We start from the raw sequence: 57671 nt of genomic DNA, 5'->3' as shown, positions 1-57671 counted from the left end.
CGTCGCATCCGAGGGAGCCTCTTTCATGGCCGCGTTGCCGCCGACCCCTTCCACCGACAGCCGGGCCCGTGTGTCCGCGCTCCGAGAAGCCCTGGCCACCCGAGTGGTCGTGGCCGACGGAGCCATGGGCACCATGCTCCAGGCGCAGGACCCCACACTCGAGGACTTCGAGAACCTCGAAGGCTGCAACGAGATCCTCAACCTGACGCGGCCGGACATCGTCCGTTCGGTCCACGCCGAGTACTTCGACGCCGGTGTGGACTGCGTGGAGACCAACACCTTCGGCGCCAACCTCACCGCCCTCGGCGAGTACGACATCCCCGAGCGCGTCACCGAGCTGTCCGAGGCCGGCGCCCGGATCGCCCGCGAGGTGGCCGACGAGTTCACCCGCAGCACCGGACAGCAGCGCTGGGTGCTCGGCTCGATGGGCCCCGGCACCAAGCTGCCCACCCTCGGCCACACCACCTTCGGCGCCATCCGGGACGCCTACCAGCAGAACGCCGAGGGCCTGCTCGCGGGAGGTGCCGACGCACTGCTCGTGGAGACCACCCAGGACCTCCTCCAGACCAAGGCCTCCGTCATCGCCGCCCGCCGGGCCATGGAGGCCACCGGCCACTCCGTACCGCTGATCGTCTCGGTCACCGTCGAGACGACCGGCACCATGCTGCTCGGCTCCGAGATCGGCGCGGCCCTGACCGCGCTGGAGCCCCTCGGCATCGACATGATCGGCCTGAACTGCGCCACGGGCCCGGCCGAGATGAGCGAGCACCTGCGCTTCCTGTCCCGGCACTCGCGCATCCCGCTGTCCTGCATGCCCAACGCGGGCCTGCCGGTGCTGACCAAGGACGGCGCGCACTACCCGCTGACCGCGCCCGAGCTGGCCGAGGCGCAGGGCACCTTCGTCCGGGACTACGGTCTCTCCCTCGTCGGCGGCTGCTGCGGCACCACCCCCGAGCACCTGCGTCAGCTGGTCGAGCGCGTCCGGGACGTCGCTCCCACCGAGCGCGCCCCGCAGCCCGAGCCGGGCGCGGCCTCCCTCTACCAGTCGGTGCCGTTCCGGCAGGACACCTCCTACCTGGCCATCGGCGAGCGCACCAACGCCAACGGTTCGAAGAAGTTCCGCGAGGCCATGCTGGAGGGCCGCTGGGACGACTGCGTGGAGATGGCCCGCGACCAGATCCGCGAGGGAGCGCACATGCTCGACCTGTGCGTGGACTACGTCGGCCGCGACGGCGTCGCCGACATGGAAGAACTGGCCGGCCGCTTCGCCACCGCCTCCACCCTGCCCATCGTGCTGGACTCCACCGAGGTCGACGTCATCCGCGCCGGCCTGGAGAAGCTCGGCGGCCGCGCGGTCATCAACTCGGTGAACTACGAGGACGGCGACGGCCCCGAGTCCCGCTTCGCCAAGGTCACCGCCCTCGCCCAGGAGCACGGCGCCGCCCTCATCGCGCTCACCATCGACGAGGAGGGCCAGGCCCGCACCGCCGAGAAGAAGGTCGAGATCGCCGAGCGGCTCATCGAGGACCTCACCGGCAACTGGGGCATCCACGAGGAGGACATCCTCGTCGACTGCCTGACCTTCACCATCTGCACCGGCCAGGAGGAGTCCCGCAAGGACGGCATCGCCACCATCGAGGGCATCCGCGAGCTCAAGCGGCGCCACCCGAAGGTGCAGACCACGCTCGGCCTGTCCAACATCTCCTTCGGCCTCAACCCGGCCGCCCGCATCCTGCTCAACTCCGTCTTCCTCGACGAGTGCGTCAAGGCGGGCCTGGACTCGGCGATCGTGCACGCGTCGAAGATCCTGCCGATCGCCCGCTTCAGCGAGGAGGAGGTCCAGACGGCCCTGGACCTCATCCACGACCGCCGCGCCGAGGGCTACGACCCGCTGCAGAAGCTCATGCAGCTCTTCGAGGGCGCCACAGCGAAGTCCCTCAAGGCCGGCAAGGCCGAGGAACTGGCCGCCCTGCCGCTGGACGAGCGCCTCAAGCGCCGCATCATCGACGGTGAGCGCAACGGCCTCGAAGCGGACCTCGACGAGGCGCTCCAGGAGCGGCCCGCGCTCGACATCGTCAACGAGACCCTGCTGGACGGCATGAAGGTCGTCGGCGAGCTGTTCGGCTCCGGCCAGATGCAGCTGCCGTTCGTCCTGCAGTCCGCCGAGGTCATGAAGACGGCCGTCGCCCACCTCGAACCGCACATGGAGAAGACCGACGAGGCCGGCAAGGGCACCATCGTCCTCGCCACCGTCCGCGGCGACGTGCACGACATCGGCAAGAACCTCGTCGACATCATCCTGTCCAACAACGGCTACAACGTCGTCAACCTCGGCATCAAGCAGCCGGTCTCCGCCATCCTGGAAGCCGCCGAGGAGCACAGGGCCGACGTCATCGGCATGTCCGGTCTCCTGGTGAAGTCCACGGTGATCATGAAGGAGAACCTGGAGGAGCTCAACCAGCGCGGCCTGGCCTCCGGCTACCCGGTCATCCTCGGCGGCGCCGCCCTCACCCGCGCCTACGTCGAGCAGGACCTGCACGAGATCTACGAGGGCGAGGTCCGCTACGCCCGCGACGCCTTCGAGGGCCTGCGCCTGATGGACGCCCTGATCGGCGTCAAGCGGGGCGTACCCGGCGCCAAGCTGCCCGAGCTCAAGCAGCGCCGGGTGCGGGCCGCCGCCCCGGTCGCCGTCGAGGAGCGCCCCGAGGAGGGGCACGTCCGCTCCGACGTCGCCACCGACAACCCCGTGCCCACCCCGCCCTTCCGCGGCACCCGCGTCATCAAGGGCATCCAGCTCAAGGAGTACGCGAGCTGGCTCGACGAGGGCGCCCTGTTCAAGGGCCAGTGGGGCCTGAAGCAGGCCCGCACCGGCGACGGCCCCTCGTACGAGGAGCTCGTCGAGAACGAGGGCCGGCCCCGGCTGCGCGGCCTGCTGGACCGGCTCCAGACGGAGAACCTGCTGGAGGCGGCCGTGGTCTACGGCTACTTCCCGTGCGTCTCCAAGGACGACGACCTGATCATCCTGGACGAGCAGGGCAACGAGCGCACCCGCTTCACCTTCCCGCGCCAGCGCCGGGGCCGCCGCCTGTGCCTGGCGGACTTCTTCCGCCCGGAGGAGTCCGGCGAGACCGACGTCGTCGGACTCCAGGTCGTCACCGTCGGCTCGCGCATCGGCGAGGAGACCGCGCGGCTCTTCGAGGCCAACGCCTACCGCGACTACCTCGAACTGCACGGGCTGTCCGTGCAGCTGGCCGAGGCGCTCGCCGAGTACTGGCACGCGCGCGTGCGCTCCGAGCTCGGCTTCGCCGGCGAGGACCCCGACGAGATGCAGGGCATGTTCGAGCTGAAGTACCGGGGCGCCCGCTTCTCCCTCGGCTACGGCGCCTGCCCCGACCTGGAGGATCGCGCCAAGATCGCCGACCTGCTCCAGCCGGAGCGCATCGGCGTCCAGCTGTCCGAGGAGTTCCAGCTGCACCCCGAGCAGTCCACGGACGCCATCGTGATCCACCACCCGGAGGCGAAGTACTTCAACGCCCGCTGAGCGGCCCGTCCGGGGCACGTCGCGGCGGCCCCCGGCGTATTCACGGTGTGCCCGGGGGCACAGCCGCTGAACGAGGCACTTCGCTCACGGACGACGTAGACTGGTCGGTCCACCGCAGGCCGGTTCCCTTCGTGGGAGCCGGCCTGACCGTCCCCCAAGGAGGTACGTGGATGACCAGTACGGTCCCCGCACTCGGTACCCGGTCCGCCGAAGGGTCGGCCCTGCAGGCCGTGCTCCTCGACATGGACGGCACGCTGGTGGACACGGAGGGCTTCTGGTGGGACGTCGAGGTCGAGGTCTTCGCCTCCCTCGGCCACACGCTCGACGAGTCCTGGCGCCATGTCGTGGTCGGCGGCCCCATGACCCGCAGCGCGGGGTTCCTCATCGAGGCCACCGGCGCCGACATCCCCCTCGACGAGCTCACCGTGCTCCTGAACGACGGCTTCGAGGAGCGCATCGACCGCGCCCTGCCGCTGATGCCGGGCGCCGGCCGGCTGCTCGCCGAGCTGTACGAGTACGAGATCCCCACAGCCCTGGTCTCCGCCTCGCACCGGCGCATCATCGACCGGGTGCTCACCTCCCTCGGCGCCCACCACTTCAGCCTGACGGTGGCCGGTGACGAGGTGCCGCGGACCAAGCCCCACCCCGATCCCTACCTGGCCGCCGCCGCCGGACTCGGCGCGGACCCGGCCCGGTGCGCGGTCATCGAGGACACCGCGACCGGAGTCGCCGCCGCCGAGGCCGCGGGCTGCCAGGTCGTGGCCGTGCCCTCCGTGGCCCCCATCGCCCCGGCCCTGCGCCGTACGGTCGTCACCTCGCTCGAAGAGGTCGACCTGACATTTCTGCACGGTTTGATGACGGAAATGCGCTAGGCGTTCACCCAGCGTGCAGCGGCGTTAGGGCGGCAATTCCGAAGGCGAATTCGAAGCTCTCCGGACGATCGAATTCCCGTACCCTCGAACCCGTTTACGCGTGTGACGTTCCCCACGCAATCCGGGGTCGACAGTCGATCCGGCGTGTGCTGCGCGCCCCCTCAAGGGGGTTGCCGGCGTGCCCTTGTGTCCCGATTGATGGAACGCTGCACCATAGCTTCCGCTGTCGGGTATTCAGTCTGTCCGCGCCCGGTTCCACAGCGTGATGGGAGCTCAACTCCGGTGGCTGCGAACCCTCCTGCCGGCCCGGACTAACCTCGTCGCGAGAACATCGCCCCACCCCCGTGATCCGCTGCGCCACCCCTGCATGCCGGGTACACGGAGTCGACAGCTCTGGAGAAACTCGAGCATGAACCGCAAGACTTTGGTGCTGCCGGCCGTGATCGGCTTGCTCGCGCCGGTGCTCGCCGCCTGCGGCGGGTCCGACAGCGGGAGCGGCGACAGCGACGCGATCGTTGTCGGCACCACGGACCGGTTCACCGCCTCGAAGGACGCTCCGGCGCCCCTCGACCCGGCCTACGCCTACGACGTCGGCACCTGGAACATCCTGCGCCAGACCGTGCAGACCCTGATGATCCAGCCGCGCGGCGAAGGCGAGCCGGTACCGGAGGCCGCCGAGCGGTGCGGCTTCACCGACACCGGCAACGAGCGCTACGCCTGCACCCTGCGCGACGGCCTGAAGTTCTCCAACGGCAACGCTGTCACCGCGGCCGACGTGAAGTACTCCATCGACCGCGCCCGCTCCCTCAAGGCCGACAGCGGCGTGTTCGCGCTGCTGTCCACCATCGACACCATCGAGACCCAGGGCGACCGCGAGGTCATCTTCCACCTCAAGACCGCCGACGCGACCTTCCCGTACAAGCTGTCGACCCCGGTCGCCGGCATCGTCGACCCCGACGACTACCCCAAGGGCAAGCTGCGCGACGGCTTCGACCTGGAGGGCTCCGGCCCGTACATCCTCAAGGCCGACGTCGAGAACAACGAGCTGGTCAAGGCCGAGTTCACCAAGAACCCCGACTACAAGGGGACCCTCGAGGTGAACAACGACAAGGTCGACATGGTGTCCTTCAAGGACGCCGACGCCATGGGCGAGGCCCTGGACAAGGGCGACATCGACCTGATGACCCGCGCCATGTCGCCGGATCAGATCCGCAAGCTCTCGGCGGACGCCGACACCGACATCGACCTCGTCGAGATGCCCGGCCTGGAAATCCGCTACCTGGGGTTCAACACCGACGCCCCGACGGTGAAGTCCAAGGCCGTACGCCAGGCGATGGCCCAGGTCGTCAACCGCAGCGCCCTGGTCTCCAAGGTCTACGGCTCCCAGGCCGAGCCGCTGTACTCGCTGGTCCCGGCCAGCGTCACCGGCCACTCCAACTCGTTCTTCAACAAGTACGGCGAGCCGAACGTCACCAAGGCCCGTGCCCTGCTCAACCGGGCGAACATCACCACCCCGGTGAAGCTGATGCTGCACTACACCACCGACCACTACGGCCCGGCTACCAAGAAGGAGTTCGAGGTCCTGCGCGACCAGCTGAACTCCAGCGGCCTGTTCGACGTCGGCATCAAGGGCACTCCCTGGGACACGTTCCGCCCGGCCGAGAAGAAGGGCGACTACGACGTCTACGGCATGGGCTGGTTCCCGGACTTCCCGGACGCCGACAACTTCCTCGCGCCGTTCCTCGACGCCGACAACACGCTCGGCTCGCCGTACGCCAACAGCCAGATCCGCAACACCCTGATCCCCGAGTCCCGCCGTGAGGCGGACCGGCTGTCCGCCTCCAGCAGCCTGACGGACATTCAGGACATCGTGGCCGGCGACGTGCCGGTGCTGCCGCTGTGGCAGGGCAAGCAGTACGTCGCCGCCCGCGACGACGTCACGGGTACCGCGTACGCGCTCAACTCCGCCTCGACGCTCCAGCTGTGGGAGCTCGGGCGGGGCGTGAGCGGCTGACGGACCCGCTGGATCCCCGGGGCCCCTGACCGCGGCCCCGGGGAACCGTGCCCCGGAGCCAGGAACACGCTCCGGGAGTTCTCGAGAACCGACGACAAGGCACACACGTGAAGATACGCAACCAGTGGCCGGTCCTGCCCATCGTGGCGGGGCTCGCCTCCGGACTGCTGACCGGCTGTGGCACGGAGAGCGGAGACTCCGCGGGGGACGGCTCCAACGTGGTGGTGGGGATGTCCGACGACGTCCTGGCCACGGACCCGGCCTCCGGCTACGACCCCGGCTCCTGGCTGTTGTTCAACAACGTCTTCCAGTCCCTGCTGAGCTTCCCCAAGGGCGCCACCGAGCCCCAGCCGGAGGCCGCCGAGAGCTGCGCCTTCAGCGACACGCAGACCCGGGTCTACAAGTGCACGCTGAAGGACGGCCTCAAGTTCAGCAACGGTGACGAGCTCACCTCCGAGGACGTGAAGTTCTCCTTCGACCGCATGCTGAAAATCAAGGACCCCGACGGGCCCGCGATCATGTTCCCCACGCTCGACAAGGTCGAGACACCGGACGAGAAGACGGTCGTCTTCCAGCTGAACACGGCCGACGCCACCTTCCCCAGCAAGATCGCCTCCGGCGCCGGCTCCATCGTCGACCACACCGAGTACGACGCGGGCAAGCTCCGCAAGGACGGCCAGGCCGTCGGCTCCGGCCCGTACAAGCTCGACTCGTTCGACGACGACCAGGCCGTCTTCTCCGTCAACGAGAACTACGAGGGCACCGCCAAGGTGAAGAACACCGGCGTGACGCTGAAGTTCTTCGACGGCGACCAGACCGCCCTGAAGCAGGCCATCCAGAACGAGGAGGTCGACGTCGCCTACCGCGGTCTCACCGCGGGCGACGTCGCCGACATGGAGAAGGCCGACGACGGCACCGGCACCGAGGTCGTCGAGGGCAGCAGCGCCGAGGTCCAGCACCTGGTGTTCAACATGGACGACCCGGTCGCCGGCAAGCTCGGCGTCCGCAAGGCCATCGCCCACCTGCTCGACCGCGAAGCCCTCATCAAGGACGTCTACCAGGGCACCGCGACCCCGCTGTACTCGATCATCCCGGCCGGTATCGCGGGCCACAACACGGCCTTCTTCGACACCTACGGAGCCCGCCCCTCCAGGGCCAAGGCACAGGCCGCGCTGCGCGAGGACGGCATCACCGGCAAGGTGAAGCTCACCCTCTGGTCGACCCCGTCCCGCTACGGCCCCGCGACCGACCAGGAGCTGAACGCCATCGCCGGCCAGCTCAACGCCAGCGGCCTGTTCGACGCGAGCGTCAAGTCGGTCCCCTTCGGCCAGTACGAGAAGGACATCGCCGCCGGCAAGTACGGCGTCTACGTGAAGGGCTGGGTGCCGGACTACCCGGACGCCGACAACTTCACGGCCCCCTTCTTCGGCGAGGGCAACGTGCTGAGCAACAACTACGACAACAGCACGATCACCGGCTCGCTCATCCCGCGCACCGCCGCCCTGACCAACCGGGCCTCCACGGACAAGGAGTTCGGGGAACTGCAGGACATCGTCGCCGACGAACTCCCCGTCCTGCCGGTGTGGCAGGCCAAGCAGTACGCGGTCGTCCGCGACGGCGTCTACGGCCTCGAGTACTGCCTCGACGCGTCGACGGTGTTCCGCTTCTGGGAGCTCAGCAAGGACGCCTGACGCACCGGCGTGAACAAGGGCGCCCCCCGCTCGGCGGGGGGCGCCCTTTTCGCATTTCGGCTCGCGCTCGCTACTGCGCGCCGGGGCGCACCAGTCCACTCTCGTACGCGTACACCGCCGCCTGCACCCGGTCGCGCAGGCCCAGCTTCGTCAGCACATGCCCGACGTGCGTCTTCACGGTGGTCTCACTGACGAACAGGTCGGCGGCGATCTCCGCGTTGGACAGCCCGCGCGCCACCAGCTTCAGCACCTCGACCTCGCGGTCGGTGAGCGTGTGCAGCGTGTCCGGCACCGGCTCCTCACCGGAGGGCAGATGCGTGGCGTACTTGTCGAGCAGCCGGCGCGTGATGCTCGGCGCGAGCATCGCCTCGCCCGCGGCGACGACCCGGATGGCCTGCACCAGCTCGTCGGCGGGCGCGTCCTTCAGCAGGAACCCGCTGGCACCGGCGCGCAGCGCCTCCACCACGTACTCGTCGAGGTCGAAGGTGGTCAGTACCAGCACCTTCGCCGGGCCGTCCCGCCCGGGCCCGGTGATCTGCCGGGTCGCCTCCACACCGTCCATCCGCGGCATGCGGATGTCCATCAGAACCACATCGGGCTGTAGCGCACGCACCTGGTCGAGTGCCTGCAGTCCGTCACCGGCCTCCCCGACGACCGCGATGTCCTGCTCGGCCTCCAGGATCATCCGGAAGCCGGTACGGAGCAGCGGCTGGTCGTCGACCAGTAGGACGCGGATGGCCACGTAAGTCTCCTTCGCTAGTCCGGCCCCATTCTGCCCTGCGCGGGCCCGCCGGACTCAGGCGCCCTCACCGGCGACGGGCTGCGCCGGAAGCTCCGCCGCGCGCACCGGCAGCGGATACGGCGGGGGAGTGCCCCCGAACTCCGGGCAGTGCGCCCGGTGGTCGCACCAGCCGCACAACTTCGTGGGGCGCGGCCGCCAGTCGCCCGTCTCGGTGGCGAGCCGGATCGCCTCCCACAGCGCCAGCAGCTTGCGCTCCACCCGCTCCAGGTCGGCGAGGACCGGGTCGTACGTCACCACCTGGCCGCTGCCGAGGTAGACCAGCTGCAGCCGCCGGGGGACCACGTTCTTCAGCCGCCACACCACCAGGGCGTAGAACTTCATCTGGAACAGGGCACCCTCGGAGTACTCCGGCCTGGGCGCCTTCCCCGTCTTGTAGTCGACGATCCGGACCTCGCCCGTGGGCGCCACGTCGACCCGGTCGATGATGCCGCGCAGCCGCAGCCCGGACTCCAGCTCGGCCTCGACGAACAGCTCCCGCTCGGCCGGCTCCAGACGGCTGGGGTCCTCCAGGGTGAACCAGCGCTCGACGAGCTGCTCCGCCTCGCCCAGCCAGCGCGCCAGCCGCTCGCCCTGCGGATCGTCGGCGAACAGCTCCACGACCTCCGGCCGCGTCTCGCGCAGCCGGTCCCACTGGCCGGGGATCAGCGACTTCGCCCGGGGCGCCGTGCGCTCGGCCGCCGGGGCGTCGAAGAGCCGCTCCAGGACCGCGTGCACCAGGGTGCCGCGGGTCGCGGCCTCGCTCGGCTTCTCCGGCAGCCGGTCGATCACCCGGAAGCGGTAGAGCAGCGGGCACTGCATGAAGTCACTGGCACGCGAGGGGGACAGCGAGGCGGGCGGTATGGCGGCGGACCCGGTCACGAGGGCGCTCACGGCGGCGGTCTCGGCCGCTGCCTCCGCCACCGGCCGGGCCTCGGCCTCCGTCTGTGCCTCCGCCGCCGTCTCCACTGCCGTCTCCGCGGGCCCCGCCGGGACCGGCGGATCCACCGCCGCGGCCGGGTTGCTCTCGGGCTGCGCCGCGCCCTCGGTGCTCGTCTCCATGCCCCAGACCATACGGCCCGCCACTGACAGTGACCCGGCCGTGTTCCGTGGGGGAAGCCGGGAGAGGAGGTCGACGTACGGGAAACACAGGGGTGCCGGGGCGAAACGCACCACGACGGACGCATACCATCGACTCGAGACCCTCCCGTCCGGCAGGTGCGGGAGACGCTTCGATCGAGGGGACACCGGTGGACGAGAGCGGCGGGCGCGGGCGGCCGCGGTCCGGCAACGACGAGTCGGCCGAGCGCCACGCGGGGCGTCCGGGCCGGGCCACCGACCCGATCCCCGCCGACGAACAGCCCACGGACGAGCGCCCCTTCCCCGCCGAGCAGCCCGCCCCGGAAGCGGAACCAACCGGTCCGGCCGCGCCCGCCGGCACTCCGGCGCCGGACTCCCCGACATCCCCTGCGGACGCCCGGCGGGGCGACGCGGCAGCGGACCCGAACTCCGCCGCCGCCCCACAGGACGCCCCGACGCCGGGCGACGGGGCCCTCGCCCCCACCGAGCCCGCAGCGAGCCGCCCGCCGCAGGGCGACACCCACCCGGACCGCGCCTACGCCGACGTCCCGCACACGGCACCGAGCGACGCCGACGACGGCGTCCCGCACACGGCACCGAGCCACGCCGACGACGGCGTCCCGCACACGGCACCGAGCGATGCCGACGACGGCCTCCCGCAGGCTTCACCCGCCCCGGGAGAGCGCACCGACGGCGATGCGCCGCAGGGCGACACCCACCCGGACCGCGCCTACGCCAGTGGCCCGCACTCGGCACCCGCCGCCGGGCGGCCCGAGGCGGACCGGCTGCGCAAGGCAGACGCACCGGCCCCGGGTTCCGATGACCCGGACCAACCGCCGCGCCCTCATGCCCCCGCCCACCCGGACCACCACCCCGACCCTGCCCCGCACGGCGACCGCCCCCTCGCGCACTCCGCCGACGGCAAGGGCCCCGCCCCCCAGCGGCCGGAGCCCCGGGGCGGGCTGCTCATGGGGCGGCCCTTCGGGGTGCCCGTGTACGTCGCGCCGAGCTGGTTCCTCGTCGCCGCGCTGATCACCTGGGTGTTCGGAGGCCAGCTGGAGCGCGTGCTGCCCGAGCTCGGCGCCGCCCGCTACCTGGTCTCCCTCTTCTTCGCGGTCGCCTTCTACGCCTCCGTGCTCGTCCACGAACTGGCCCACACGGTCGCCGCCCTCCGCTTCAAACTCCCGGTCCGCCGCATCCAGCTCCAGTTCTTCGGCGGCGTCTCCGAGATCGAGAAGGAGGCCGAGACCCCCGGCCGCGAATTCGTGCTGGCCTTCGTCGGACCCCTGCTCTCCCTGGTCCTCGCCGGCGCCTTCTACGCCGCCCTGCTGGCCGTGGAACCCGGCACCGTCCCGGGTGTTCTGCTCGCCGGCCTGATGATCTCCAACCTCATCGTGGCCGCGTTCAACCTCCTGCCCGGCCTGCCCCTCGACGGCGGCCGCATGCTCCGGGCCGTGGTCTGGAAGATCACCGGCAAGCCGATGACGGGCACCATCGCCGCCGCCTGGGTCGGCCGCGCCCTCGCCGTCTCCGTCCTCATCGGGCTGCCGCTGCTGACCCAGTCCGGCGCCCTCGGCACCGACGCCGTCGACAACGTCGGCATGGACACCGTCCTCGACGCCCTGCTCGCCGCCATCCTCGCCGCGATCATCTGGACCGGCGCCGGCAACAGCCTGCGCATGGCCCGCCTGCGCGAGCACCTCCCCGAACTGCGCGCCCGGGCCCTCACCCGCCGGGCGGTCCCCGTCGAGACCGACACCCCGCTCTCGGAGGCCCTGCGCCGCGCCAACGCCGCCGGGGCCCGCGCCCTGGTCGTCGTCGACGCCGACGGCAAGCCCCTCTCCCTCGTCCGCGAGGCCGCCATCGTCGGCGTCCCCGAGCACCGCCGCCCCTGGGTCGCCGTCAGCGGCCTCGCCCAGGACCTCACCGACGGCATGCGCGTCTCGGCGGAACTGTCGGGCGAGGAACTCCTGGACGCGCTCCGGGCGACCCCCGCGACCGAGTACCTGGTCGTGGAGGAGACGGGCGAGATCTACGGCGTGCTGTCGGCGGCCGACGTGGAACGGGCCTTCGTGAAGGCGATGGCCAGGCCCAGCTGAGTGGTCGGAGCCCCCCTCCGGGACCGGTAGGCTGGTCACATGTCCGAACCGACCGGTGCCGCCCGCAGGCGCGGGCCCTTCAAGGTCGGGGACCAGGTTCAGCTGACCGACCCCAAGGGCCGCCACTACACGTTCACGCTCGAGGCCGGGAAGAACTTCCACACCCACAAGGGTTCCTTCCCGCACGACGAACTGATCGGCGCTCCCGAGGGCAGCGTTGTCCGCACCACGGGGAACGTCGCCTACCTCGCGCTGCGCCCCCTGCTCCCCGACTACGTCCTGTCCATGCCCCGCGGCGCCGCCGTGGTCTACCCCAAGGACGCGGGGCAGATCCTCGCCTTCGCCGACATCTTCCCCGGCGCGCGCGTCGTGGAGGCGGGTGTCGGCTCCGGCTCGCTCAGCAGCTTCCTGCTGCGGGCCATCGGCGACCAGGGCATGCTGCACAGCTACGAGCGCCGTGCCGACTTCGCCGAGATCGCCCAGGCGAACGTGGAGCGCTACTTCGGCGGCCCGCACCCCGCCTGGCAGCTCACCGTCGGCGACCTCCAGGACAACCTGTCCGACGCCGACGTCGACCGCGTCATCCTCGACATGCTCGCCCCCTGGGAGTGCCTGGAGGCCGTCTCGAAGGCGCTCGTCCCCGGCGGCATCCTGTGCTGCTACGTGGCGACCACCACCCAGCTCGCCCGGACCGTCGAGTCCATCCGCGAGATCGGCTGCTTCAACGAGCCGACCTCCTGGGAGACGATGATCCGCAACTGGCACATCGAGGGTCTGGCCGTCCGCCCGGACCACCGGATGATCGGCCACACCGGCTTCCTGCTCACCGCCCGCCGCCTCGCCGACGGCGTCGAGCCGCCCATGCGCCGCCGCCGCCCCGCCAAGGGCGCCTACGGCGAGGACTACGCGGGCCCCAACGCCGACGGCGGCACCGCCCGCTGAAACGGCCCGCCACCGCCTGCAACGCATCGGCGCCGTGCCGGAGTTCCCGGATCCGTACCGGAACTCCGCCACGGCGCCCTTTCGTTGCCGCCCGGGTGAACCCTCGTCCGACGCAGTTGACCTGCCGCACAGGCCATGACGGCCCAGAGCCCGCCGCGGGAAGGGCGTGACAGGGGCACGGCCCCACGGGCCCGCTGACACAGCGGCAGGAACCGCAACCCCTCAGACTTCCCCGGCCCAGGACATGCACACCCCGCCGTTCCCTCGGGCTGTGACGTGTGGCACCATGCTGGCCACCCCACCGGCACAGCCTCAGGAGACCCTCCTAGTGCAGTCTTCCGCCGTCCCGGAGCTCGCCCACACCCACACCCGCCCCATCCACTGGCTCGCCACCGCGACGGCCGTCGCCGGCGTCGTGGCCTTCTCCTCGGTCCTGCAGCCCGGCGCGGCGACGGCGGCCCAGCCGGCCGCCCCCGAGACCAAGAGCGCTCCGGCGCACCTGACTCCGCCCGACCCGGCCGCGGTGGCGTTCCCCATCGAGTGCGGCCCGGTGAAGGCCGTGGTGAAGAAACGGGCTTTCGGAGACCTCGACGGCGACGGCCGGCCCGAGACGGTGGCCGTGGTCCACTGCGACTCCCCGATGGGCACCCCGCCGGACGGGGTGTACGTCGTGACGCGCGACGCCGACGGCGGCGAACCGCGCGTCGTGGCCACCCTGCTCGACCCCGAGGACGGCACCACCGTCACCGACTTCGCCGTACGCGACGGCGCCGTGACGGCCACGCTCCTCGGCTACTCGTCGGCCGACGTGCCGCGTTGCTGCCCCGACGTGAAGAGCGACGCGAAATGGCGTTGGCAGGGCGGCTCGTTCGTCCGCTCGACGCCGGCCGGAGCCCGCAGCGCATGAGGCATGTGCGACGGCGCGTGTGAGATATCAGACAGGAGTGACGGAACGTAGAGAAGCAGTCACTCCGCGTCCGGGCCGTAGACCTCGGTCCTGTCCGAAACCCGACGCACGTGGATGCAGTCGCCCGGACACTCCTTCGCGGAGTCGATCACGTCCGTGAGGAGCGGCAGCGGAACGGGCGTTGTCGCTCCCTTGTCCTGGAGCAACTCGTCGTCGGCGCTCTTCACATAGGCCAGACCGTCGATGTCCAGCTCGAACACCTCGGGCGCGTACTGGGCGCAGATGCCGTCGCCGGTACACAGGTCCTGGTCGATCCAGACCTCCAGCTCCTCGCCTTCCGCCCCGGCCACCTGCTGCACGCTCATCTCTCCTGCCGTTTCTCCGCCGAGCCGGGTCGGGAATCCGGCCAGCTCCGGCGGGTGTTGAACAGTTCGACCCTACCTTCGCCTGGGTTCCAATCATGTTCGCTGGGTATTCCCCTGGCGTGAGGGAGAGCGCAAGGGTGAAGATCGGACACACCCCGACCGTCTTTGTGATCTAGGGGTTTCAATCGACACCCGCCCAGGTAGGGTCTGGAAGCGTCCAGCTCCCCTTGGAGGAGGTGAGGACCGTGGCAGCCCACGACGACGACATGAACCGCGGCATCCGCCCGGGACGCGGGTCCGACGACCCGGCCGGGCAGATCGCTTACCTTGAGCAGGAAATCGCCGTCCTGCGGCGCAAGCTCGCCGACTCTCCGCGACACACGAGGATTCTCGAAGAGCGGATCGTCGAGCTGCAGACCAATCTGGCCGGCGTGTCCGCGCAGAACGAACGACTCGCCAACACGCTCCGTGAGGCCCGTGACCAGATCGTGGCCCTCAAGGAGGAGGTCGACCGGCTCGCACAGCCGCCGGCCGGCTTCGGGGTCTTCCTGACGGCGAACGAGGACGGCACCGCCGACATCTTCACCGGCGGCCGCAAGCTCAGGGTGAACGTCAGCCCCAGCGTCGAGCTCGAAGAGCTCCGGCGCGGCCAGGAAGTAATGCTCAACGAAGCGCTCAACGTGGTCGAGGCCATGGAGTACGAGCGCGTCGGTGACATCGTCACCCTCAAGGAGATCCTCGAGGACGGCGAGCGGGCCCTCGTGCTCGGGCACACCGACGAGGAGCGGGTGGTACGGCTCGCCGAGCCGCTGCTGGACGTGAACATCCGGCCCGGTGACGCCCTGCTGCTCGAACCCCGCTCGGGCTACGTCTACGAGATCGTTCCGAAGAGCGAGGTCGAGGAACTCGTCCTCGAAGAGGTCCCCGACATCGGATACGAACAGATCGGCGGTCTCGGCGGCCAGATCGAGGCCATCCGCGACGCGGTCGAGCTGCCGTACCTCTACCCGGACCTGTTCAAGGAGCACGAACTGCGGCCGCCGAAGGGTGTCCTGCTGTACGGGCCCCCCGGATGCGGCAAGACACTCATCGCCAAGGCCGTGGCCAACTCGCTGGCCAAGAAGGTCGCCGAGGTGACCGGCCAGGCCCAGGGCAAGAGCTTCTTCCTCAACATCAAGGGCCCCGAGCTTCTGAACAAGTACGTCGGTGAGACGGAGCGGCAGATCCGCCTCGTCTTCCAGCGGGCCCGTGAGAAGGCCAGCGAGGGCACCCCCGTCATCGTCTTCTTCGACGAGATGGAGTCCCTCTTCCGCACCCGTGGCTCCGGTGTCAGCTCGGACGTGGAGAACACCATCGTCCCGCAGCTGCTCGCCGAGATCGACGGTGTGGAGGGCCTGCAGAACGTGGTCGTGATCGGCGCCTCCAACCGTGAGGACATGATCGACCCCGCCATCCTGCGGCCCGGCCGGCTCGACGTGAAGATCAAGATCGAGCGTCCGGACGCCGAGGCGGCCAAGGACATCTTCGGCAAGTACCTCACGGAGCGCCTCCCGCTGCACGGCGACGACCTCGCCGAGCACAGCGGCTCCAAGGCCACCACGGTCCAGAGCATGATCCAGACGGCTGTGGAACACATGTACGCCGAGTCCGAGGAGAACCGCTTCCTGGAGGTCACCTACGCCAACGGTGACAAGGAAGTCCTCTACTTCAAGGACTTCAACTCCGGCGCCATGATCGAGAACATCGTGGGCCGTGCCAAGAAGATGGCGATCAAGGACTTCCTCGAGAAGAACCAGAAGGGTCTCCGCGTCTCCCACCTCCTCCAGGCCTGCGTGGACGAGTTCAAGGAGAACGAGGACCTGCCGAACACCACCAACCCGGACGACTGGGCGCGAATCTCCGGAAAGAAGGGCGAACGGATCGTGTACATCCGTACGCTCATCACCGGAAAGCAGGGCGCGGACACCGGACGCTCCATCGACACGGTGGCGAACACCGGTCAGTACCTGTAAAAGGCAGGGCGGCTGCGGGTGCCCTCGGCGGGTACCCGCAGCCGACTGTTTTTCCAGGCCACGGCTGGAGCAACGCAATGACGCAAATGATCTCCCCACCAGCGCAAAGGCGTTCTAGGCTCTTGCGTACCGCCGAGTCGCGCAGTGCGGGGACGGGCACCGCACACGCAACCGAGCGCCAGCGGTATCTGAGTGGCGCCCACGACCGAGGGTGCCGCCGGGCAAGGAGGGCCGCATGACCGTACGGCGAGTAATGGGCATCGAGACGGAGTACGGGATCTCCGTCCCCGGCCACCCCAACGCCAATGCCATGCTCACCTCGTCCCAGATCGTGAACGCCTACGCGGCGGCGATGCACCGGGCCCGCCGGGCTCGCTGGGACTTCGAGGAGGAGAACCCGCTGCGGGACGCACGAGGCTTCGACCTCGCCCGCGAGGCCGCCGACTCCAGCCAGCTCACCGACGAGGACATCGGCCTGGCCAACGTGATCCTCACCAACGGTGCACGGCTCTACGTCGACCACGCGCACCCCGAGTACAGCTCCCCCGAGGTGACCAACCCCCGGGACGCCGTCCTCTGGGACAAGGCCGGTGAACGGATCATGGCCGAGGCCGCGGAACGGGCCGCCCAGCTGCCCGGTGCCCAGCCGATCCACCTGTACAAGAACAACACCGACAACAAGGGCGCGTCCTACGGCACGCACGAGAATTACCTGATGAAGCGGGAGACCCCCTTCTCGGACATCGTGCGCCACCTGACACCGTTCTTCGTCTCCCGTCAGGTCTTCGCCGGAGCCGGCCGCGTCGGCATCGGCCAGGACGGGCACGAGCACGGCTTCCAGCTCAGCCAGCGAGCCGACTACTTCGAGGTCGAAGTCGGCCTCGAGACGACGCTCAAGCGCCCGATCATCAACACCCGCGACGAGCCGCACGCGGACGCCGAGAAGTACCGGCGCCTGCACGTGATCATCGGCGACGCGAACCTGTCGGAGATCTCGACCTACCTCAAGCTGGGCACCACCTCGCTGGTGCTGTCGATGATCGAGGACGGTTTCATCGCCGTCGACCTGGCCGTCGACCAGCCCGTCCGCACCCTCCACCGGGTCTCGCACGACCCGTCGCTCAAGCGCCTGGTCACGCTCCGCAGCGGCCGCACGCTCACGGCGGTCCAGCTGCAGATGGAGTACTACGAGCTGGCGCGCAAGTACGTGGAGGAGCGGTTCGGGGCCGACGCCGACGACCAGACCAAGGACGTCCTGTCCCGCTGGGAGGACACCCTCACCCGTCTGGAGCACGACCCGATGAGCCTGGCCGGGGAGCTGGACTGGGTCGCCAAGCGCGAGCTCATGGAGGGCTACCGGCGCCGGGACAGCCTCGACTGGGACGCGGCGCGACTGCACCTGGTCGACCTCCAGTACGCCGACGTACGGCCCGAGAAGGGCCTGTACAACCGTCTGGTGGCCCGCGGGCGCATGAAGCGGCTGCTCACCGACGCGGACGTGGAGCGGGCCCGTACGGTGCCGCCGGAGGACACCCGTGCCTACTTCCGCGGACGCTGCCTGGAGCAGTACGCGGACGACGTCGCGGCGGCCTCCTGGGACTCGGTGATCTTCGACCTGCCGGGCCGGGATTCGCTGCAGCGGGTCCCAACCCTGGAACCGCTTCGCGGAACGCGTAATCACGTCAAGGAGCTCCTGGACCGCTGCCGCACCGCGGAAGACCTGGTCAGGGTCCTGTCGGGCGGGTGACCGCGCTGAGCGGGTACTCGTCGGGAACCGGCCGGACAGGGTGGAAAATCCCTGGTCCGGGAATCATCGAGGTGGTCCCCGTACGTTGGAGCAACTGCGGGGCCATTGTCAGACCCGGCGAGTAGGGTCTGATCTTGACCGAGCAACTGTGTCGGGCGAACCGAGCGGGGTGAGGGATATGGCGACCAAGGACACCGGCGGCGGACAGCAGAAGGCCACACGGTCCACCGAGGAGGTCGAGGAGCAGGCGGCGGAGACGCAGGCTTCCGAGGACCTCAAGGAGCGTCAGGAGAAGCTGAGCGACGACGTGGACTCGGTTCTGGACGAGATCGACGACGTACTAGAGGAAAATGCCGAGGATTTCGTTCGGAGCTTCGTGCAAAAAGGTGGGCAGTAAAGGCGGATGGCGCGCTCTAGCCTTTGATCTGAAGGTAGCGGGGGATGGAAGCGGCCAGCGAGCCGAACGCGAAGCAGTGCAGGAAGTGTCGGCGCGATCTGCCTCTTGCTGCATTTGCCCGTGACAAGAATCGGCGTGACGGCCTCCAGGTGCACTGCCGGGAGTGCGTGGCGAAGTACAGCGCCGCGCACTACCGGCGCCGCCGGGAGGCCGTGGGGAAGCCGGTCCGGGAGCGAGTCGACGTCCCGGCTGGATACAAGCCCTGTCGGACGTGTGGCGAGATCAAGCCTCACAGCGAATGGCACCGCAACGCGACCGCTTCCGATGGCTTGTCAACCCGTTGCAAGACCTGCCGGGCGGTGCAGGGTCGGCAGGGGCATCTGAAGCGCCAGTACGGCATCACGGAAGCCGAACGCGACGGTCTGATCGCCTCTCAGGGAGGCGTGTGTTGTATTTGTCTGTCGGCCGTGCCCGAGCATGTGGATCACTGCCACAAGACGGGTAGGGTCCGAGGCGTACTGTGCTTCAGCTGCAACGCCGCGCTGGGGCAGTTCAAGGATCGGCCCGATGCCATAAGGCGGGCTGCCGCTTATGTGGAAGGAATCGCGTGGAAGCCAACACTCGTAGCACCGGGCGTCTACCAGCTGCCTTCCTGACGCCAGGGTCTTCCTCCTTCATGGACTTCCTGTCCGAGCACCAGCCGGAGATCCTCCCCGGAAACCGGCAACTGCCCCCCACCCAGGGCGTGATCGAGGCACCGCACGGGACGACGATCGTCGCCGTGACGTTCCCCGGCGGTGTGGTCCTCGCCGGTGACCGGCGGGCCACCATGGGCAACGTCATCGCGCAGCGGGACATCGAGAAGGTTTTCCCGGCCGACGAGTACTCGGCCGTGGGCATCGCCGGCACGGCGGGCCTGGCCGTTGAGATGGTGAAGCTGTTCCAGTTGGAGCTGGAGCACTTCGAGAAGGTCGAGGGCGCGCAGCTGTCCCTGGAGGGCAAGGCGAACCGGCTGTCGACGATGATCCGCTCCAACCTCGGCATGGCCATGCAGGGATTGGCCGTGGTGCCGCTGTTCGCCGGGTACGACGTGGACCGCGGCAAGGGCCGTATCTTCTCCTACGACGTCACCGGCGGCCGCTCCGAGGAGCACAACTACGCGGCCACCGGTTCCGGGTCGATCTTCGCTCGTGGTGCGATGAAGAAGCTCTTCCGGGACGACCTCAGTGAGGCCGAGGCCACGACGCTCGTGGTCCAGGCGCTCTACGACGCGGCAGACGACGACTCGGCCACCGGCGGTCCCGATGTCGCCCGCCGGATCTATCCCATCGTCACCGTGATCACCGACGACGGCTTCCGCCGGCTCACCGAGACCGAGGCGTCCGAGATCGCGCGCTCGATTCTCGAGCGGCGGCTGGAGCAGCCCGACGGGCCGCGGGCCGCGCTGCTGTAGCGGCGATCGTCTTCGTGAAGGTGGTCCTGTGAACCGACGGAATCTTCCAGAGAGGGACGGATAACCGGTGTCGACGCCGTTCTATGTCTCACCCCAGCAGGCCATGGCCGACCGGGCGGAGTACGCCCGCAAGGGCATCGCCCGTGGTCGCAGCCTGGTCGTGCTGCAGTTCGCCGACGGCATCGTGTTCGTCGGCGAGAACCCGTCCCGTGCGCTGCACAAGTTCAGCGAGATCTACGACCGGATCGGCTTCGCGGCCGCCGGCAAGTACAACGAGTACGAGAACCTGCGGATCGGCGGCGTGCGCTACGCCGACCTGCGGGGCTACACCTACGACCGGGACGATGTGACGGCCCGGGGCCTGGCGAACGTGTACGCGCAGACGCTGGGCACGATCTTCTCCAGCGCCGCCGAGAAGCCCTATGAGGTGGAGCTGGTCGTCGCCGAGGTGGGGGAGACGCCTGAGGGCGACCAGATCTACCGGCTGCCGCACGACGGTTCCATCGTGGACGAGCACGGTTCGGTCGCGGTGGGCGGCAACGCCGAGCAGATCAGCAGCTACCTGGACCAGCGCCACCGGGAGGGCATGACCCTCGCGGAGGCGCTGAAGCTGGCGGTGCAGGCGCTGTCCCGCGACACCAACGGCAGCGAGCGGGAGATCCCCGCGGAGCGGCTGGAAGTCGCCGTGCTGGACCGCACACGCCCGCAGAAGCGCAAGTTCAAGCGGATCAGCGGACGTCAGCTGTCCCGGCTGCTGGGCGCGGACGCGGACGCCGCGCAGGAGGCGGCGGCGGAGGACGACGCCGAGTAGCACCGACGAGGTTGTCGCACGCCCCGCGTCGCTTGGCGGTCGGGGCGTGCGGTCGTCGCGCGGGTCAACTGGCCTTGGCTGTGGAACCTCGCAGCACCAGCCGCACCGGGATGTCCCCGCTTTCGGGTGCGCGGCCCTCCAGTACGGCCAGCAGCGCCCGCATGCCCCGCTCGCCGAACAGCTCCGCGTTCAGGTGGACCGTCGTCAGTTCCGGGTCGATGGCCGTGGCCAGGGCCAGGTCGTCGACGCCCGTGACCGACAGGTCGTCCGGGATGCGCAGTCCCAGGCGGCGGGCCGCCTTGTAGGTGCCGACTGCGAGCTGGTCGTCGTCGCAGATCACGGCGGTGGGGCGGTCGCCGGGGGTGGCGAGGGCGGCTTGGGCGGCCGTCACCGCTCCCTCGATGGAGATCGGGGAGCGGGCTGTGCGCACCGTTGTGCCCGGTACCTCCTCCAGCCGCGCCGCCAGTTCCCGGGCGCGTACCTCGAAGGTCCAGGAGGGGACGTCCGCCGCCAGGTGGAGGAAGTGGCGGTGGCCGAGGGACAGCAGGTGTTCCGCGGCCTGCCGGATGCCGTCTGCGATGTCCAGGTTCACCGTCGCCGCTCCCAGGCTCCCGGCCGGGTCGCTGTCGAGCATCACCAGGGGGAGCGCCTCGCCGCGGATCGCGGTCAGTGCGTCGGCGGCCATGGACGAGGCGATCACGCCGTCGAGCGCGGCCTGCGCGGAGGCGAAGGGGTCGCGGGCCGGGCCGATGCCCTCGGGGGAGGGGTAGAGGACCACGCCGAAGCCGTGCTCGGCGGCGACGCGGGCGGCGCCCGTGTAGACGCCGGCGAAGAACTCCGTGGTGAGGGCCGGGACGACCAGGAGGACCGTGCGGGTGCGTCCCAGGCGCAGGTTGCGGGCGGCCAGGTTCGGGCGGTAGCCCAGGTCGCGGGCGGCCTCCCGGACGCGTTCCGCCGTGGCCTCCGAGACCCGGCCGCGCCACTTGTCGCCGAGGACCAGGGACACGGCCGCCTGGGAGACGCCGGCGGCCTGGGCGACGTCCCGGCTCGTGGGTCGGGTGCTGCCTCGTGCCACCGTCGGCCTGCTCTTTCGTCTGGACTCGTGAACAGCGGACATGGTACGTATGAGATCCGACGTTATACGTAAAACTCAGGGGCGGGACATGGCCACGGGATACCTGGAGATCCTTCGGACGCGACACGCCGCCCGGCTGCTCGTCGGCACACTGGTCGGCCGGCTGCCCAACGCCACGGCCGCCATCGCGATCGTGCTGTTCGTCCGGGCGGAGGGCGGCACGTACAGCCTGGCGGGTGCGCTGGCGGCCGTCTACGGCGTCGCCAACGCCGTCGGGCAGCCCGTGCTGGGCAGGATCGTGGATGTGCGCGGGCAGCCCCGTGTGCAGCTGCCCGCGGTCGTCCTGTCCGCCCTCGCGATGGCCGTCTTCGCCTTCTCCGGCATCGGATCGCTGCCGCTCGCCTACGCCGCCGTGGTCGGTGCCGGGCTCTTCACGCCGCCCCTGGAGGGCGGGCTGCGGGCGCTGTGGCCGTCCGTGCTGCGCAGGGAGGACCAGGTGCACACGGCGTACGCGATGGACGCCGTGGCCCAGGAGGTGATGTTCACCGTCGGGCCGCTGCTCGTGACGCTGTGCGTGTCCCTGTGGTCGGCCCAGGCGGCGCTGCTCGTGCTCAACGCGGTCGGTGTGCTCGGGGCGCTGTCCGTGGTGGTCTCGGAGCCCTCGCGCACCTGGCGGTCGGCGCCGCGCGAGGCGCACTGGCTCGGCGCACTGCGCTCGCCCGGGCTGCTCGCGCTGCTGGCGGCCTTCCTGTTCGTCGGGATGGCGCTCGGGTCCATCACCGTCGCCTCCGTGCCCTACGCGGACGAGCACGGCGGGGACGCGGTGTACGGCTGGCTGATGGCGGCCCTGGGCTTCGGCGCGCTGGTCGGCGGCACCGCGTACGGTGCCCGGCAGTGGGCCGGTGAGCCCGCGCGGCGACTGCGGGTGCTGGTGGCGCTTCTGGTGGTGTGTTACCTGCCGCTGATGCTGATGCCGGACGCGGTTCCCATGGTCGTGCTGACCGCGCTCGCCGGGGTCTTCCTGGCACCCGCCATCGCCTGTGCGTTCGTCCTCGTCGACCGGCACGCCCCGCGCGGCACGGTCACCGAGGCGTTCTCCTGGCTGGTGACGACGTTCACCGTGGGCCACTCGGTGGGAACGGGCGTCGCGGGGCCCGTCGTCGAGGTGGGCGGGGCCTTGTGGGGCTTCGCCGTGCCGGCCGTCGCAGGTGGCGTGTCCCTGCTGGTTTTGACCGCCACAGGACGGGTAGTCGCAGCTCCCGGCCAGGGTGGGGTTGTTGCGACCGGTTCGGAAAATGATCCGAACCGTGCCGTCGAACCCCGTTTCAGTTCAGGGGATCGGGCGTAATGTTCCCTCATGGACCGCCGCATTTTCGGGCTGGAGAACGAGTACGGCGTCACGTGCACGTTCAGGGGACAGCGCCGCCTGTCTCCTGACGAGGTGGCGCGGTACCTCTTCCGCCGTGTCGTGTCATGGGGCCGAAGCAGCAACGTCTTTCTGCGAAACGGCGCCCGCCTCTATCTCGACGTGGGATCGCATCCGGAATACGCGACACCGGAATGCGACAACGTGACCGAACTGGTCACCCACGACAAAGCGGGCGAGCGCATTCTCGAAGGACTCCTGGTGGACGCCGAACGACGCCTGCACGAGGAGGGAATCGCGGGCGACGTCTACCTCTTCAAGAACAACACCGACTCGGCGGGCAACTCCTACGGCTGCCACGAGAACTATCTGGTAGCCCGGCACGGGGAGTTCTCCCGACTCGCGGACATTCTCATTCCGTTCCTGGTCACCCGCCAGCTGCTGTGTGGTGCGGGCAAGGTGCTGCAGACACCGCGCGGCGCCGTGTACTGCGTCAGCCAGCGCGCCGAGCACATCTGGGAGGGCGTCTCCTCGGCGACGACCCGTTCCCGGCCCATCATCAACACGCGTGACGAGCCGCACGCGGACGCCGAGCGCTATCGTCGCCTGCACGTCATCGTGGGCGACTCCAACATGTCCGAGACGACCATGCTGCTCAAGGTCGGTGCCACCGACCTGGTGCTGCGCATGATCGAGGCGGGCACGGTGATGCGGGACCTCACCCTGGAGAACCCGATCCGGGCGATCCGCGAGGTCAGCCACGACATCACCGGCCGCCGCAAGGTGCGCCTGGCCAGCGGACGCGAGGCCTCCGCCCTGGAGGTGCAGCGCGAGTACTACGAGAAGGCTCTGGACTTCTGCGAGCGCCGGGGCATCCGCACCGGCACCGTCGAGCAGGTCCTGGAGCTGTGGGGCCGCACCCTGGACGCGATCGAGTCCGAGGACCTCGACCGCATCGGCACCGAGATCGACTGGGTCATGAAGTACAAGCTCATCGAGCGCTACCGCGCCAAGCACAACATGACCATGTCGCACCCGAGGGTCGCGCAGATAGACCTCGCCTACCACGACATCCACCGCCGTCGTGGCCTGTACTACCTGCTCGAGAAGAAGGGCCAGGCGGCCCGTATCTGCAACGACCTGAAGATCTTCGAGGGCAAGTCCGTCCCGCCGCAGACCACGCGCGCCCGGCTGCGCGGCGACTTCATCCGGCGGGCCCAGGAACAGCGCCGTGACTTCACGGTCGACTGGGTCCACCTCAAGCTCAACGACCAGGCGCAGCGGACCGTGCTGTGCAAGGACCCGTTCCGTTCCGTGGACGACCGGGTGGAAAAGCTGATCGCCGGAATGTGAGCCGGATCAGGCCGTCCGAGAAGCCGGTGCCCGAAGGTTTTCGTGCCTTCGGGCACCGGCCTTTTTCCGTCGGTTCCGCCCGTGCGGGAGCGGCCGGGGCGGTGTCGTGTCGCGCGGTGTGAGGAGTGCCGAGCGGCCACGCCGTAGAGTGGCGGGCATTGCCCCCCACCTCCGATCCCAGTTGGACTGATGAACTACAACACGAAACGACTCGTGGCCGCGCTGCTGGCCGTTCCCGCCCTGTTGTTCACCGCCGCGTGCGGGTCGGACGACGGGAACAACGGCGATACGGCCGGAGGCGTCGCCGAGGTCAAGGGGAAAGTCGGGGCCAAGCCCGAGATCTCCGTGCCCAAGGACGGCAAGCCGTCCGACAAGACCGTGGTCAAGACGCTCTCGGCGGGCACCGGAACCCCGATCAAGGGCTCGGACTTCGTCCGCCTGGACTGGACCGTCGAGAAGTGGGGCGGTGGCCAGGAGCTCGGCGGCACCTGGACCGCGGGATCGGCGGGTGACAAGGCGCCCCGGCGGCAGTCCATCGAGCAGATCGGCAAGCCGAGCCAGCAGCTTCCCGAGAAGGTTCTCGACGCGGTGAAGGGCAAGAAGCCCGGCAGTCGTGTCCTGGTTCAGGGCACCGCGGGCGATCTGATCGGCCAGAGCCTGAACACGTCCTCCGGGATCTCCGCGAAGGACGTGCTGATCTGGGTGGTCGACCCGGTCGGTGCCGCGAGCGTCGACACCAAGGCCGAGGCCAAGGGCGAGCAGGCGCCGTCCGAGCCGGGCATGCCCGAGGTGAAGTCGCCCTCGCAGAAGGCCGCGGTCATCACCGTCCCCAAGGGCGAGAAGGCCCCGAAGGACCTCAAGGAACAGGTGCTGATCAAGGGCGACGGCAAGAAGGTCGAGGCCGGTCAGGGCCTCATCGCCCAGTACACCGGGGTCAAGTGGGAGGACGGCAAGAAGTTCGACTCCTCCTGGGACCACGGTGGTGCCACCGCCTTCCAGATCGGCAACGGCTCCGTGGTGGCAGGCTGGGACAAGGGCCTCGTCGGCAAGCACGTGGGCGACCGGGTGCTGCTGGTGATCCCGCCCTCGCTCGGCTACGGCGCGAGCCCGCAGAGCGAGCTGTCCAAGAACACGCTGGTCTTCACGGTGGACATCCTCGGCACGGTCTGACCCGGCCGGTCTGTGAGACTGTCCCCGACGCAGGTCACGTAACAAGGAGAGATGAAGTGAGCATCGACAAGCCCGAGATCGACTTCCCGGGCGGCGAGCCCCCGGCGGACCTCGAGATCAAGGACATCTGGGAGGGCGACGGCCCGGTCGCGCAGGCCGGCCAGACCGTCACCGTGCACTACGTGGGTGTCTCCTTCAGCACCGGCGAGGAGTTCGACGCCAGCTGGAACCGCGGCACCCCGTTCCGCTTCCCGCTGGGCGGCGGCCGGGTCATCAAGGGCTGGGACCAGGGCGTCCAGGGCATGAAGGTCGGCGGCCGTCGCCAGCTGACCATCCCCGCCCACCTCGCCTACGGCAACCAGAGCCCCTCCCCTCTGATCAAGCCCGGCGAGACGCTGATCTTCGTGGTCGACCTGCTCGGAGTCTGAGCAAGCTCCGGACAGACTCGATCATGTGGGGCCCATGCCTGTTCGGGCATGGGCCCTCGGCTTTTGCCGTGCCACCGTGTGGCGGTACGGTCATCGCTCGTAAGCACCATAGGGAGGCGAAGCGCGTCGATGGCCATTGCCAAGGCGGAGCGGCTGATGAATCTGGCGCTGTGTCTGCTCGGGACGCGGCGCCCGCTCAGCAAGCGTGAGCTGCGCGACTCCATCGAGGCCTATGTCGAGGCCTTCGGGCCGGGCAGCGGCACGTCCGGCTCCGATGATTCCTTCAACCGCATGTTCGAGCGCGACAAGGACGACCTGCGCGAACTGGGGCTGGTCATCGAGACCGTCGAGAGCCTCGACGGCGAGATCGGCTACATGGCCCGCCGTGACAGCAACCGCCTCCCGCCCATCACCCTGGACGCCGAGGAGGCCGCCGCCCTGGGGCTGGCCGCCAAGGTGTGGCAGCAGGCCCGGCTCGCCGGAGCGGCCAGCGGCGCCCTGCAGAAGCTGCGCGCGGCCGGACTCCCCGAGGACGTCGACCCGTACGGGTCGCACGGCGCGCTGGAGCCGCGCATCCCCGTGCACGAGGCCGCGTTCGAGCCGCTGATGCTCGCGTGCCGGGACCGCCGGCCCGTCGCCTTCGACTACCGCAAGGCCACCGCCGCCCACCCCGAGCAGCGGCACGTGGAGCCGTGGGCGCTGGAGTGCTGGCGGGGCCACTGGTACCTGGCGGGCTGGGACCGCGACCGGGGTGCCGAGCGGGTCTTCCGGCTGTCCCGGATCACCGGCAAGGTCCGCTCGCGCGGCGGCCGCTACACCGCCGAGGTGCCGGACGTCGTCACCGTCCGGGAGACCGTCGCGAGCTGGGCCGGGGAGGTCGCCGACCGTTCGGCGCGGATCCGGCTGCGCGCGGGGGCGGGGTACCCCCTTCGGGCGAAGGCCACCTCCGTCCGGGAACTCGGCGACGGCTGGGACGAGTTGGAGATTCCGTACGGTCACGGGCTGGACGCCTGGCTGGTGGAGTTCGGGCCCGACGTGGTCGTCCTGGAGCCCGCCGAGCTGCGGGCCGACGTGGTGGACCGGCTGCGGGCCGTGGCCAAGGGCTGAGGGGGAGCGGAAAGACAGTGGCAGGCAAACCGGTCAGGCCCGTGAACGCCATCGACCAGACCCGGCGGATGCTCTCGCTGGTGACGTATCTGAAGGAGCGTCCCGGAGCACGGGTCGAGGACGTCGCGCGCGCCTTCGGCATCAGCGAGGACGAGCTGGTCTCCGACCTCGACGTGCTGCCCATGTGCGGCACCAGCTTCCGCGGCGGTGACCTGCTCGACATCGACACCGACGGCGAGCGCATCTGGTGGCACAACCCGGCGGCGCTCGCGGCGGAGGCCGCCGAGCCGCTCAGACTCGCCGCCGACGAGGCCACCGCCCTGCTCGTCGCCGCCCGGGCGGTCTCCACACTGCCCGGACTGCGAGAGAGCGACCGGCAGGCGCTGCTGCGGGCGACGGCCAAGGTGGAGACCGCGGCCGGCGAGGCGGCGGGTGCCAGCTCGCGGCTGTCGGTGACCTTCGAGTCCGAGGGCGGCGTCTTCGCGGACGTCGACCGCGCGATCGCCGAGCGCCGCCGGCTGTGGATCCGCTACTACTCGCCCGCGCGTGACGAGGTCACCGAGCGGGAGATCGATCCCATCCGCCTGGTCAGCGTCGGGCACACCTATGTCGAGGCCTGGTGCCGCCGCTCCGAGGCGCGCCGCACCTTCCGGCTCGACCGGGTCGCCGAGATCAAGATCCTCGACGAGCCCTCGGCGCCGCCCGAGATCGAGCTGCGCGATCTCTCGGAGGCGCTGGTGCAGCCGGCGGCCGAGGACCCGGAGGTCGTGATCGAGGTCGGGCCGGGCGGCCGCTGGGTCGCGGAGTACTACCCGCACGACAGTGCGGATGAGCTCCCGGACGGTGGGCTGCGTATCACTCTGCGGACTCCGGACCCGGCGTCGCTCCGGCGCCTGGCCCTGCGGCTCGGAAGGGACGGCCGGATCGTCTCGCCGCCGGAGCTCGCCGACAGCGCCCGGCAGGCGGCACGGGAGGCGCTGGCGGCGTACGACGGGATCGAGGCGGCGCGGACGGCCGGCGTCGCGGAGGACGTGCGCGGACCGCACGCGATGCGGACGGTTCCGGGCGGGCCGGGCGACGGACCGGAGTGAGCCGCGGACGCCCTCCGGGGTTCACGGCCGGACCGCGACACCGGTCGTGCACCCCGGAGGCGTACGACCCAGGAAGAGGAGCGAGGGCTTGAGCGAGTCGGTGACGTCCGGTGGTGCCGGGGGCATGACGGTGGAGTCCGCGTTCGCGGGGATGAGAAGCGTGGCCCCGGTCGTGTTCCGGGCCGGCTGCCCCGACTGCCGTGAGCACTGCGAGCTCGCCGCGGGCGCGCTGCGGCTGGCCATCGGCGCCACGAGTCGCACCACCTTCTACTCCTTCACCTGCCCGCAGTGCGGCGCGTCCGTCCGCAAGCCGGCGGGGGAGCGGATCGTGGAGCTGCTCACCGGCGGCGGTGTGCGGACCCTGCGGCTGCACTCCACCGTCTAGCGGGTCATCCGGTGGGCCGAGGAATCCGGCCGCTCGGAAAGGTCTAGGCTCGGCGTCATGTTCTGGCCGATGTTCGCGGTTGCGGTGGGTTTCGTGGGTCTCGTCGTGCTCGGGGTGCTCGGCGTGCGGGTCTTCGTGGAGGCACAGCGCCTGGGCAGGCAGGTCACGGACTCGGCGCGCCGCATCAACCGGGCCGCCGAGGACCTGGAGCGGTCGGCGCAGAGCGCGGCTCGTTCCGTCGACGCTCTGTGAGGTGTCCGGCGGACGTCTGTGAGTTGCGTTTCGGGACACTTCGCCCTGTCACGTCGGCGGTTCGTGCAGGTACTCTGCTGGTCGCGGCCCGGTTAACGAGGCACTGGTCGCGGACGGGAGTGCGCACAAGGGATGCAGAGGGATTGCCTCACGTTTACCCCCGAGCGTTACGATCGCTGCCAACACGACCGTTCGGACAAGTGTCCGACCGGTCGGACAGCACCCCCACCACAGCCGCCTCGGTGAGAAGGTAAAAGCTTATGTTCGGAAGGCTCGGAGCCCCCGAGATCATTCTCATCCTCGTCGTCATCATCCTGCTGTTCGGCGCGAAGAAGCTTCCGGACATGGCTCGGTCGCTCGGCAAGTCGGCCCGCATCCTCAAGAGCGAGGCCAAGGCGATGAAGGACGAGAACAAGTCGTCCACTACCCCGGCCGGCCCGCCCAACAACGACGAGCCCTCGCAGCGCACCATCCAGGCAGCGCCCGGTGATGTGACCAGCTCGCGCCCGGTCAACGAGCCCACGGACACGACCAAGCGCTGACGCAGGGCCGGTGACCTCCGGCCCGCCGCACGAGATGGGAACGTGGGTTGCTGAAGTCTGCCCGCAAGCAGGAGAGGGATCCCGAGGGGCGCATGCCCCTCGCGGAGCACCTTCGCGAGCTCCGCAACCGGCTCGCCAAGGCGATGCTGGCGATCGTCGTCGTCACGGTCGTCGCCGCCTTCTTCTACAACGACATCATCAACTTGATCACCAAGCCGATCCTCGACTCGGTCGGCTGTGACAAGACCTTCGCGGAGCTGGCCAGGTCGCAGCCCGGCGCGAAGCCCTGTGCGCAGATCACCATCAACGGCCTGCTCACCCCCTTCACGCTGGCGCTGAAGGTCTCCCTGATGGCCGGCGTCGTCCTGGCCTCCCCGGTCTGGCTCTACCAGCTGTGGGCCTTCGTCGCGCCGGGTCTGCACCGGCACGAGAAGAAGTACGCCTACGGTTTCGTCGCCACCGGTGCCCCGCTGTTCATCGTCGGCGCCTACTTCGCGTACACGGTCCTGCCCACCACGGCGAAGGTGCTCCTCGAGTTCACCCCGGGCGGCACGTCCAACCTCCTGCCGCTGGACGACCTGCTCGACCTGGTCATGCGGATGGTGCTCGTCTTCGGCCTCTCCTTCGAGCTGCCGCTGCTGCTGGTCATGCTCAACCTCACCGGGGTGCTGACCGGCAAGCGCATGCTCGGCTGGTGGCGCGGCATGATCATGGGCATCACGGTCTTCGCGGCCATCGCCACCCCCAGCACCGACCCGCTGACCATGCTGGCGCTGGCGGCGCCGATCTGGATCCTGTACTTCGCGGCCGTCGCCTTCTCCCTGCTCAACGACCGCCGCAAGGCCCGCCGCGAGGCCCTCGGCCCCGCCGACGACGAGGCCTCCGAGCTGGATCTCACCCCCGACGACATCGGCGAGATCGAGCCGGTGACCACCAGCCGGGCCGCGCTGCCCGAGCAGGCGAGCTCGGACCGCTCGGACCGGGTCAACGGTTATGACGACGTGACCTGAAGATCGGCGGACAGCTCGTAGGGTCGGTCCCGTGACCAGCGAGATCACCCTCTTCGTCAACCCCACCGCGGGCCGCGGCCGGGGCGCCCGCGCGGCGCAGCCGGCCGCTTCCGCGTTGCTTGCGGCCGGCTTCTCGGTCCGGACCGTCCTCGGGGAGGACGCCGCGGACGCCCTCGTCCGCGCGCGTGCGGCCGTCGAGTCCGGCACGGGCGCGTTGATCGCCGTCGGCGGCGACGGGATGGCGGGCCTCGCGCTCCAGGCACTCGCCGGCACCCGCACCCCGCTCGGCCTGGTCGCGGTCGGCACCGGCAACGACTTCGCCCGGGCCCTCGGCCTGCCCGTCCGGGAGCCCGCCGCCGCGGGCCGCATGATCGCCGACGCCCTCAAGTGCGGCCGGATCCGCGACATCGACCTCGGGCAGGTGGGCGACCGCTGGTTCGGCACCGTCCTGGCCTCCGGCTTCGACTCCCGCGTCAACGACCGCGGCAACAGCATGCGATGGCCCACCGGCCGCCTCAAGTACGACCTGGCGATGATCGCCGAACTGGCCGGGTTCCGGCCCGTCCCGTACCGGATCCGGCTCGACGACGGCGAGGTCCGTGAGGTCGAGGCGACCCTCGTGGCCGTCGGCAACGGCTCCTCGTACGGCGGGGGCATGCGGATCTGCCCCGGTGCCGATATGACCGACGGACTGTTCGACGTGACGGTGGTCGGCGACTGCAGCCGCAGGACGCTGCTGCGGGTGTTCCCGCGGGTGTACCGGGGGACGCACGTCGAGCATCCGAAGGTGACCGTGCTGCGGGCGGCGCGGGTCGAGATCGCCGCCGAGAAAGTCACCGGCTACGCCGACGGGGAGCCGCTCGGCCCGCTGCCGCTGAGCGCGCGCTGTGTGCGCGGGGGAGTGCGGGTCGTCGGCCCCTGAGCTGCGCGGATCCGAGGTTTCACAGAAACGGATCCGGATAATGATCGTCCTGTTGTCAGTGCGGCCCGGTACGCTCGAAAGCACGATGACAGAGGACCTCTCCCCGGCCGAGCGGTACGCGGCAGCCCGCAAGCGCGCTGCCGAGCAGGCCACCGCGCTCGCCTCCTTCCGCGAGATGTACGACTTCGGCCTCGACCCCTTCCAGATCGAGTCCTGCCAGGCGCTCGAGGCGGGCAAGGGCGTGCTCGTCGCCGCGCCCACCGGCTCCGGCAAGACGATCGTCGGCGAGTTCGCCGTCCACCTCGCCCTCCAGCAGGGCAAGAAGTGCTTCTACACGACACCCATCAAGGCCCTGTCGAACCAGAAGTACGCCGACCTGTGCCGCCGCTACGGCACGGACAAGGTGGGCCTGCTGACCGGCGACAACAGCGTCAACTCCGAAGCGCCGGTGGTGGTGATGACCACCGAGGTGCTGAGGAACATGCTGTACGCCGGGTCCCAGACCCTCCTCGGCCTCGGCTACGTGGTGATGGACGAGGTGCACTACCTCTCCGACCGGTTCCGCGGAGCCGTATGGGAGGAAGTGATCATTCACCTCCCCCCGTCGGTCACGCTCGTCTCGCTCTCGGCGACCGTGTCCAACGCCGAGGAGTTCGGCGACTGGCTGGACACGGTCCGCGGCGACACCGAGGTGATCGTCTCCGAGCACCGTCCCGTCCCGCTGTTCCAGCACGTGCTGGCCGGGCGGCGGATGTACGACCTGTTCGAGGAGGGCGAGGGCCACAGGAAGGCCGTCAACCCCGATCTCACGCGCATGGCGCGCATGGAGGCGAGCCGGCCGTCGTACCAGGACCGCCGGCGCGGCCGGTCCATGCGCGAGGCCGACCGTGAGCGCGAGCGCCGCCAGCGGTCCCGGATCTGGACGCCGAGCAGGCCCGAGGTCATCGAGCGGCTCGACGCCGAGGGGCTGTTGCCCGCCATCACCTTCATCTTCAGCCGCGCCGCCTGTGAAGCCGCCGTCCAGCAGTGCCTGTACGCGGGGCTCAGGCTCAACGACGACGAGGCGCGCGAGCGGGTCCGCGCCCTGGTCGAGGAGCGCACGGCGTCCATCCCGACGGAGGACCTGCACGTCCTCGGCTACTACGAGTGGCTGGAGGGCTTGGAGCGCGGCATCGCGGCCCACCACGCGGGCATGCTGCCGACCTTCAAGGAGGTCGTCGAGGAGCTGTTCGTGCGCGGCCTGGTCAAGGCCGTGTTCGCGACCGAGACCCTCGCCCTCGGCATCAACATGCCGGCCCGCTCGGTGGTGCTGGAGAAGCTCGTCAAGTGGAACGGCGAACAGCACGCGGACATCACCGCGGGCGAGTTCACCCAGCTGACGGGCCGGGCCGGGCGGCGTGGCATCGACGTCGAGGGCCACGCGGTGGTGCTCTGGCAGCGCGGCATGAGCCCCGAGCACCTCGCGGGCCTGGCCGGCACGCGCACGTACCCGCTGCGCTCCAGCTTCAAGCCGTCGTACAACATGGCGGTCAACCTGGTCGAGCAGTTCGGGCGGCACCGCTCGCGCGAGCTGCTGGAGACGTCGTTCGCGCAGTTCCAGGCGGACAAGTCGGTGGTCGGCATCTCCCGGCAGGTGCAGCGCAACGAGGAGGGTCTGGAGGGCTACAAGGCCTCCATGACCTGCCACCTCGGCGACTTCGAGGAGTACGCGCGGCTGCGCCGCGAACTGAAGGACCGGGAGAACGAGATCGCCCGGCAGGGCGTGGCGCAGCGGCGTGCGGAGGCCGCGGTCGCGCTGGAGAAACTGAAGCCCGGTGACGTCATCCACGTCCCCACCGGCAAGTACGCGGGCCTGGCTCTGGTGCTGGACCCGGGCCTGCCGGCGGGCCGTTCCAACGGTCACCGCGGCTTCGAGCACCACGACGGGCCGCGCCCGCTGGTGCTGACCGCCGAGCGGCAGGTGAAGCGGCTGGCGTCGATGGACTTCCCGGTGCCGGTCGAGCCGCTGGAGCGGATGCGGATCCCGAAGTCCTTCAACCCCCGGTCCCCGCAGTCCCGTCGGGACCTCGCGTCCGCGCTGCGCACCAAGGCCGGGCACATCCCGGCGGACCGGCACCGCAAACGGCGCTCCCAGGCGGCCGACGACCGCGAGATCGCCCGGCTGCGGACCGCGCTGCGCGCGCACCCCTGCCACGGCTGCAACGACCGTGAGGATCACGCCCGTTGGGCCGAGCGGTACCACCGGCTGCTGCGCGACACCTCGCAGCTGGAGCGGCGGATCGAAGGCCGGACGAACACGATCGCCCGGACGTTCGACCGCATCGTGGCACTGCTGACCGAGCTGGACTATCTGCGTGCCGACGAGGTCACCGAGCACGGCAGGCGGCTCGCACGGCTGTACGGCGAGCTGGACCTGCTCGCCAGCGAGTGTCTGCGCGAGGGTGTCTGGGAGGGCCTCGGCCCGGCCGAACTGGCCGCCTGCGTCTCGGCGTTGGTGTTCGAGTCGCGTGTCGCGGACGACGCGATGGCGCCGAAGGTGCCGTCCGGGAAGGCCAAGGCCGCGCTGGGCGAGATGGTGCGGATCTGGGGGCGGCTGGACGCGCTGGAGGAGGAGTTCCGGATCACCCAGACCGAGGGGGTCGGGCAGCGCGAGCCCGATCTCGGCTTCGCCTGGGCCGCGTACGAGTGGGCCTCCGGGAAGGGGCTCGACGAGGTGCTGCGCGAGGCGGAGATGCCGGCGGGGGACTTCGTGCGGTGGTGCAAGCAGGTCATCGACGTGCTGGGGCAGATCGCGGCGGCCGCTCCGCAGGGGTCTTCCGTGGTGAAGAACGCGCGTAAGGCCGTGGATCTGTTGCTGCGGGGGGTTGTCGCCTATTCGTCGGTGGGGTGAGCTTGTCGCGCGGGTGACCGTTGTGTGTGGTTGCTCGCGCAGTTCCCCGTGCCCCTGAGAACAGCGTCGTACTGAAGCCCGTTCACCCGTCACGGTGGCGGGCTTTCGTGTATCCGTTCGCTGTAACGCAAAGTATTCGAACGATGTCGCAGCGTGTAAACAGTCGAGCGTACTATCCCTTCGCGTCCGGTTTCCGGCAGTCGCTGAATATGACACAGCGATGATCCGGTCGGACTAAGCTCGCCCGCAGCGCACCGGCTTGAGATGAATTCGTGCGCTTGTTCCCCAATGTGTGGAAGATCCCGACAGCTTCATGACATACCCCCCTGCAAGTCCCCCCGAACCTCAGTCGACTCCTGTCAGAAGGCCCACATGGTGAGTGTTCAATCCCCGCCCGGTCGTCGTGAACTCCCCTACGCGCGCGTGCTGTTGATCCCGGCCATAGTCATGGCCGCGGCAACCGGAGCCGCCGTCGCGCTGGTGACGGAGCCGGCCCGGGGCGCCGTCGGCTGGTGCGGCGGCATCGCCACCGCGCTGGTGCTCGCGACGGCGGCCGAGGCGGTGCGCCGCGGCCGTGCGCTGCGCAACCAGCGTGCCGAGCACGCCCGGCACAGCGCACATCTGGAACAGCGGATCGCCGCCCACGAGAACGAGCTGGTCCGCTTCTCGCGGGAGATCATCCCCGCCGCGCTCGACCTGCTGCGGACCGGAGAATCCCCCCGGGAGGTGATCCGCAAGCTCGGCCTCGCCAACCCGGCGTTCCGTGACCTTCCCGCCCCGCAGGCGGAGACGCTGCTGAGGGTGCTCAAGATCGTCGACTACGAAGTGACGATGCGCGACGCCGCCGCGCGCTCCTTCGTCAGTGTCGCCCGCCGCGTGCAGGCGATCATCCACCAGCAGGCCGAGGAACTCCGGGAGATGGAGGAGGACCACGGCCGCAACCCCGAGGTCTTCGACGACCTGCTGCGCATCGACCACGGCAACGCCCTGATCGGCCGCCTGGCCGACTCCGTCTCCGTCCTCGGCGGCGGACGCCCCGGTCGGCAGTGGCCCGCGCCGGTGTCCCTGTACAGCACCCTGCGCGGCGCCATGTCCCGCATCCTCGAGTACCGGCGCATCCAGCTGTCCTCCATCGCCAAGATCAGCGTCAAGGGCATCTACGTCGAGCCGGTCATCCACGCCGCCGCCGAGCTCCTCGACAACGCCACGCGCTACTCGCCGCCGCAGACCAAGGTGCACGTCACCGCCACCGAGGTGCAGACCGGTGTCTGCATCGAGATCGAGGACGGCGGCGTCAACCTCAACGAGGAGGCACGCGCCCGGATCGAGGGCATGCTGGAGGCCGCCAAGGCGGGCGTCGACCTGCAGGACATCGGAGAGCACCCGCGCCTCGGCCTGGCCGTCGTCGGACGTCTGTGCACGGCGTACAACATGCAGGTCTCGCTGCGCGCCTCCGCGTACGGCGGCGTCCGGGCCATCCTCATCGTGCCGAGCGAGATGGTCACCCACGAGCCCGGTGTCGGACTCGCCCACGGCATCGGCGCCACCGGCATCCCCATGACGGTCGGCATCCCCGAGGGCCCCAAGCGCGCGCCCAAGAGGCGACGCCCCACCAGCCCGAAGATCCCCGCCACGGTCTCCCTGGAGGACGACGACGTCCCCGAGGTCACCGAGTGGACCGCGAACGGCCTGCCGCAGCGCCGCAGCAAGGTGAAGATGCCGCTCGCCGAGCGCCTCGCCCAGCAGGCGGCCAACGAGAAGGCCGACCGGGAGGCAGAAGAGCGGGGTGAGTACAACCCCTGGGCGGCCACGCAGGAGCCCGAGACCAAGCCCTTGCGTGACATGTCGGCGCCCGACGCCCCCGGAAAGGGCCTGGAGGCCTTCTGGGAGGGGCTCAAGCAGGGCATCGAACCCGGCACCCACCCGACCGACTTCATCCGGAACCCGCACAAGTACCTGCACCTGATCAACGACCCGGCCCCCACGGAGGCCGACGACGAGGGGGACCTCAAGTGATCCAGCAGCGAGGCAACTTCGACTGGATGCTCAAGCAGCTCGCCGACGGAGTGCCGGGCATCGAGATGATCGTGGTGCTCTCGGCCGACGGGCTGCGCATCGCCCGCTACGGCGGCGAGCCGGACGCGGCCGACCGGGTCGCCGCGGCCTGCGCCGGCCTGCAGTCCCTCGCGGGCAGTGTGTGTCAGGAACTCTCGGTCGGCGACGGCGAGATGAAGCTCGTCATGATCGAGATCGACCAGGGCTACTTCTACCTGATGGACGCGGGCGCCAACGCCTTCCTCGCGGTGCTCTCCGACGTGCGGTGCGAACCCGGCCGGATGAGCGCCATGATGCGCGACCTGGTCGTCCGGATCGGTGGCCATCTCACCAGTCCGCCCCGGCGGAACGGGCAGATCGTATGACGCCTCCGCAACGCCAGAGGCGCGATCTCGTCCCGGAGCCGCCCACGCCCCAGGCGGGCGAGGACAAACCCGGGAACCCGGAGCGGATGTACGTGGTGGCCGGCCCGGACGGTGAACGGGCCGAGCTCGACCTGGTGACGTTGATCGTGGCGCGTGCCACGGACCCGCCGCCCTCCGCCTCTCCCGAGCAGGCGGCGCTGCTCCGACTCTGCGCCGCCCCCCTGTCCGTGGCCGAGCTGTCGGCCTACCTCCACCTGCCGTTCAGCGCGATGGGCGTACTGCTCACCGAGCTGCTGACGGCGGAACTGGTGCAGGCGCGCGCCCCGATCGTCCGCAAGGCGCGCTCCGACCGTTCCCTCCTCGAAGCGGTGATGAATGGACTTCAACGGCTCTGACACCATCCCGGGCCCCCGGGCCGAGGACCAGCTGCCCCACACGGCGCAGGCCGCGGCCAAGATCGTGATCGTGGGTGGCTTCGGCGTCGGCAAGACGACCATGGTCGGCTCGGTCAGCGAGATCACTCCGCTGACCACCGAGGAGACCATGACGCAGGCCGGCATCGGTGTCGACGACAACTTCGGCTCCGCGTCCAAGACGGCCACCACCGTCGCCATGGACTTCGGCCGGATCAGCATCACCGACCAGCTCGTGCTGTACCTCTTCGGCACGCCCGGCCAGCAGCGCTTCTGGTTCCTGTGGAACGGCCTGTTCGAGGGCGCGCTCGGCGCGGTGGTGCTGGTCGACACCCGGCGGCTGGAGGTCAGCTTCGACGTGATGGGGCGTCTGGAGGAGCGTGGCGTGCCGTTCGTGGTCGCTGTCAACTCCTTCCCCGACGCCCCCCGCTACGCCATCGAGGAGCTGCGTACCGCCCTCGACCTCACGCCGGACATCCCGATCATGGAGTGCGACGCGCGGCGCCGGGCCTCCAGCCGCGACGTGCTGATGACCCTCATGCGCTTCCTGCACTCGCTCGCCATGACGGGCTCCCGCGCCTGACCCGTGACACCCACGCCCACACCTTCCCCCCAGACACCTGGAACCACCTCAGTTTCGGAGCGATCACTGTGACGCCTGAATCCCACGCCCCGACCAGCACGGACGACCTCCCGCCCGGCCCGCCCCCCGGCTGCCCCGCGCACGGCCTCGGGCCCGGGGGACTGCACCGGCTGCACGAGGCGGAGGACCTGGGAGCGCTGTACGAGCAACTGCGGGACCAGCACGGTCCCGTGGCTCCCGTGCTGCTCCACGACGACGTGCCGATGTGGATCGTCCTCGGCCACGCCGAGAACCTGCACATGGTGCGCTCGCCCTCGCAGTTCTGCCGGGACAGCCGTATCTGGACCCCGCTCAGGGAGGGCCTCGTCAAGCCCGACCACCCGCTGATGCCGCACATCGCCTGGCAGCCCATCGCCTCGCACGCCGAGGGCGACGAGCACAAGCGGCTGCGCGGCGCGGTCATGGGCGCCATCTCCACCATCGACTTCCGCAGCCTGCGCCGCTACATCAACCGCAGCACGCAGGCGATCGTCAACCGGTTCTGCGAAGCGGGTGAGGCGGACCTCGTCGGACAGTTCACCGAGCACCTGCCGATGGCGGTGATGTGCGAGATCCTCGGCATGCCCGACGAGTACAGCGACCGGCTCGTCGAGGCCGCCCGCGACGCACTCAAGGGCACCGAGACCTCGCTCGCCAGCCACTCCTACGTCATGGACGCCCTGAGCCGGCTCACCGCCACCCGCCGCGCCCGGCCGGAGGAGGACCTCGCCAGCTACCTGATCACGCACCCGGCCCGGCTGAGCGACGACGAGGTCAGAGAGCACCTGCGCCTGGTGCTCTTCGCCGCCTACGAGGCCACCACCAACCTGCTGTCCAACGTGCTGCTGACGGTGCTGATCGACCCGCGCTTCCGGGCCCAGCTCAACGGTGGCCAGATGACGGTGCCGGAGGCGGTGGAGCAGTCCCTGTGGAACGAGCCGCCGTTCAGCACGGTTTTCGCGTACTTCGCCAAGCAGGAGACCGAGCTGGGCGGCCAGCGCATCCGGCGGGGCGACGGGCTGCTCTTCGCGCCGCTGCCGGCCAACGTCGACCCGCGGGTGCGGCCGGACCTGAAGGCCAGCATGCAGGGAAACCGTTCCCACCTCGCCTTCGGCGGCGGCCCGCACGAGTGTCCGGGGCAGGACATCGGCCGCTCCATCGCCGACGTGGGCGTGGACGCGCTGCTGATGCGGCTGCCGGACGTGGAACTCGACTGCGACAAGGAGGAGCTGCGCTGGACGGCGTCCATCGCCTCCCGGCACCTGGTGGAGCTGCCGGTGCAGTTCGCGCCCAGGCCGCCGCAGGACGTGCAGGAGGTGCCGAACCACAAGCCGGTCGCCGCGCAGCGCTCGGACTGGCAGATCGGCATCGCGCAGCCGGCCGCGGCTCCGGCCGTGGCGCAGTCGCAGCCGGTCGCCGCGCAGCCCCAGCCGGCTCAGGCGCAGCCCCAGCCGGCCCAGGTGCAGCCTCAGCCCCAGCCGGTGCCCGTGCCTCCGCAGCCGGCCGTTGCGGAAGCGCCCCGCCGCAGGGGCGTCTGGCAGCGGTTCCTGAGCTGGTGGCGCGGCTACTGACCGTCTGACGGGCCGTCGTGCGACCCGGCGGCCCAACGGTCGTACGACGCCCAGGCCGCGAGTGTCCGGCCACTGCGAAACCGGTGTTCCTCGCCCGTGACCGGATCGGTGAACTCCAGGGCCCGCGCCAGCAGTTGCAGCGGCCTTCGGAAGTCGCCGGCCGGTGCGGGGGCGGTCACCTCCGGGTAGAGCGGGTCGCCGAGGATCGGCACGCCCAGCGCGGTCATGTGGACGCGCAGCTGGTGCGTCTGCCCGGTGGCGGGCGCGAGCCGGTACCGGGCGAGCCCGCCGGGGCCGCTCTGCCCGCCGGGCCGGTCGCGGTGCTCGTCGAGCTCGACACGGCTCACGGCGTTGGGCTCGCCCGGGACCTCCCGGGCGGTGAGGACTCCGCGCTCCTTCACGATCCGGCTGCGAACCGTCCGGGGCAGGACGAGGCCGGCGTCGAAGGGGGCGACGGCCTCGTACTCCTTGCGGACCCGGCGGTCACGGAACAGCGTCTGATAGGCGCCGCGTTCCTCGGGGCGCACGGTGAACAGCACGAGCCCCGCCGTGAGCCGGTCCAGCCGGTGCGCGGCGGTGAGCGCAGGGAGGTCCAGCTCGCGGCGGAGCCGGGCCAGCGCGGTCTCGGCGACATGGCCGCCCCGTGGGGTGGTCGCGAGGAAGTGGGGTTTGTCGGCGACGACGATGTGCTCGTCCCGGTGCACGACCTCCAGCGGGAAGGGCACCGGCACCTCGTCGGGCAGGTCCCGGTGGAACCACACGAACATCCCGGGCTCGAAGGGGGCGTCCGCCGTGACGGGCCGTCCGTCCGCCCCGACGATCCGGCCCGTGTGGAACATGCCGTCGACGACTCCGGCGCCCGCCCCGGAGAGCCGCTCCACCAGGTGTTCGCGTACCGTCCCCCAGCTGCCGGTGGCGGGCAGCCGCACCCGCACCGGGTCCACGCCTTGGCGCTGCGGCAGGGGAGAGGGCGGGATGCGGGTCTTGCGTCTCATCGCGGCCCAGCGTACGAGGCCGGTGCGGCCGGGCGGAAAACCATTGGGAGCGCCCGGCGTGCGCTTGCCAGGATGCGGGCATGCCGTTTCTCATCAGCCCTGTCCTCGCCGCCGGGGCCCTCGCGGGCAGCCCCCAACCGACTCTCCCCGCCGACGACGGACTCGTCCTGCGTCCCTGGCGGGAGGGGGACGCGCCCGCGGTGTACGAGGTCTTCCAGGACCCGTTGATGCACCAGTGGCACGCCCGGTCCGCGGACTCGGTGGCGGAGGTGGGTGACTGGATCCGCACGTGGCATCAGGCGTGGGAGGGGGAGCGGGAGGCGCACTGGGCCGTGGCCGACGCGGCGTCCGGCGCGCTGCTGGGCCGGGTGGCGCTGCGCGAACTCCGGCTCGACGACGGGACGGCCGAGGTGGCGTACTGGACCGTCCCGGAGGCCCGGGGCCGGGGCGTGGCCGCCCGCGCCACCACCGCGCTCACCCACTGGGCCTTCGACGAGACCGGATTCCACCGTCTGGAGCTCCTGCACGCCGTGCGCAACGAGGCGTCCTGCCGCGTCGCCGCCAGGACCGGCTTCGGCCTGGAGGGCACCAAGCGCAGTGCGATCATGCAGCCGGACGGATGGCACGACATGCATCTGCACGCCCGGGTGCGGGGGGACTGAGATGGCGTCGGGCGGGGGAACGAGGCGGCGTCGGGCGGGGGGACTGAGATGGCGTCGGGCGGGGGAACGAGGCGGCGTCCGGCGCGGGGGAACGAGGTGGCGTCGGGCGGGGAACCGAGGGGGCGTCCGGCGGGGGCCGAGGCGGCGTCCTGGGCGGCGCGCGGCTTGGCGGCGGCGCGGCGGCCGAGCGGGGAGCCGTGGTGGGCGGGGCGGCCTCAGGCCGCCGACACGCTCTCCTGCTCCGCCTCGATCCTGGCGTTCCACTCGCGCTTCGACGCCTGCCAGCCGTCCTCGTTGTGGCCGCGGCGCCAGTACCCGGAGATCGAGAGGGCCTCGCGCGGGACCTGGCGCTCGACGCGGAGCAGATGGCGCAGCTGCTTGACGAAGTGTGCCTCGCCGTGGACGAAGGCGTGCACACGGCCCTCGGGGAACTCCAGCTCCCGCACGGCGTCGACCAGCGCCTCGCCGCGGGGCCGGGCCCCGCGGTGCAGCCAGACGACCTCCACGTCCGCATCGATCTTCTGCTCCTCCTCGGGGCCGGAGATCTCCACGAAGGCGTGGGCCCGGGCGCCGCGTGGCAGCGCCTCCAGAGCGCAGGCGATCGCGGGCAGCGCGCTCTCGTCCCCGACGAGCAGATGCCAGTCGGCGCCGGGGTCGGGCGCGTAGGCCCCACCGGGTCCCATGAAGCGCACGGTCTCGCCCGGCCGGACCCGCACGGCCCACGGACCGGCCAGGCCCTCGTCACCGTGGATGACGAAGTCCAGCGTCAGTTCGCGGTGCTCGGCGTCCCACTGGCGGACCGTGTAGGTCCGGGTCACCGGCCACTGCTCGCGCGGCAGCTCGGCACGCACGCGTTCCAGGTCGAAGGGCTCCGGATAGGTGACGCCCACCGGCGGGAACAGCAGCTTCACATAGTGGTCGGTGCACGTGCCGGCCGCGAAGTCGGCGAGGCCCTCGCCGCCGAGCACCACGCGCTGCATGTGCGGGGTCAGCCGCTCGGTGCGGACGACCTGCGCGGAGTGGAGTCTGCGCGGCTGGCGTCCCGGTCGCTCTGCCATGAGGACCTCCCTGTCTCACATAGTTAGGGTTACCTAAGTTAGCACCTTGTTCTCACTTCACACCTCTCGTGCGGGGAGGTCACGTCGTTCTCTTACGAATCCTTGTCGAAGGGATCAGGCCGCGAGCGTCGTCAGCAGCCGCTCCAGGGATCCGCCCAGTCCCCAGCGGGCCGCCAGGGCCTCCAGGGCCGCCGGGTCGCGCGGGGTGCGCGGCAGCGCCGTGGAGACGTCCGGCAGGGGTACGTCCTCCGCGACCCGGACCACCTTCGGGGCGACCGCCAGGTAGGGACGTGCCTCGTCGAGCCGCCTGCGCTGTGTCGGCGTCAGCTTCGACCCCCGGTCCTCGATCGCCGCCATGATCCCGGCAAGGTCCCCGAACTGGGCCAGCAGCTTGGCGGCCGTCTTCTCGCCGATGCCCGGCACGCCCGGCAGGCCGTCGCTGGGGTCGCCGCGCAGCAGGGCCAGATCCGCGTACCCGCTGCCGTCGACCCCATACTTCTCACGCAGCACCGCCTCATCGGTGTGCTGCAGCGTGCCCACGCCCTTCAGCGGGTACAGCACGCGCACGCCCCGCGCGTCGTCCACCAGCTGGTAGAGGTCGCGGTCGCCCGTCACGATGTCGACCGGGCCCTTCGCCCGGGCGGTGAACGTGCCGATCACGTCGTCCGCCTCGTACCCGGCGACGCCCACGCGCGCGATGCCCACCGCGTCCAGCACCGCCTCGATCACCGGAACCTGCGGCGACAGCGTGTCGGGCACCTCCTCCTCGTCCGGGCCGACCGCGTGCTCCTCGGCGACGCGGTGGGCCTTGTAGGACGGGATCAGCTCCACCCGCCACTGCGGCCGCCAGTCGGCGTCCATGCACGCCACCAGAAGGTCCGGCCGGTGGTCCTTGACCAATCGGTCGATGAAGTCGAGCAGTCCGCGCACGGCGTTCACCGGGGTGCCGTCCGGGGCCCGGACCGAGTCCGGGACGCCGAAGTAGGCGCGGAAGTACAGGGAAGCGGTGTCGAGGAGCATCAGTCGTCCGGTCACGCCACGCATCATGCCGTACCGCACCGACCGCCCCTCGGCACAGCGCAACGCGTTGCGCTCTGCGCGTCCGCTGCGGAGCGTCCCACTCTTCCGTGTGCACTCCGGGATCAGGGGGGGGCCGCCCCGGACCGAGGCTGATTGCGTATTCAACTGTTGCGCCCTGTCCCGCTCTGGGCAAGTCCGGCACCTTCGACGGCAAGATCATCGGCATCGAACCGGGCACCGGCGAGATGGATCTGCTCAAGAACAAGGTCCTGCCCGGCTACGGCCTGGACAAGGAGTGCGAGGTCGTCGACGGCTCCACGCCCGCGATGCTGGCCGAGCTGAAGCGCGCCTACGCGAAGAAGGAGCCGGTGGCCGTCACCCTCTGGTCGCCGCACTGGGCGTACAGCGACTACGAACTGACCAGGCTGAAGGACCCGAAGAAGGCCTTCGGCGAGGACAACACGATCCGCACCATCTCCCACGAGAGGTTCCCCGAGGGGTACCCGCAGCTCACGAAGTGGATCAAGAACTTCACGATGAGCGAGGACGAGCTCGGCAGCCTCGAGAGCGAGATCAAGGACCGCTGCCACGGTCATGAGGAGGGGAGGCCGTGGCCGACTGGCTCCGGCGGCACCCGGACATGGTGCGGAGGATGACTCCGCAGTAGGGTTCCGGGGTGGGACGCGCGACACGCCGCGTCCCACCCCGGAACCGATCCCACGAGCGGGATCCGGACAACCACAGAGCGCTACGCCACCCCCAGAACCCCCTCTCTCCGCCTGTTGCCCCAGCGGGCGGGCGACCTGCCCGTCCCCTTCGGCGGCGGATCGCCTGGCGCGAAATGTGAGGTGTCGCGCTGTCCCGTATGGCAGCGATGTGACGGCCGCCTGAAACGGTTTGCCGAACATGCGTAGGGTGCAGACAACTCAACAGAAGCAGTGCGCGGGGACACCGCCGCACGGGGAGCGGATCGACGGGCGAAGGAGGGAGCCGGAGCGATGGGCGACCACAAAGAGCAGCCCCTTCGGGTGGGCGCGGCCGTGCGCCGGCGGCGCCGCGCCCTGGAGCTCACCCTCGCCGTCGTGGCCGCGCGCAGCGGTCTGTCGGTCCCGTTCCTGAGCCAGATCGAGAACGACCGGGCACGGCCCAGCACCAGCTCCCTGGAGAAGGTCGCCGACGCCCTGCGCACCACCGCCGTGGAACTCCTCGCCGCGGCCGACCCCGCGTGCAGCGTGGACGTCGTCCGTGGCGACGACAGCGAGCCGCAGCCCCTGCCCCGGTCCCGGTCCCTGGTCCGCGGCCACCACCAGATGCACGCCTCCGAGTTCACCGGCGACCATGACGCCGGCCGTGAATTCCAGTATCGCAACGACCAGTTGATGTACGTCGCCGACGGTGCTGTGGAGATCGAGGCGGAAGGCCGCGCCTACCGCCTGGGCCGTGGCGACACGCTGTATCTGACCGGCGGGGTTCGGCATCGCTGGCGGGCGGCGGAGTCGGACACCCGCGTGATCGTCGTCGCCGTGGCGGAGCACATCGAGGCGGTCCGGGACCGGCCACGCCGGTGAGGGTCGTCTCGCTGGTCCCCTCCCTGACCGAGGCCGTGGCCCGGTCCGCGCCGGGAACCCTGGCCGGCGCCACCGACTGGTGCACACACCCCCCGGACCTGGACGTCGTGCGCGTCGGCGGCACCAAGAACCCGAAGACCGACCGGATCCTCTCCCTCGCGCCCGATCTCGTGATCGCCAACGAGGAGGAGAACCGCGCACCCGACCTGGCGGCTCTGCGCGCGGCGGGCGTCGAGGTCCTGGTGACGGAGATCCGCGACGTGCCGCAGGCCTTCCGGGAACTGGCCAGGGTCCTGGACGCCTGCGGGGTCACCTCCCGCCCGCGCTGGCTGGACGACGCGGAGGAGACCTGGGCGGCCCTGCCGGAGCCCGGGACGCGGCTGACGGCCGTCGTGCCGATCTGGCGTCGCCCGTGGATGGTCCTCGGCCGTGACACCTTCGCGGGGGACGTCCTCGCCCGCCTCGGCGTGGGCCACGTGCACGCGACGCACCCGGACCGCTACCCGCGCGTCCCGCTGGAGGAACTCCGCGCCGCGGCACCGGACCTGGTGGTGCTGCCGGACGAGCCGTACCGTTTCACCGCGGACGACGGCCCCGAGGCCTTCCCCGGCCTGCCCTGCGCGCTCGTCAGCGGACGGCACCTGACGTGGTACGGACCGTCACTGGCCGAGGCGCCGCGGGTACTGGAGCGGGCGTTGCGAGCAGTTCGCCCCTGAGCAGCCCGCGCAAGGTGCCGAAGACGGCCGTCCCCCACGCCACGACCAGCACCGCGTACAGCACCACCGCCGGACCCGCATAGGCGACGAGGCCGGTGTGCCGGCCCAGCGCCTCGGTGCCCGTGACACAGGTCCCGACCGGGAAGGTGAACGACCACCAGGTCATCGAGAACCGCATCCCGTGCCGCCGGGCGCGCAGCACATGGGCTGCGGCCAGACAGGCCCACAGCAGCGCGAACCCCATCACGGGCACGCCGTAGAGCACGGCGAGGACCCCGAATCCCGCGCTGTACGGCTCCGGTACGACCCCGGGTGCGACGTCCGCGAAGGCGCCGACGGCGGTGGTGGACTGCCCGAGCGGGCCGAGCACCAGGAACAGGGTCGGGGTGAGGGCGAGGGGCAGCGGCCCGCCGATGAGCGTCCGGGCGAAGACCAGCGGCAGCATGACCAGGGTCGCGAGCAGGCTGAGCCCGAACAGCGCGAGGCAGACGAGGAGCAACGTCCGCCGGGCCTGACCGGGCGGCAGATGCGGCACCAGCTGCGGCCCGACGGCGGCCGACACCATGGGCGCGACGAGCGGCAGCAGCCAGACCGGTGTGGCCTGCCCCGGCTCGACCCGATGCCGTACGGCCATCAGATACGGCACCGCGACGGCCGCGGCGAGACCGATCAGCGTGCCCGCGGTGAACAGCACCGCGTCGAGGGCGACGGCCGTCCGCAGGCCGATCAGGTCCCGGCCGACGGTGAGGGCGCCCCCGCCCACGGCCAGCAGGGCCATGGCGAGGCAGCCGTAGAAGGGTGCCGTCGCCGGGTCGAGGAGGTGGGCGCGGGCCTGGTCTCGGTGCCGGACCCAGTGCACGGCCCGGCCGGTGAGCAGTGCCAGGAGCAGGACGAGGGAGAGGGCCCACATCCCGGTGAGCACACCGCGCAGCCCCGGAACGTGCGGTGCGAGGGCGGCCCCGGCGGTGGCGACGACTGCGGTGCCCATCACGGTGGCGTACCAGTTGGGTGCGAGATGACGGACGGAGAGCGGGTACACGAGGGGCCGGGCTGCGGTGACCATGACTCCACGATGGTTTCGGGCGCGGCGCACCACCAGGGACCATGCTCCTATGGCGACATAAGCTGGGTTTATGAGCAACACGGATGAGCAGGCCGGGCCGGGGGTCGCCGGGCCCCTGGCGCACCGGGTGCCGGATCTGGGCGCCCTGGAGCTGCTGCTGGCGGTGGCGCGGCTGGGCAGTCTCGGCGGTGCGGCGCGGGAACTCGGCATCACCCAGCCCGCGGCCAGCAGCCGCATCCGGTCGATGGAGCGGCAGCTCGGTGTGGCGCTGGTCGACCGGTCGCCGCGCGGGTCCCGGCTCACGGACGCCGGGGCCCTGGTGACGGACTGGGCGCGGCGGATCGTGGCGGCGGCGGAGGCGTTCGACGTGGGGGCGCAGGCGCTGCGTGTCCGCCGCGACTCCCGGCTGCGGGTGGCCGCGAGCATGACGATCGCGGAGTATCTGCTGCCCGGCTGGCTGCTCGCGCTGCGCGCGCAGCGGCCCGACACGGCGGTGTCGCTGCACGCGGGGAACTCGACGGTGGTGGCGGAGCGACTGCTGTCGGACGAGGCGGATCTGGGCTTCGTGGAGGGGCTGTCGGTGCCGGCCGGACTCGACTCGGCGGTGATCGCCCATGACCGGCTGATAGTGGTGACCGCGCCGGGGCACGCGTGGGCCCGGCGGCGCCGGTCGCTGGCCGCGGGGGAGCTGGCGTCGACGCCGTTGATCCTCCGCGAGAAGGGGTCGGGGACGCGGCAGGTGCTGGACGCGGCGCTGGGCGGGCTGGCCCGGCCGCTGATCGAGTTGTCGTCCACGACGGCGGTCAAGGCGGCGGCGGTGAGCGGTGCGGGCCCGGCGGTGCTGAGCGAACTGGCGGTGGGGGAGGAGCTGGCGATGCGGCGGCTGGTGCCGGTGCCGGTGGAGGGGGTCGCCCTGACGAGGGACCTGAGGGCGGTGTGGCCGACGGGGCACCGCCCTACGGGACCGGCCAGGGACCTGCTGTCGCTGACGCGGGGCTAGTTCCTCGCCCCCGCCGCCCCTACCCGTCCCATCACCAGGGGCGCTGCCCCTTCGACCCCGCCGGGGGCTGCGCCCCCAGCCCCCCGCTTCGGCCTGAATGGCCTTGCTCTCGGACGCCGGAGGGGCTGAGTTCGACCCTGCCGGGGGCTGCGCTCCCAGACCCCTGCTTCGGCCTGAATGGCCTCGTTCTCGAACGCCGGAGGGGCTGAGTTCGACCCTGCCGGGGGCTGCGCTCCCAGACCCCTGCTTCGGCCTGAATGGCCTCGTTCTCGAACGCCGGACGGGCTGAGTTCGACCCCGCCGGGGGCTGCGCTCCCAGACCCCTGCTTCGGCCTGAATGGCCTCGTTCTCGGACGCCGGAGGGGCTGAGTTCGACCCCGCCGGGAGCTGCGCCCCCAGCCCCCCGCTTCGGCCTGAATGGCCTTGCTCTCGGACGCCGGAGGGGCTGAGTTCGACCCTGCCGGGGGCTGCGCTCCCAGACCCCCGCTTCGGCCTGAACGGCCTCGTTCTCGGACGCCGGACGGGTTGAGTTCGTCGAGCCCGGCTTCTCGACTGACTGCTTCGGGTGGTGGGTGGGCAAAGGCAGGGGGTCCAGGGGGCGGAGCCCCCTGGGGTTCAGCGCCTCGTCGCCGCCTCCACCAACGCCCCCATCACCCGCACGTCCTCCCCCATCTCCGGATGCCACTGCACCCCCAGCACCCAGCCGGCCGACGGCAGTTCCACCGCCTCCACCGTGCCGTCCGCCGCGTACGCCGACGGGACCAGGCCCTCGCCCAGGCGGTCCACGGCCTGGTGGTGGTACGTCGGCACGAACGTCTCCTCCGGCACCACACCGGCGTACAGACTCCCCGGCACCGGCTTCACCGCGTGTCCGCCGAAGACCCCCACCACCTCCGCGTGCCCCTCGATGTGCTGCAGCAGCGTCCCCCCGAGGGCGACGTTCAGCAGCTGCATGCCGCGGCAGATCCCCAGCAGCGGCAGCCCCGCCGCCAGTGCGGCCTCGATCAGGGCCAGCTCCCACGCGTCCCGCTCCGGTGCCGGCGGGCCCGTCCGCGGTTCGCGCTCGGCCCCGTACCGCACCGGTTCCACGTCCGGACCGCCCGCGATGACCAGCCCGTCCAGCCGGGCCACGGCAGCCGCGGCGTGCCGGGGGTCGTCCGGCGGCAGCATCGCGGCCAGGCCGCCCGCCCGCTGTACCAGCCGCGGATAGCCGACCGGCAGCAACGCGGCCTCCAGCTCCCACACGCCCCAGCGCGCACCGGACTCCAGGTAGGTGCTGACACCGATCAACGGCCTGGTCACGACGACTCCCTCACGCTCGGACGACTCAGTCCCTTGCCAACTCTGCCTCGGCGGCCGCCAGCGCCGCGAACTCCTCCTCCGGCGCCTTCGCCACCAGGTGCTTGCGGCTGTACAGGCCGAAGTAGGCGACGGCCACGCCGTACACCAGGAGGGCGATCAGCGCCGCCGTCACGTCCACCAGGAACGTCGCCACCAGCGCGGCGCACGCCAGCACCAGCGCGACCGACGACGTCAGCACCCCGCCCGGCGTGCGGTACGGCCGCTCCAGCTCCGGCTCCCTGCGGCGCAGCACGATGTGCGACAGGGACATCAGCGCGTAGGAGATGGTCGCGCCGAAGACGGCGATGTTCAGCATCCGCGCGCCGTTGCCGGAGATCGCCGCCAGCAGGAAACCGATCGTGCCGGGCACCAGCAGGCCCAGGTAGGGCGCCTTGCGGCGGCTGGTGAGCGACAGGAACCGGGGCAGGTAACCCGCGCGGGACAGGGCGAACAGCTGGCGCGAGCCCGCGTAGATCAGGGAGAAGAACGACGCCACCAGTCCCGCGAGGCCCGCGTAGTTCACGATCCGGCTGAGGGTCGTCGCCTCGCCGTTCGGCTGGAGTGCCTCGACCAGCGGGTTGCCCGCCTCCTGGACGGCAGCGGAACCGCGCGCCCCGGCCGCCGCGAAGAAGGTGACCACCGCAAGCACCACCAGGATGCCCATCGACCAGCGGATCGCCTTCGGGAGCGTACGGGCCGGGTCCTTGGTCTCCTCGGCGGCCAGCGGCACGCCCTCGACACCGAGGAAGAACCACATGCCGAAGGGGAACGCGGCCCAGATGCCGAGCAGGCCGAAGGGCAGCCAGGAGCTCGACCCCGAGGCGGAGGCGTCGACCGGGATGTCGTCCAGGGACGCGAAGGAGAACTCGGGCAGCGCCGCCAGCGCGAACACGATCAGGGCCACCACGGCGATGCCGGTGACGACGAAGCTGAAGCGCAGCGCCTCGCCCACGCCCCACAGGTGGATACCGAGGAAAATCACGAAGCAGACCAGGTACACCGGCCAGCCGGACTCCAGGCCGAACAGGCCGAGCGACTCGACGTAGTCGCCGATGAAGATGACGATGGCTGCGGGTGCGAGGACGTACTCGATCAGGATCGCCGTGCCGGTCAGGAAGCCGCCCCAGGGGCCGAGTGCCCGCCGGGCGAAGCCGTAGCCGCCGCCCGCCGTGGGCAGGATCGACGACAGCTCGGCGAGCGCGAAGACCATGCACGCGTACATCGCGCCCATGAGCACCATGGCGATCGCCAGGCCCCCGAAGCCGCCTTCGGCCAGGCCGAAGTTCCAGCCCGAGTAGTCGCCGGAGACGACGTAGGCGACACCGAGGCCGGTGAGCAGCACCCAGCCGGCGCTGCCACGGCGCAGCGCTCTGCGTTCCAGATAGTCGTCGCCCTCGGGGGCGGCGGGGGTGACGGTGGGTTCCTGGGGCATGGGCAGACTCCCGACGGGGCGGCGGCGGTCACGGGATCGAGTGGGCTCCGACTCAATGGAATGGAGCCATACCTTTGCGGTGCCGACCGAGGATGGCAAGACCCGTGCGTGAATCGCCCGTAAATCCTCACCGCGCCGAGACACCGCGCCGAAACACCGCCCCCTCAGCCGAGGAAGCCCCGCAGCAGCGCCGCCGTGCCCCCGCAGTGCTCGCGCATGATCTCCCGCGCCTGGTCGGCCTCGCCCTCGATCACGGCCTCCACCAGGGCGGTGTGCTGCCGCTGGGAGTGCTCCAGGTTGCGCACCAGCAGCGGGATGCAGTCGAGCAGGTCGTTGACCTTCGCACGGACAGCCGCGTACTGGGCGGTGAGCGTCGGGGAGCCGGACAACTCGGCGATCGTCAGGTGCAGCAGCGTGTCCAGCCGGCGGTACTCGGCGAGCGGCGCGTCGTGCGTACGCGCCAGGGCCTCACGGAGCCGGTCCGCCTGCTTCCCGGCCAAGCCGTGCGCCGCGCACAGCCCGGCCGCGCCCACCTCCAGCACCTCCCGGAACCGCAACACGTCCTCGATGTCGACCTCGGCGACCCGGCGCCGCAGCTCGTCCTCGCCGACCGCGTCGGCGCGCGGCAGCACGAACGTGCCGCCGTACCGGCCGCGCCGCGACTCGACCAGGCCCTGGTCCTGGAGCACCTTCAGCACCTCGCGCAGCGTCACCCGGCTGATCCCCAGCCGCTCCGCCAGCTCCCGCTCGGCCGGCAGCCGCTCGCCCCCCGGCACCAGACCCAGCCGTACGACTTGCAGGATCTGCTCCAGAGCCTCCTCGAAGCCGTTGCCCGCGCGCACCGGCCGCAGCACCGGCGTCAGCCCGTCCCGTACCTCGCCGCCCCCAGCTTCCTCCGGCATGTGGCCGTACCCCCTTCCCAAGCAATGGTTCTCGGCAATACCTTATGGCTCCCGGCGGATCCATGGCAGCGGATCCAAGGAGCCTAGGAGGCCTTCCCGTGGCAGACCGCACACCCCCGCTGAGCGTCGAGGAGCTGCACACCCTCGTCGCCGGCGGTGAGATCGACACTGTCGTCCTGGCCTTCCCCGATATGCAGGGGCGGCTCCAGGGCAAGCGGTTCGCCGCACGCTTCTTCCTCGACGAGGTCCTCCGGCACGGCACCGAGGGCTGCAACTACCTGCTCGCCGTCGACACCGAGATGAACACCGTCGACGGCTACGCGATGTCCTCCTGGGACCGCGGCTACGGCGACTTCGCCATGCACCCCGACCTCACCACCCTGCGCCGCGTCCCCTGGAACGCGGGCACGGCCATGCTCCACGCCGACCTCGCCTGGAGCGACGGCTCCCCGGTCGTCGCCGCCCCCCGCCAGATCCTGCGCCGCCAGCTGGAGCGCCTCGCCGAGCTCGGCTACACCGCCCAGGTCGGCACGGAGCTGGAGTTCATCGTCTTCAAGGACACCTACGAACAGGCCTGGGACGCCGGCTACAAGGGCCTCACCCCCGCCAACCAGTACAACATCGACTACTCGGTCCTCGGCACCGGCCGCATCGAGCCCCTGCTGCGCCGCATCCGCAACGAGATGGCGGGCGCCGGCCTCACCGTCGAGTCCGCCAAGGGCGAGTGCAACCCCGGCCAGCACGAGATCGCCTTCCGCTACGACGAGGCCCTGGTCACCTGCGACCAGCACTCCGTGTACAAGACCGGCGCCAAGGAGATCGCCTCCCAGGAGGGCATGTCGATCACCTTCATGGCCAAGTACAACGAGCGCGAGGGCAATTCATGCCACATCCACCTCTCGCTCGCCGACGCCGACGGCAACAACGCCATGGCCGGGGACGGCGAAGGCGGCATGTCGGACGTCATGCGCCACTTCCTCGCCGGCCAGCTCGCCGCCCTGCGCGAGTTCTCCCTCCTCTACGCCCCCAACATCAACTCCTACAAGCGGTTCCAGCCCGGCTCCTTCGCCCCGACCGCCGTCGCCTGGGGCCACGACAACCGCACCTGCGCGCTGCGCGTGGTCGGCCACGGCCGCTCGCTGCGCTTCGAGAACCGTCTGCCCGGCGGCGACGTCAACCCCTACCTCGCCGTCGCCGGACTGGTCGCGGCCGGACTGCACGGCATCGAGCAGAAACTGGAGCTGCCCGAACCCTGCCCCGGCAACGCCTACGCCGCCGACCTCGACCACGTCCCCACCACCCTGCGCGAGGCCGCCGAGCTCTGGGAGAGCAGCCCGATCGCCCGGGCCGCCTTCGGCGACGAGGTCGTCGCGCACTACCGCAACATGGCGCGCGTCGAACTGGACGCCTACGACGCCGCGGTGACCGACTGGGAGCTGCGCCGCTCCTTCGAACGCATGTGAGGTCCCTCTTGTCTTCCGAGCACCTTCTGGAAGTACTGAACCCCGCGACCGAGGAGGTCGTCGCCGCCGTCGCCGGGGCGAGCCCGGCCGACGTCGACGCGGCCGTCACCCACGCCGCCAGGGCCCAGCGGATCTGGGCCGCCCTGCCCCCCGCCGACCGCGCCCGGCTGCTGCGCCGCTTCGCCGCCACCGTCGACCAGCACCTGGAGGAACTGGCCCGCCTGGAGGTCCGCGAGGCCGGTCACCTCATCGGCAACGCCCGCTGGGAGGCCGGCAACGTCCGCGACCTGCTGGACTACGCGGCCGGGGGAGTGGAGCGGCTCACCGGCCGTCAGATCCCGGTCCCGGGCGGCCTGAACGTCACGATCCTCGAACCGCTCGGCGTCGTCGGCGTGATCGCGCCCTGGAACTTCCCCATGCCGATCGCCGCCTGGGGCACCGCCCCCGCCCTCGCGGCCGGCAACGCCGTCCTCCTCAAGCCCGCCGAGACCACCCCGCTCACCGCGCTGCGCCTGGCCGAACTCGCCTTGGAGGCCGGGCTCCCCGAGCACCTCTTCCAGGTGCTGCCGGGACGCGGTGACATCACGGGCGACGCCCTGGTGCGCCACCCCGGCGTCGCCAAGATCGTCTTCACCGGCTCGACCCGGACCGGGACCCGCGTCGCGGCCCTCGGCGCCGAACAGGTCAAGCCCGTCACCCTCGAACTCGGCGGCAAGAGCCCCAACATCGTCTTCGCCGACGCCGACCTGACTACCGCCGTCGACCCCTTCTCCTTCCTGGACAACTCCGGCCAGGATTGCTGCGCCCGCACCCGCGTCCTGGTCCAGGAGTCCGTCTACGACGAGGTGCGTGACCTGCTCGCCGACGCCCTCTCCGAGGTCGTGGTGGGCGACCCGGCCGACGAGAAGACCCAGATGGGCCCGCTGATCTCCCGGCAGCAGCTCGACCGCGTCCGCGGCTTCGTGCCCGACACCGCCGAGGCTCTGCGCGGCAGCGCACCCGATGGCCCGGGCTTCTGGTTCCCGCCCACCGTCCTGACCGGCGAGAGCCCCGACTCGGCGGCGGCCTGCGAGGAGATCTTCGGCCCCGTCGCCGTCCTCCTGCCCTTCACCGACGAGCAGGACGCGATCCGGCTGGCCAACGGCACCCCCTACGGCCTCTCCGGCTCCATCTGGACCCGCGACGTCGGCCGGGCCCTGCGCGTCTCCCAGGCCGTCCGCGCCGGCAACCTGTCCGTCAACTCCCATGCCAGCGTCCGCTACTGGACCCCGTTCGGCGGCTACAAGCAGTCCGGCGTCGGCCGCGAGCTCGGCCCCGACGCCCTGGCCGCCTTCACCGAAACCAAGAACGTCTTCATCAGCACGGAGGGCCCCGCACAGTGACTGCCCAGGAAAACATCTGCCGCCGCCTGGTCGGCCGCACCGCCGTCGTCACCGGAGCCGGCAGCGGCATCGGCCTCGCCGCCGTCCGCCGCCTCGCCTCCGAGGGCGCCCACGTCGTCTGCGGCGACGTCGACGACACCCGCGGCAAGGCCGCCGCCGAGGAGGTCGGCGGCACCTTCGTGAAGGTCGACGTGACCGACCCCGAGCAGGTCGAGGCCCTGTTCAAGACCGCTTACGACACCTACGGCAGCGTCGACATCGCCTTCAACAACGCCGGCATCTCCCCGCCCGACGACGACTCCATCCTGGAGACCGGCCTGGAGGCCTGGAAGCGCGTCCAGGAGGTCAACCTCACCTCCGTCTACCTGTGCTGCAAGGCAGCCATCCCCTACATGCGGCGCCAGGGCCGGGGCTCGATCATCAACACCGCGTCCTTCGTGGCCAGGATGGGCGCGGCGACCTCCCAGATCTCGTACACGGCCTCCAAGGGCGGCGTCCTCGCCATGTCCCGTGAACTGGGCGTGCAGTTCGCCCGCGAGGGCATCCGCGTGAACGCCCTGTGCCCCGGCCCGGTCAACACCCCGCTCCTCCAGGAGCTGTTCGCCAAGGACCCGGAGCGGGCCGCGCGCCGCCTGGTGCACATTCCGCTGGGCCGGTTCGCCGAGGCCGAGGAGATCGCCGCCGCCGTGGCCTTCCTCGCCAGCGACGACTCCTCGTTCGTGAACGCCACCGACTTCCTGGTCGACGGCGGCATCGCGGGGGCGTACGTCACACCCCTGTAGGCGGGTGCCCGGACGGTCCGGGTCGCGCCCTACAGTGCCGGGATGAGCATGACGCCGCCGCCCGGCTGGTATCCCGACCCGCACGCCCCGCACCAGCAGCGCTGGTGGGACGGCGGGGCCTGGACCGAGCACCGCGGTGCGCCCGGGGCCCCCACCGCCCCGCCGCCGGGCAGCGGCCCGGGCCGGACGAAGGCGGTCGCCCTGACCGCCGTCGGCGCCGTCCTGGTCGCGGCGATCGTCACCGGAGCCGTCGCCCTCGGCGGGGGCGACGACTCCGGCACGGAGACCAGGACGGCGCCCTCGTCCGCACCCCGTGCCACGACCGACCCGCCGGAACCCACCCCCGAGGCGTCCACGTCGGAGCCGTCCGCCGACGACCCCGCGCTCGTCGAGGACCAGCTCAACGGCATCACGTTCCCGCTGCTCGACGGCTGGGCCCGCCCGCAGTACGTCGCCCAGGACGACGTCGTCATGACAACCGACGGCACCTACGACTGCCCCGGCGGCGTGGGCCTGTGCCGCCACGGCATGGTCTTCTCCCGCACGGTGACCGAGAACGACGAGAAGTCCCCCGAGGCCCTCGCCAAGGCCGACATCTCCGAGGCGGCCGACGAGGCCTACGACCGCGACCGGCTCGGCCGCGAGCTCCACGGCGGCCTGGAGTCGCACCAGGTCGTCAAGTCCGGGCCGGTGGCGGTGGCGGGCCGCGCCGGATACCTCGTGCGCTGGCGCGTCAGGACCGGCAACGGCCCCGGAGGCTACGTGCAGTCGCTGGTCTTCCCCTCCAGCGTCGGCACCGGGGCGCCGGTCCTCGTCCGGTACGTCTTCGACGCGGGCGAGGACGGACCGCCGCTCGCCGACATGGACCGCATCACCAAGGGCATCCGGCCCTTCGGCGACGCGGACACGGGCGGCGGCGTGGGCAGCAGCATCGGCCCGACGGACTGACGCCCACGCCTCACAGGCCCTACAGGAACGTGTGGCCCTCACCGCGATAGGTCGGCACCGTCGCGGTCACCGCGTCGCCCTCGATCAGGTGCAGCCGGTCGAACCGCTCGCACAACTCACCTGCCTTCGCGTGCCGGAACCACACCTTGTCACCGATCAGCAGATCGTCGGCGGGCGAGCCCAGCAGCGGCGTCTGCACCTCACCGGCACCCTCCTGAGGGTCGTAGCGCAGCCCCTCGGGCAGATACGGCACCGGCGACCGGTCGGCACCGGCCGCACCCGAGGCGGGATACCCACCGCCCAGGACCGTCACGACTCCCACGCCGGGCCGCCGTACGACGGGCTGGGCGAACAGGGCCGACGGACGGCCGCTGAACGACGTGTAGTTGTCGAACAGGCGCGGCACGTACAGCCCGGACCCGGCGGCGATCTCGGTCACCGCGTCCTCGGCCGCCGTGTGCTGCACCGAGCCGGTACCGCCGCCGTTGACGAACTCCAGCCCCGGCACGACGGCCCGCACCGCACGCACCACCTCCGCACGCCGCTCGGCCAGTTCACGCTTGGCGGCGGCCTGCATCAACCGGATGGCGCGGGACCGCAGCGGCCGTCCCGCCACCGCGTCCCCGACACCGGCGACATGGCCCTCGTACGCCATGATCCCCACGACCTCGAAGCCGGGCCGCCGGGTGACCGCCCGCGCCACCTCGGCGACCTCGGCGGGGGAGTGCAGCGGCGAACGCCGGGCCCCGACCCGCACCCGCCCGCCGAGCAGCTTCAGCGAGGTGTCCAACTCCAGGCACACCCGCACCACTTCACGCCCGCCACCCCGGGAGGCGTCGATCAGATCCAGCTGGGCGACGTCGTCCACCATGACGGTCACGGCGGCGGCGAGCTTGGGATCCCCGGCCAGTTCGGCGTACCCGGCACGGTCGGCGGAGGGGTATGCCAGCAGCACGTCGTCGAACCCCGAGCGGGCCAGCCACAGCGACTCGGCCAGGGTGAACGACATGATCCCCGCGAAGCCGTCGCGGGCCAGGACACGCTCCAGCAGCGCCCGGCAGCGCACGGACTTGCTGGCTACCCGGACGGGCTTGCCCCCGGCGCGGCGCACCAGGTCGGCGGCGTTGGCGTCGAAGGCTTCGAGGTCCACGATCGCGAGAGGGGCGTCGAGATGGGCGGTGGCCCGGTCGTAACGGGCCCGGTCGGAGGCGCGCGCAGTCATGAACGCAGCCTGCCAGACCGGATTACCGCAGGGTAGGGGGACGTTCCGGGCAGATGCCCCGGCCTTGTGGACTGGTTCCCGTTCGCCCAGGGACAAGCCGTAGAGTGACGCGCACGTACGGCGGATGACGCCGGCCGGGGATCCGCGCCGGGATGACGCTCCCTCCGTACGGGTAGGTGTGCCCGGGACGACTGTGTGCCGGGCTCGGGCAGGACGACACCGGCCCGCGTGAGACGAGCGGCCCGGGCATGCGGAAACGGGGGGTGCATGAGCACAGAAGCGCAACGCGCCTTTTTCCCCCCACGCCCCACGACGCCACCCCGCCCGTCACACCCCCCGGCCGTGCCGGAGGACTCGGCGACGGACTCGCCGCTGGATCCACCGAAGCGTCGGCCGACGGATTCGCCGAAGGGTGAGCGGGAGACCCGAACCCCGGGCCCGTCCTCCGACTCCGCCAGGGGACCGGAGGCCACCGCTCCCGGGAGCACGGCCGGGGCGACTCCGTCCGGTGACGACCGCCCTCGCTTCCCGAGCCTCGGTGCCCCGGTCTTCGGTGCCACCGCCCCTCAGCGCACCGGGTCCGCCTCACCGCCCCCGCCCCGCGCCTCCACGCGCTTCCCGGACAAGCCGCCCAGCGTCGGCCGCGAGGCCCGCCCCAACACCGGAGCACCCCAGCCCCCGTCGCGGCCGCGTCACCTCCCCACGCAGGACTCCTCAGGCCGGGCAGAAACCTCGAGCACCCAGGACGGGACCCTGTCGCAGCCCTCCGGCCGGTCAGCGACTTCAAGCAC

Annotated in this window: 49 protein-coding genes and 2 pseudogenes; 39 read left to right on the top strand and 12 right to left on the bottom strand. The window is 71.0% G+C overall.

From position 1 onward, the window contains the following. The first annotated feature begins 25 nt into the window (after positions 1–25). The 4 genes from metH to ACFY5B_RS14915 all read left to right on the top strand — a co-directional run bounded on the left by metH (position 26) and on the right by ACFY5B_RS14915 (position 8118). Complete coding sequence (gene metH / locus ACFY5B_RS14930; RefSeq protein ID WP_389968948.1) at positions 26–3541, top strand: methionine synthase; 3516 nt, start codon at positions 26–28, stop codon at positions 3539–3541. A 170-nt stretch (positions 3542–3711) separates the two neighbouring features. Next, positions 3712–4413 (top strand): HAD family hydrolase, encoded by a 702-nt coding sequence (locus tag ACFY5B_RS14925; RefSeq protein ID WP_389968946.1) that lies wholly within the window; start codon positions 3712–3714, stop codon positions 4411–4413. A gap of 409 nt (positions 4414–4822) precedes the next feature. Next, the gene (locus ACFY5B_RS14920) at positions 4823–6427 is read left to right on the top strand and encodes an ABC transporter substrate-binding protein (RefSeq protein WP_389968944.1); all 1605 of its coding nucleotides are present in this window, start codon (positions 4823–4825) and stop codon (positions 6425–6427) included. Positions 6428–6534: 107 nt separating this feature from the next. Beyond that, positions 6535–8118, top strand: a complete 1584-nt coding sequence (locus ACFY5B_RS14915; RefSeq protein ID WP_389968943.1) for an ABC transporter substrate-binding protein — start codon at positions 6535–6537, stop codon at positions 8116–8118. Positions 8119–8188: 70 nt separating this feature from the next. Here ACFY5B_RS14915 and ACFY5B_RS14910 read toward each other — a convergent pair whose 3' ends face one another. Together ACFY5B_RS14910 and ACFY5B_RS14905 are read right to left on the bottom strand one after the other, a co-directional pair. Continuing rightward, positions 8189–8860, bottom strand: a complete 672-nt coding sequence (locus tag ACFY5B_RS14910) for a response regulator transcription factor (RefSeq protein WP_208031337.1) — start codon at positions 8858–8860, stop codon at positions 8189–8191. A 14-nt stretch (positions 8861–8874) separates the two neighbouring features. Beyond that, a pseudogene (locus tag ACFY5B_RS14905) lies at positions 8875–9958 on the bottom strand (RecB family exonuclease). Between the two features lie 188 nt (positions 9959–10146). Between ACFY5B_RS14905 and ACFY5B_RS14900 the strand changes: the two are divergent. From ACFY5B_RS14900 to ACFY5B_RS14890, 3 genes are all read left to right on the top strand, one after another. Further along, positions 10147–12075: a site-2 protease family protein gene (locus ACFY5B_RS14900; protein WP_389968941.1), complete on the top strand. Its 1929-nt coding sequence runs from the start codon at positions 10147–10149 to the stop codon at positions 12073–12075. 39 nt (positions 12076–12114) lie between these two features. After that, positions 12115–13017: a tRNA (adenine-N1)-methyltransferase gene (locus ACFY5B_RS14895; protein WP_031141913.1), complete on the top strand. Its 903-nt coding sequence runs from the start codon at positions 12115–12117 to the stop codon at positions 13015–13017. Positions 13018–13345: 328 nt separating this feature from the next. Further along, complete coding sequence (locus tag ACFY5B_RS14890) at positions 13346–13924, top strand: hypothetical protein (RefSeq protein ID WP_389968939.1); 579 nt, start codon at positions 13346–13348, stop codon at positions 13922–13924. A gap of 59 nt (positions 13925–13983) precedes the next feature. Here the strand turns inward: ACFY5B_RS14890 and ACFY5B_RS14885 are convergent, their stop codons facing one another. After that, positions 13984–14289, bottom strand: coding sequence for a ferredoxin (locus ACFY5B_RS14885; protein ID WP_389968937.1), 306 nt, complete (start codon positions 14287–14289; stop codon positions 13984–13986). Positions 14290–14534: 245 nt separating this feature from the next. Here ACFY5B_RS14885 and arc point away from each other — a divergent pair, with 245 nt between their 5' ends. The 6 genes from arc to prcA all read left to right on the top strand — a co-directional run bounded on the left by arc (position 14535) and on the right by prcA (position 20709). After that, positions 14535–16301 carry a proteasome ATPase gene (arc, locus tag ACFY5B_RS14880; protein WP_389968935.1) on the top strand — a complete coding sequence of 589 codons (1767 nt, stop codon included), beginning with the start codon at positions 14535–14537 and terminating at the stop codon, positions 16299–16301. A gap of 235 nt (positions 16302–16536) precedes the next feature. Next, positions 16537–18048 (top strand): depupylase/deamidase Dop, encoded by a 1512-nt coding sequence (dop, locus tag ACFY5B_RS14875; protein WP_389968933.1) that lies wholly within the window; start codon positions 16537–16539, stop codon positions 18046–18048. A gap of 178 nt (positions 18049–18226) precedes the next feature. Then, positions 18227–18445 (top strand): ubiquitin-like protein Pup, encoded by a 219-nt coding sequence (locus ACFY5B_RS14870; protein ID WP_019757212.1) that lies wholly within the window; start codon positions 18227–18229, stop codon positions 18443–18445. A gap of 44 nt (positions 18446–18489) precedes the next feature. Further along, entirely contained in the window at positions 18490–19101 is a 612-nt protein-coding gene (locus ACFY5B_RS14865; RefSeq protein WP_389968931.1) for an endonuclease VII domain-containing protein, read from the top strand. Then, entirely contained in the window at positions 19053–19898 is an 846-nt protein-coding gene (gene prcB / locus ACFY5B_RS14860; RefSeq protein ID WP_389968930.1) for a proteasome subunit beta, read from the top strand. The genes ACFY5B_RS14865 and prcB overlap by 49 nt, the downstream gene beginning before the upstream one ends. A gap of 67 nt (positions 19899–19965) precedes the next feature. After that, positions 19966–20709, top strand: coding sequence for a proteasome subunit alpha (gene prcA / locus ACFY5B_RS14855; protein WP_389968928.1), 744 nt, complete (start codon positions 19966–19968; stop codon positions 20707–20709). Between the two features lie 64 nt (positions 20710–20773). Here prcA and ACFY5B_RS14850 read toward each other — a convergent pair whose 3' ends face one another. Then, positions 20774–21826: a LacI family DNA-binding transcriptional regulator gene (locus ACFY5B_RS14850; protein ID WP_389968927.1), complete on the bottom strand. Its 1053-nt coding sequence runs from the start codon at positions 21824–21826 to the stop codon at positions 20774–20776. 46 nt (positions 21827–21872) lie between these two features. Here ACFY5B_RS14850 and ACFY5B_RS14845 point away from each other — a divergent pair, with 46 nt between their 5' ends. From ACFY5B_RS14845 to ACFY5B_RS14765, 17 genes are all read left to right on the top strand, one after another. Beyond that, the gene (locus ACFY5B_RS14845; protein WP_389968925.1) at positions 21873–23132 is read left to right on the top strand and encodes an MFS transporter; all 1260 of its coding nucleotides are present in this window, start codon (positions 21873–21875) and stop codon (positions 23130–23132) included. Positions 23133–23141: 9 nt separating this feature from the next. Next, the gene (gene pafA, locus ACFY5B_RS14840) at positions 23142–24503 is read left to right on the top strand and encodes a Pup--protein ligase (RefSeq protein WP_104778656.1); all 1362 of its coding nucleotides are present in this window, start codon (positions 23142–23144) and stop codon (positions 24501–24503) included. A gap of 189 nt (positions 24504–24692) precedes the next feature. Next, complete coding sequence (locus tag ACFY5B_RS14835; RefSeq protein ID WP_389968922.1) at positions 24693–25673, top strand: FKBP-type peptidyl-prolyl cis-trans isomerase; 981 nt, start codon at positions 24693–24695, stop codon at positions 25671–25673. A 56-nt stretch (positions 25674–25729) separates the two neighbouring features. Then, a complete protein-coding gene (locus tag ACFY5B_RS14830) occupies positions 25730–26101 on the top strand; it encodes an FKBP-type peptidyl-prolyl cis-trans isomerase (RefSeq protein ID WP_010045336.1) in 372 nt (123 codons plus the stop codon). A 129-nt stretch (positions 26102–26230) separates the two neighbouring features. After that, positions 26231–27208, top strand: coding sequence for a helix-turn-helix transcriptional regulator (locus ACFY5B_RS14825; protein WP_389968920.1), 978 nt, complete (start codon positions 26231–26233; stop codon positions 27206–27208). Positions 27209–27225: 17 nt separating this feature from the next. Further along, positions 27226–28299 carry a helix-turn-helix transcriptional regulator gene (locus tag ACFY5B_RS14820; RefSeq protein WP_389968918.1) on the top strand — a complete coding sequence of 358 codons (1074 nt, stop codon included), beginning with the start codon at positions 27226–27228 and terminating at the stop codon, positions 28297–28299. Between the two features lie 88 nt (positions 28300–28387). After that, positions 28388–28684, top strand: a complete 297-nt coding sequence (locus ACFY5B_RS14815) for a hypothetical protein (RefSeq protein ID WP_389968916.1) — start codon at positions 28388–28390, stop codon at positions 28682–28684. Between the two features lie 57 nt (positions 28685–28741). Beyond that, positions 28742–28936 carry a hypothetical protein gene (locus ACFY5B_RS14810; RefSeq protein WP_104778661.1) on the top strand — a complete coding sequence of 65 codons (195 nt, stop codon included), beginning with the start codon at positions 28742–28744 and terminating at the stop codon, positions 28934–28936. Positions 28937–29196: 260 nt separating this feature from the next. Further along, a complete protein-coding gene (gene tatA / locus ACFY5B_RS14805) occupies positions 29197–29478 on the top strand; it encodes a Sec-independent protein translocase subunit TatA (RefSeq protein WP_033311911.1) in 282 nt (93 codons plus the stop codon). A gap of 47 nt (positions 29479–29525) precedes the next feature. Beyond that, on the top strand, positions 29526–30488 hold the full coding sequence (gene tatC, locus ACFY5B_RS14800) for a twin-arginine translocase subunit TatC (RefSeq protein ID WP_389968913.1): 963 nt from the start codon (positions 29526–29528) through the stop codon (positions 30486–30488). Positions 30489–30519: 31 nt separating this feature from the next. Then, positions 30520–31410, top strand: a complete 891-nt coding sequence (locus ACFY5B_RS14795) for a diacylglycerol kinase (protein WP_389968911.1) — start codon at positions 30520–30522, stop codon at positions 31408–31410. A 40-nt stretch (positions 31411–31450) separates the two neighbouring features. Continuing rightward, positions 31451–34300 (top strand): DEAD/DEAH box helicase, encoded by a 2850-nt coding sequence (locus tag ACFY5B_RS14790; RefSeq protein ID WP_389968909.1) that lies wholly within the window; start codon positions 31451–31453, stop codon positions 34298–34300. Between the two features lie 372 nt (positions 34301–34672). Then, a complete protein-coding gene (locus tag ACFY5B_RS14785) occupies positions 34673–36316 on the top strand; it encodes a sensor histidine kinase (protein WP_389968907.1) in 1644 nt (547 codons plus the stop codon). Next, positions 36313–36720, top strand: a complete 408-nt coding sequence (locus ACFY5B_RS14780; RefSeq protein WP_351633454.1) for a roadblock/LC7 domain-containing protein — start codon at positions 36313–36315, stop codon at positions 36718–36720. The genes ACFY5B_RS14785 and ACFY5B_RS14780 overlap by 4 nt, the downstream gene beginning before the upstream one ends. Further along, complete coding sequence (locus tag ACFY5B_RS14775; protein WP_389968904.1) at positions 36717–37115, top strand: DUF742 domain-containing protein; 399 nt, start codon at positions 36717–36719, stop codon at positions 37113–37115. The genes ACFY5B_RS14780 and ACFY5B_RS14775 overlap by 4 nt, the downstream gene beginning before the upstream one ends. After that, entirely contained in the window at positions 37096–37716 is a 621-nt protein-coding gene (locus ACFY5B_RS14770; protein ID WP_351633460.1) for an ATP/GTP-binding protein, read from the top strand. Before ACFY5B_RS14775 ends, ACFY5B_RS14770 begins: the two co-directional genes overlap by 20 nt. Positions 37717–37784: 68 nt before the next feature. After that, positions 37785–39326, top strand: a complete 1542-nt coding sequence (locus ACFY5B_RS14765; RefSeq protein WP_389968902.1) for a cytochrome P450 — start codon at positions 37785–37787, stop codon at positions 39324–39326. On the opposite strand, the gene ACFY5B_RS14760 is transcribed toward ACFY5B_RS14765, so the two are convergent. Continuing rightward, positions 39320–40321 carry an RluA family pseudouridine synthase gene (locus ACFY5B_RS14760; RefSeq protein ID WP_389968900.1) on the bottom strand — a complete coding sequence of 334 codons (1002 nt, stop codon included), beginning with the start codon at positions 40319–40321 and terminating at the stop codon, positions 39320–39322. The two genes, ACFY5B_RS14765 and ACFY5B_RS14760, sit on opposite strands and share 7 nt — an antisense overlap. An 80-nt stretch (positions 40322–40401) precedes the next feature. Here ACFY5B_RS14760 and ACFY5B_RS14755 point away from each other — a divergent pair, with 80 nt between their 5' ends. Next, the gene (locus ACFY5B_RS14755) at positions 40402–40983 is read left to right on the top strand and encodes a GNAT family N-acetyltransferase (protein WP_389968898.1); all 582 of its coding nucleotides are present in this window, start codon (positions 40402–40404) and stop codon (positions 40981–40983) included. A gap of 215 nt (positions 40984–41198) precedes the next feature. On the opposite strand, the gene ACFY5B_RS14750 is transcribed toward ACFY5B_RS14755, so the two are convergent. Together ACFY5B_RS14750 and ACFY5B_RS14745 are read right to left on the bottom strand one after the other, a co-directional pair. Beyond that, a complete protein-coding gene (locus ACFY5B_RS14750; RefSeq protein ID WP_389968896.1) occupies positions 41199–42041 on the bottom strand; it encodes a siderophore-interacting protein in 843 nt (280 codons plus the stop codon). 114 nt (positions 42042–42155) lie between these two features. Continuing rightward, positions 42156–43085 (bottom strand): 5'-3' exonuclease H3TH domain-containing protein, encoded by a 930-nt coding sequence (locus ACFY5B_RS14745; RefSeq protein WP_389969202.1) that lies wholly within the window; start codon positions 43083–43085, stop codon positions 42156–42158. Positions 43086–43249: 164 nt separating this feature from the next. Here ACFY5B_RS14745 and ACFY5B_RS14740 point away from each other — a divergent pair. The 3 genes and pseudogenes from ACFY5B_RS14740 to ACFY5B_RS14730 all read left to right on the top strand — a co-directional run. Next, positions 43250–43728, top strand: a pseudogene (locus ACFY5B_RS14740) (glycine betaine ABC transporter substrate-binding protein); the annotation flags it as partial. A 331-nt stretch (positions 43729–44059) separates the two neighbouring features. Then, the gene (locus ACFY5B_RS14735; RefSeq protein ID WP_389968894.1) at positions 44060–44629 is read left to right on the top strand and encodes a helix-turn-helix domain-containing protein; all 570 of its coding nucleotides are present in this window, start codon (positions 44060–44062) and stop codon (positions 44627–44629) included. Further along, positions 44626–45345, top strand: coding sequence for a helical backbone metal receptor (locus tag ACFY5B_RS14730; RefSeq protein WP_389968892.1), 720 nt, complete (start codon positions 44626–44628; stop codon positions 45343–45345). Before ACFY5B_RS14735 ends, ACFY5B_RS14730 begins: the two co-directional genes overlap by 4 nt. On the opposite strand, the gene ACFY5B_RS14725 is transcribed toward ACFY5B_RS14730, so the two are convergent. Further along, positions 45257–46408, bottom strand: coding sequence for a TDT family transporter (locus tag ACFY5B_RS14725; protein ID WP_389968891.1), 1152 nt, complete (start codon positions 46406–46408; stop codon positions 45257–45259). The genes ACFY5B_RS14730 and ACFY5B_RS14725 overlap by 89 nt on opposite strands. Before the next feature lie 70 nt (positions 46409–46478). On the opposite strand from ACFY5B_RS14725, the gene ACFY5B_RS14720 reads away from it, so the two are divergent. Next, complete coding sequence (locus ACFY5B_RS14720; protein ID WP_389968889.1) at positions 46479–47408, top strand: LysR family transcriptional regulator; 930 nt, start codon at positions 46479–46481, stop codon at positions 47406–47408. Between the two features lie 615 nt (positions 47409–48023). On the opposite strand, the gene ACFY5B_RS14715 is transcribed toward ACFY5B_RS14720, so the two are convergent. From ACFY5B_RS14715 to ACFY5B_RS14705, 3 genes are all read right to left on the bottom strand, one after another. Continuing rightward, the gene (locus ACFY5B_RS14715; RefSeq protein WP_389969200.1) at positions 48024–48698 is read right to left on the bottom strand and encodes a gamma-glutamyl-gamma-aminobutyrate hydrolase family protein; all 675 of its coding nucleotides are present in this window, start codon (positions 48696–48698) and stop codon (positions 48024–48026) included. A gap of 37 nt (positions 48699–48735) precedes the next feature. Then, positions 48736–50181 (bottom strand): ethanolamine permease, encoded by a 1446-nt coding sequence (gene eat / locus ACFY5B_RS14710; RefSeq protein WP_389968887.1) that lies wholly within the window; start codon positions 50179–50181, stop codon positions 48736–48738. A gap of 164 nt (positions 50182–50345) precedes the next feature. Continuing rightward, entirely contained in the window at positions 50346–51083 is a 738-nt protein-coding gene (locus ACFY5B_RS14705) for a FadR/GntR family transcriptional regulator (protein ID WP_389968885.1), read from the bottom strand. A gap of 98 nt (positions 51084–51181) precedes the next feature. Here ACFY5B_RS14705 and ACFY5B_RS14700 point away from each other — a divergent pair, with 98 nt between their 5' ends. The 4 genes from ACFY5B_RS14700 to ACFY5B_RS14685 are packed head-to-tail and all read left to right on the top strand — an operon-like array spanning position 51182 to position 55658. Next, a complete protein-coding gene (locus tag ACFY5B_RS14700; RefSeq protein ID WP_389968883.1) occupies positions 51182–52546 on the top strand; it encodes a glutamine synthetase family protein in 1365 nt (454 codons plus the stop codon). An 8-nt stretch (positions 52547–52554) separates the two neighbouring features. Then, the gene (locus tag ACFY5B_RS14695; RefSeq protein ID WP_389968881.1) at positions 52555–53928 is read left to right on the top strand and encodes an aldehyde dehydrogenase family protein; all 1374 of its coding nucleotides are present in this window, start codon (positions 52555–52557) and stop codon (positions 53926–53928) included. After that, positions 53925–54710: a 3-oxoacyl-ACP reductase gene (locus ACFY5B_RS14690; RefSeq protein WP_389968879.1), complete on the top strand. Its 786-nt coding sequence runs from the start codon at positions 53925–53927 to the stop codon at positions 54708–54710. The genes ACFY5B_RS14695 and ACFY5B_RS14690 overlap by 4 nt, the downstream gene beginning before the upstream one ends. A 48-nt stretch (positions 54711–54758) precedes the next feature. Next, complete coding sequence (locus ACFY5B_RS14685; protein ID WP_389969198.1) at positions 54759–55658, top strand: DUF2510 domain-containing protein; 900 nt, start codon at positions 54759–54761, stop codon at positions 55656–55658. A gap of 19 nt (positions 55659–55677) precedes the next feature. Here ACFY5B_RS14685 and ACFY5B_RS14680 read toward each other — a convergent pair whose 3' ends face one another. Next, entirely contained in the window at positions 55678–56880 is a 1203-nt protein-coding gene (locus ACFY5B_RS14680; RefSeq protein WP_389968877.1) for an amino acid deaminase/aldolase, read from the bottom strand. Positions 56881–57671 lie beyond the last annotated feature (791 nt).

This window comes from Streptomyces sp. NPDC013187 (assembly GCF_042899705.1).
GTDB classification, from domain to species: Bacteria; Actinomycetota; Actinomycetes; order Streptomycetales; family Streptomycetaceae; genus Streptomyces; species Streptomyces hawaiiensis_A.
Note: the sequence above shows the minus strand (reverse complement) of the source record. Positions and strands in the feature narration are given on the sequence as shown.

Coding starts and splice junctions, on each gene's coding strand:
- ACFY5B_RS14865 (WP_389968931.1), top strand. CDS start 18,490: ATGGAAGCGGCCAGCGAGCCGAACGCGAAGCAGTGCAGGAAGTGTCGG.
- ACFY5B_RS14745 (WP_389969202.1), bottom strand. CDS start 43,085: ATGCGTGGCGTGACCGGACGACTGATGCTCCTCGACACCGCTTCCCTG.
- ACFY5B_RS14750 (WP_389968896.1), bottom strand. CDS start 42,041: ATGGCAGAGCGACCGGGACGCCAGCCGCGCAGACTCCACTCCGCGCAG.
- ACFY5B_RS14925 (WP_389968946.1), top strand. CDS start 3,712: ATGACCAGTACGGTCCCCGCACTCGGTACCCGGTCCGCCGAAGGGTCG.
- ACFY5B_RS14760 (WP_389968900.1), bottom strand. CDS start 40,321: ATGAGACGCAAGACCCGCATCCCGCCCTCTCCCCTGCCGCAGCGCCAA.
- ACFY5B_RS14725 (WP_389968891.1), bottom strand. CDS start 46,408: ATGGTCACCGCAGCCCGGCCCCTCGTGTACCCGCTCTCCGTCCGTCAT.
- ACFY5B_RS14920 (WP_389968944.1), top strand. CDS start 4,823: ATGAACCGCAAGACTTTGGTGCTGCCGGCCGTGATCGGCTTGCTCGCG.
- ACFY5B_RS14770 (WP_351633460.1), top strand. CDS start 37,096: ATGGACTTCAACGGCTCTGACACCATCCCGGGCCCCCGGGCCGAGGAC.
- ACFY5B_RS14735 (WP_389968894.1), top strand. CDS start 44,060: ATGGGCGACCACAAAGAGCAGCCCCTTCGGGTGGGCGCGGCCGTGCGC.
- ACFY5B_RS14850 (WP_389968927.1), bottom strand. CDS start 21,826: ATGTCCGCTGTTCACGAGTCCAGACGAAAGAGCAGGCCGACGGTGGCA.
- ACFY5B_RS14775 (WP_389968904.1), top strand. CDS start 36,717: ATGACGCCTCCGCAACGCCAGAGGCGCGATCTCGTCCCGGAGCCGCCC.
- ACFY5B_RS14870 (WP_019757212.1), top strand. CDS start 18,227: ATGGCGACCAAGGACACCGGCGGCGGACAGCAGAAGGCCACACGGTCC.
- eat (WP_389968887.1), bottom strand. CDS start 50,181: ATGCCCCAGGAACCCACCGTCACCCCCGCCGCCCCCGAGGGCGACGAC.
- pafA (WP_104778656.1), top strand. CDS start 23,142: ATGGACCGCCGCATTTTCGGGCTGGAGAACGAGTACGGCGTCACGTGC.
- ACFY5B_RS14895 (WP_031141913.1), top strand. CDS start 12,115: ATGTCCGAACCGACCGGTGCCGCCCGCAGGCGCGGGCCCTTCAAGGTC.
- ACFY5B_RS14845 (WP_389968925.1), top strand. CDS start 21,873: ATGGCCACGGGATACCTGGAGATCCTTCGGACGCGACACGCCGCCCGG.
- dop (WP_389968933.1), top strand. CDS start 16,537: ATGACCGTACGGCGAGTAATGGGCATCGAGACGGAGTACGGGATCTCC.
- metH (WP_389968948.1), top strand. CDS start 26: ATGGCCGCGTTGCCGCCGACCCCTTCCACCGACAGCCGGGCCCGTGTG.
- ACFY5B_RS14835 (WP_389968922.1), top strand. CDS start 24,693: ATGAACTACAACACGAAACGACTCGTGGCCGCGCTGCTGGCCGTTCCC.
- ACFY5B_RS14680 (WP_389968877.1), bottom strand. CDS start 56,880: ATGACTGCGCGCGCCTCCGACCGGGCCCGTTACGACCGGGCCACCGCC.
- ACFY5B_RS14825 (WP_389968920.1), top strand. CDS start 26,231: ATGGCCATTGCCAAGGCGGAGCGGCTGATGAATCTGGCGCTGTGTCTG.
- ACFY5B_RS14790 (WP_389968909.1), top strand. CDS start 31,451: ATGATCGTCCTGTTGTCAGTGCGGCCCGGTACGCTCGAAAGCACGATG.
- ACFY5B_RS14705 (WP_389968885.1), bottom strand. CDS start 51,083: ATGCCGGAGGAAGCTGGGGGCGGCGAGGTACGGGACGGGCTGACGCCG.
- ACFY5B_RS14720 (WP_389968889.1), top strand. CDS start 46,479: ATGAGCAACACGGATGAGCAGGCCGGGCCGGGGGTCGCCGGGCCCCTG.
- tatA (WP_033311911.1), top strand. CDS start 29,197: ATGTTCGGAAGGCTCGGAGCCCCCGAGATCATTCTCATCCTCGTCGTC.
- ACFY5B_RS14755 (WP_389968898.1), top strand. CDS start 40,402: ATGCCGTTTCTCATCAGCCCTGTCCTCGCCGCCGGGGCCCTCGCGGGC.
- ACFY5B_RS14810 (WP_104778661.1), top strand. CDS start 28,742: ATGTTCTGGCCGATGTTCGCGGTTGCGGTGGGTTTCGTGGGTCTCGTC.
- ACFY5B_RS14785 (WP_389968907.1), top strand. CDS start 34,673: ATGGTGAGTGTTCAATCCCCGCCCGGTCGTCGTGAACTCCCCTACGCG.
- ACFY5B_RS14885 (WP_389968937.1), bottom strand. CDS start 14,289: ATGAGCGTGCAGCAGGTGGCCGGGGCGGAAGGCGAGGAGCTGGAGGTC.
- ACFY5B_RS14685 (WP_389969198.1), top strand. CDS start 54,759: ATGACGCCGCCGCCCGGCTGGTATCCCGACCCGCACGCCCCGCACCAG.